This window comes from Frankia sp. CcI49, assembly GCF_001983215.1.
Lineage (GTDB): Bacteria > Actinomycetota > Actinomycetes > Frankiales > Frankiaceae > Parafrankia > Parafrankia irregularis.
The window spans coordinates 56316-113986 of record NZ_MOWP01000036.1; the positions used below are offsets into that span (position 1 = coordinate 56316).

Sequence of the window (57671 nt, forward strand, 5' to 3'; positions counted from 1 at the left end):
ACCGCTGAGGACCTGAGCGCGGTGGCGGCCCCCGACGAGCCTCGGGATTCCACTGCCGCCGCTGCTTCAGAGCAAGAACTGCGGATCTTGGCTGCTGCGGCAACCGCAATCCGCACTTCTTGCGGATTGCCAAGTGAGCCACTGCTCTTTTTGTCGCTATTGGTATGAATTGCGGGTGCTGCGCGGCGGTGTGGGATCCCGGCAGGTGGGCCGCACTGTGGATGCGCCGCACTGTGGATGCGCCGCACTGTGGGTGGGCGGGACCGTGGTGGGCGGGACTGCGGGTGGGCGGGACTACACGGCCGCCGTGCTCACCGGGTCTGGCAGGACCTTGCCCCGGTTGAGGATTCCGCGCGGGTCGAACACGGCGCGAAGGCGCCGCTGCAGGTCGACGGAGCCATCGCCGAGCTCGGCCGCCACCCAGCGGCGTTTGAGCAGGCCGACGCCGTGCTCGCCGGTGAGCGTGCCGCCCATCTCCAACGCGGTGGTGAACACCTCGTCGGCGGCGCGCCACACCGCCTCGGGCACCTGCGGCGCGCCCGGGTCCAGAACGGTGCCACCCAGCTCCGCTCCACCCTGGCCAGTGCCAGTGCCAGTGCCAGTGCCGGCCACGGCCTCGGCCGGGTCGACGACGAAGATCGGGTGGAGGTTGCCGTCGGCGGCGTGGGCGAGGGTGGCCACCACCACGTCGTGCCGCTCGCCGATGCGGGCGATCGCCTCGACCATGTCGGCGAGGCGTGAGCGGGGCACGGCGACGTCCTCGATCAGGGGCCGGCCGAGACGTTCGATCGCCGGCAGCGCCAGCCGGCGGGCGGCGAGCAGCTCGTCGGCGCTCGCCGGATCGGTGCTGATCTCCACGACGGTGGCGTGTTCGCGTATCGCGGCCGCGAGGCGGTCGGCGTCCGCCTCGGCGCCCGAGCCGTCGGTCTGCGCGAGCAGCAGGGCCTGCCCGCGTGCCCGCAGGTCCGTCCCGCGCCAGGCGTCGAGCGCGGCGAGGAAACGGGCGTCGAGCAGCTCCAGCAGCGCCGGGGTCACACCGGCGGCGAGGACGGCGCCGGCGGCGGCCGCGGCGGCGTGCGCGTCGCGGAAGTAGGCCGCGACGGTGGCCGGCTGCCCGGGCGGAATCGGCTGCAGCCGCAGCGCCGCCGCGACGACCACGCCGAGGGTTCCCTCCGAGCCGACGAGCAGCGCGGTGAGGTCGTAGCCGGTGACGCCCTTGACGGTGCGCCGGCCGGTGCGCAGCAGGTCCCCGCCCGGCAGCACCACGTCGAGCCCCAGCACGGCCTCGCGGGTGACGCCGTACTTCGCACAGCGCAGGCCACCGGCGTTGGTCGCGATGTTCCCGCCGAGGGTGGAGATGTCGTGGCTGGCCGGGTCGGGTGCGTAGCGCAGGCCGTGCGCGGCCGCGGCCTGGTCCAGCTCGGCGGCCCGGACGCCCGGCTCGACGACGGCGATCATGTCGGCGGGGGAGAGCTCGCGGATGCGGTTCATCCGCTCCAGGCTCAGGACCAGCTCGCCGGGGCCGGCGACCGCGCCGCCGGCGAGCCCTGTCCCGGCGCCGCGTGGCACGACCGGGACGCGGTACTCGTGCGCCAGGCGCAGCACCGCGCGCACGTCGTCGACGCCGGCGGCCCGGACGACGACCGCCGGCGGTGCCGGTGACGGCCATCCGGACCGGTCTGCCCGGGCCGCGGTCAGGTCTGCGGGGTCCTGGCTGACGCTGCCGGCGCTGGTGGCGGCCCGCAACGCGGGCAGAAAGCCTTCCGGCAGGCCGGCTCCGCCACCGCTGCCGCCACCGCCGCCACCGCTGGCGCCGGTGGCGGCAGCGGTGGCGGCGCTCGACGGCGTCAGGCTGACCTGCCCGCGGCGGCGCGCAGCTCCTCGACGCGGTTGGTGCGCTCCCAGGTGAAGTTCGGCTCGTCGCGGCCGAAGTGGCCGTAGGCGGCGGTGGGGCGGTAGATCGGCCGAAGCAGGTCGAGATCGCGGATGATCGCGGCCGGCCGCAGGTCGAAGACCTCGGTCACGGCGTGCTCGATCCGGGTGACCGGCACCGTCTCGGTGCCGAACGTCTCCACGAACAGCCCGACCGGCTCGGCCTTCCCGATCGCATACGCGACCTGCAGCTCCGCCCGGTGCGCCAGCCCCGCCGCGACCACGTTCTTGGCCGCCCACCGCAGGGCGTACGCGGCGGACCGGTCGACCTTGGACGGGTCCTTGCCCGAGAACGCGCCACCGCCGTGGCGTGCCGATCCGCCGTAGGTGTCGATGATGATCTTGCGGCCGGTCAGGCCGGCGTCACCCTGCGGCCCGCCGACCTCGAACCGGCCGGTCGGGTTGACCAGCAGCCGGTAGCCGTCGACCTCCAGGTTGAGGTTCTCCTCGGCGAGCCGCTTGAGCTCCGGCTCGACGACCTGGGCGCGGATGTCGGCGCTGAGCGTGAGGTCGAGGTCGACCCCGGGCGCGTGGTGCGCGGAGACCACGACGGTGTCGAGGCGGACCGGACCGTGCTCGTCGTACTCGATCGTGACCTGGGTCTTTCCGTCGGGGCGCAGGTAGTCCAGCACGCCGTCGTGACGTACCCGGGCGAGGCGGGCGGACAGCCGGTGCGCCAGGGTGATCGGCAACGGCAGCAGGGCCGGGGTCTCGTCGGTGGCGTAGCCGAACATGATGCCCTGGTCGCCGGCACCCTGCTGGGCCAGCGCGTCGTCGGCACCCTCGACCCGGGCCTCGTGGGCCCGGTCGACACCCTGGGCGATGTCGGGGGACTGCGACCCGATCGAGACCAGCACACCTACGGTGGCGCCGTCGAAGCCGGTCGCGGCGTCGTACCCGATCTCGGTCAGGGTGCGGCGGACGACGCTGGTGACGTCGACGTGGGCCGCGGTGGTGACCTCCCCGGCGACGTGCACATGCCCGGTGGTCAGCAAGGTCTCCACGGCCACCCGCGAGCGTGGGTCGCCGGCCAGGAAGGCGTCGAGCAGCGCGTCGCTGATCTGGTCGGCGAGCTTGTCGGGATGCCCTTCGGTGACTGATTCGGAGGTGAACAGGCGACGCGGCATTGGCATGACCTCGATGTCGTGACGGCGCTCCCGCGGCGACGGGTGCGCATACGGCGAAGACGGAGGAAACCGGGAGGAACGGTGCGGGGCAGGGAGGTGGGCCCTCAGCCGGGCTGCGCCCCGGTGGCGGCGGGCCGGGCGGGGTCGGCGGACCATTCGGACCAGGAACCCGGGTAGAGCACCGCCTCCACGCCGACCGTGGCCAGGGCGGCGGCGAGGAAGGACGCCGTGACACCGGAGCCGCAGTACACGCCGACGGCGGGCGCGTCCTCGCCCGGCCCGGGCTGCGTGACGCCTACTGCCGCCAGCGCGGCGTTCAGCTCCGCCGGCGGCAGGACGCGACCGGCGGCCCCGAGCAGCGAGGCCGCGGGCAGGCTGCGCGCACCTGGGATGTGGCCGGCGCGCGGGTCAATCGGTTCGGTCTCGCCACGGTAACGCTCGCCTGCCCGGGCGTCGAGCAGCACGCCGTCGCGCGCGAGCCGGGCGGCTTCGTCCGCATCGAGCGCCGGCAGCTGGCCCGGGGAGAGCACCACGTCACCCACGGGGGCGGTCACCTCACCGGTCTGCACCGGCAGACCGGCCTCGAGCCAGGCCGGGAGGCCGCCGTCGAGCAGCCGCACCTGCCGGTGGCCGGCCCAGCGCAGCAACCACCAGGCCCGGGCGGCGGCGAGACCGCCACTGTTGTCGTAGACGACGACCTCGTCGCCGGCACGCAGGCCCCACCGCCGGGCTGCGGCCTGCAGGCGTTCGGCCGCGGGCAGCGGATGGCGGCCGGTGCCCGGGCCGGGCTTGTCGGAAAGCTCGGTCTCGAGATCGACGAACACCGCGCCGGGGAGATGACCGGCCAGGTAGTGCTCGTGGCCGTGGTCGTCGCCGAGGGCCCAGCGCACGTCGAGCAGGACGATGCGTTCGCCTGCGTCCAGCCGGCTGGCGAGGTCGGTCGGGTCGACGACGCCGACCGCCGCCGGGTGGGCCTGGTCGCTGCCGGGGAGGCCGGGAGTCTTGGTGCCGCTCACAGGGCGACCTTCCGTCGGATGAATACGCGGATTCGCGGGGACAGGTGGATACTCGGGACAGCTGTGAAGTGCGCAGATGCCGGGGCGCGGCGGTGCGTGGGCCCGCAAGTCCGCGAGCCCGCAGGCTAACGGGGGATTGCGGGATCAGGCGGCCGGGCGGCTGCCGTTGAGCGGGGCGGTCGGTGGTGCCAGTGCCGTCAGGACCGCGCGCAGTACCCGCAGATGAGCGCTGAGCCAGCGCTCGCCGTGTGCTTCGACCTCGCCGAGGGCCGCCTCCACCAGGGTGAACGAGCGAACCGGCAGCGTCGCGCCCAGTTCGGCGAGGACCGCGCGCAGCGCGACGTCGGTCGTGACGCGGTGTTCGGGTGCGTTCGCCACGACCACCGGCACCACCAGCGTGCCGGCGAGCGCTCCCGGGGGGAGCAGATCCAGGAACGCCTTGAGCAGACCGGTGTACTGGCCCTTGTAGGCCGGTGTCGCCACGACGAGGACCTCGGCGTCACGCACCTCGGCCAGCCTGGCCCGGACCAGGCCGTGGGCGTCGGTGAACAGGTCGCCGGCGAGCCGGGCCAGCTCCACCGTGCCGCTGCCCGCACCGGTCGTTCCGGAAGCGCCGGACGGGTCGAGTCCTTCGGCCGCGGCGGTGCCCTCCGGGCCCAAGGCGGCCGGTGGGCGCGCGGGCAGCGACGTCGCCAGCCGGTGCGCCAGGAACCGCGCCACCGTCAGCGTGCGGGACGCCGGTTGCGGGCTTCCGTCCAGAACGACCAGTGAGGGTCGCGGCGCGAGAGTGCCGCGGGGGCCGGGCGGGGCGCTCATCGTTGGCTCGCTCTCTGGAGTCGCGGTCGGCCTGGTGACCATGGCCACGGCCACAGGACCGGACCGCCGGGACCCGCCGCGGGCTCGCCCCGCCGGTCAGGCGGGTGACAAGCCCGACCTGCGGTGGGGTGGCCGCGCCGGGCGCGCCAGTCCGCGCCTGCCCGCGGACGTCAGGCGACCGCGGTGACCAGGTGCCGACACGGCGCGGCGTAGCCTGCCGTGCACGGCCACGGTCGCGCTGCCGGCCCGGCGAGACGGGGCCGTCGTCCATCGCGATGCTGTCGTCCATCGCGATCACCAGGTGGCTCCACCTTCGCTGACCGACATTGTTCAGTCAAGTGATGAACAAGTGGCCCACGTCACGTCAGGACCGCAGGGTGTGCAGCAGTGCGAGTGCCTCGTCCGCGACGGAGATGCCAGCCGCGCCCGGCGCGGCCAAGGCGTCGGAAGCGCCCGCCAGGGCGCCGGGAGCGCCGGCGAGGGCCCGGCTGCGCGGCCCGCCGAACGTGCCGAGCCGCGGCGCCTGCAGATACAGCTGGATGGCGGTCACCCCGGGCTGGACGTACTCGGCGATCCGGCGGCGGCATTCCTCCGGCGTGCCGTGGACGAACAGGCCGTCGACGACCTCGTCGGGCAGCTCGCGCTCGGCGCCGGCCGCGTCCCCGGCCAGGTAGCGCTGGTAGCTGGCGGCGAGAAGATCACCGTTGCCGAGCCATTCGTGGAACGCGTGATAGGGCTCCTGGTTGAGGATCCAGGCGAGGAACGGTCGGGTCAGCCGCCGAGCCAGCACCGGATCCTCGACCGGGCAGACGAACACCTTGACCACCAGCTCCTTGCCGGCTGGCTGGGGCCCCACCGCCCCGAGCACAGTGGGGACGTCCCGGGCGAACAGCATGTTCGTCACCGCGCCATCCCCCTCGGCGAAGCCGAGGCGCAGCATCCGCGGGCGCAGTGCGCCAAGGATGACCTTAGGCCGGATCCTGGGCGCGTCGCGAAGCGCGAACCCCCGGACGGCGAACGTGTCGAACGTGCCGCTGACGACCCCGCCGTCGAACACCCGGGTCAGGAAACGCAGGACGTCCCTGGTCCGCTTGAACGGCTCGGTGAACTCGATGCCGTTGATGTCGGTGACATGCGCGGCCACCGAGGATCCGATGCCGAGCACCAGCCCTCCGGAGGTCAGGTCGGCGAGCGTCGCCGCGGTCTGGGCGATGACGGCCGGACCGCGGGTGTGAACCGGCACGATTGCGCTGGCCAGCCGCAGCTGCGGGGCCCACGCGGCGGTGACCGCCAGCGGGGTGAAGGCATCGAGGCCACCGCCCTCAGCGGTCCAGACGTCGGTGTAGCCGGCTGCGGCCAGTCCGGTCACGATCGGCTGGTGCTCACGTAGCGGCACCCCCGCCAACGGCAGCGTGATGCCCCAGCGCACCGGCACCGCCGGTGTGGACGGAGCCGCCGGCCCGACACCGACACCGACACCGGAACTGTGACGGTCGGGAACGGGAAGCGGATGCGAGGTGTCGTGGCTCATGGTTCCTCTCGCGGTGGGCTCCGGCGAAGGAATGCGCCGTCCTGAACTGGACGGGGCGCGTTGATCGACCAGGCGTGGGCGCGTGAAGGCGCTGAAACGAGTGCGGGTCCGACGTCGAGTCAGAGCCCGCACGTGTCAACGCGCCGCCCGACCAGCCGAAACAGCACAGAAGCCGCGGTGAAGCCGGACGAAGTCGAGCCACCGACGGCGCGTCAGCGCCGGCGCGGGCGGCGCCCCGGTCTGGCTTGCAGCGAACACAGACCCATGGTGGCACTCCTGTCACCCCGACGGGTAAAGTTTCGGAGGCCGTCCGTCCGATCGCGACAACCACCATTTCTCCTCAGCCTCGTCGGGCCGTCGAGATGCCGGATGCGTCATCGACATGGGAAACGACACCCGCGGCCCAGATGCACCGGTGGGTGCAGCCCGTCTCGGCTGGCATGCGCGGGACGGTCCGCTGGGGCAGCAGAAGATCCTTCTTCGTCACGTGCGACCGAGGATCGTGACATCGATCACGCAGCTGCGGTTGCCACAAGACCTGCCCGAGGGGGAACAGGCGAGCCTCCGGTATACCACTTTTCCGTCGCGCGGCGCCCGTCAATCGACTCCCATGATGTGCGAAAAAATCCGCAGTAAAGCCGTTGTGGGAGCGCGGGACACCGGTTAACCTCTGGGCAGGATTCGGTGAACGGGGGCGGATTGCCGGCGGACCACATCACTCAGGTCATCTTTCCGAACTTCGTCAACGGCATTATCTTGTCGCGTCCGATCGCGAGCCTTGGTAACTCCCTGAATGCCGCATCCCTGCGGATGGGATGGTATGCCAGGCCGGGGGACACCATCATCCTGCCGACGAAAATGCCTCAGGCGTTCTGGTGTTACGTCTCTTCGTTGATGGAAATCCGACCGGAATCGGTCGAGATAATCGAAGCACCCAGTGACGGGTTGACGGAACTTTCGCGTGCGGTGGACGACCACCGTCTCATGGGCAGGATACGGCAGGTTCTGCGGCGGTCATCGGATGTGAAACTGCTGCCGTACGCGCTGGATGAGTCCGCCTTGCAGTTCTCTGCGACGATCGGTGCCGGGATCTCTCCCTATCAAGGTCGAGTGCCTCCTGGAGCTCTGGATGTCGCGCGCGGGTTGAACGCGAAGAACGGCTATCGCGAAGTTGCGGATCGACTGCGTATTCCCATGGCAGACGGCGTCGTCTGTGAGTCATGGGAAGAACTTGAAGAAGCGGTGGTCGATGTTGTGGCACGGACCGGTGGTGCTGTGGTCAAGCCGACGCGCTCCTGTCTCGGCCATGGCCTCACCTTCGTCACGCGCCGCGATCTGCGGAGCAGGCCGAACCTCCTCGCCGAGTACCGAGACGGGTCGCATCATCCTGACGGCTGGGTTGTCGAAGAGAAAGTGGCCTTCACCGAGGTCGTGACAGCGGAGATGGTGGTCGAGGCGGATGGTCCCCGGGTTGCCCATCTTGGCGAGATGAGGACTCCGGGAGGCATCTTCAGCGGCCAGGTTACTCCGATGAGGCGTAGCTCCACCCATGCGCCCCAGCTGGAAGCCATTGCTCTGAGGCTGGGTGACTATCTCGCTGAGAGCGGGTACCGGGGACCGTTCGACATAGATGGAGGAATCTCGCCCGACGGCCATCTTCTGACGACGGAGTGCAACATCAGGCAGACCGGTACGACGTATGCCGATTTCATCATCCGCCACTTCTTCGGCCCCGAGGCCTCGGGTATGTCGTGGATCCTGGGTGYGGAAAAGGGGCTCGCTGTCGGTTTTGCCGCCGGACTGGACCGGCTGGTTGACGCGGGCATCGCCTGGCGACCAGGCGATGAAGAGGGTGTAATCCTGGTCAACGACACATTAGCGTACGACCGGACCTGGCGGTACCTCGTGGTCGCGCGCTCCGACCATCGTGCAGATGAAATCGAGTCCGCGGTCGCCCGCACTCTCAAATTCACCTCGGCGATTTCTCGAAAATAGAAGCTCCAGAGAAATAGCTGACGGCAAAAATTCCTGCGATGGAGGCTCCCTCCGCGTGGCCGAGCTGAAATTCGAGGAGACAATGCACGAACCTGCCCTCGGAGTCGACGCCCCCGAGCGGGCGAAGACGACGATCTGTCAGCCTTACGAGTATTCTCGGCGAGAATTGGTCGAACCGGACTGGCGACGCTTCCCCGGCTGGCGGAACGTCACCAGAGCAGAATGGCGTGACYCGATGTGGCAGCGCGCGCACAGCGTCAGGAATCTGCGTCAACTGCGAGAAGTGTGCGGTGATGGTCTCAGCGAGGAGTTCTTCGCCGATCTGGCGGCGGACCAGGAGCGGTATGCCACAATGCCGCTCCGGTTGACTCCTCAACTGATGAACACTATCAGTCCACGGGCGGAGCCCAGCACAGCCGGCTGGTACATGGATCCAGTGCGACGCTATATGCTTCCGGCGGCATCGGACCGGCAGTCGGAATGGCCGAGCCACCCGCTCGCCACCCGCGATTCGCTTGGCGAGCGTGCGATGTGGATGGTCGAAGGGCTGGTGCACCGCTACCCCACGAAGGTGCTGGCCGAATTAACATCGACCTGCCCCCAGTACTGCGGACATTGTACGCGGATGGATCTAGTCGGTACCTCGGTTCCCGGGTTCGCGAAGAATCGATTCAGTATGCATACCGCCGATCGGACTGACGCCATCGTGGAATACCTGAGGAGTAGGCCCGTGGTCCGAGACGTGGTGGTTTCCGGCGGCGATGTGGCGAACGTGCCGTGGTCGCGACTCCGAAGGTTTGTTGAGCAACTCCTGGAGATTGGTTCCGTTCGGGATGTCCGGCTGGCCACCAAGGGTTTGATCGGTCTGCCGCAACACTGGCTCGCGCACGAGGTCCGTAAGGGAATGGCCGAACTGGCGAACATGGCCTCGGCGCGCAATGTAAACTTTTCGGTGCACACGCACGTGAACGCGGTTCAACAACTGACTCCGCTGGTCGCCGAGGCCTCCCGGGGACTGTTGGAGGCCGGGGTTGGCGAGATACGCAACCAGAGTGTGCTACTGGAGGGGGTGAACGCGACGGTGAATGATATTCTCGATCTCTGTTTTGCGCTGCGCGATGAGGCAAGTATACTGCCGTATTATTTTTATCTCTGCGATATGGTGCCGGGGGTTGAGCACTGGCGGATTCCGCTCGGGCGAGCCCAGACTCTTCAGGATTCCATCATGGGATATCTGCCGGGATTTGCAACACCCCGGATCGTATGTGACGTCCCGTTCGTCGGAAAGCGCTGGGTCCATCAGGCGGTGGCATATGACCGAGAAAAAGGAATCTCCTCATGGCGTAAGAACCATAGGACTCCGCTCGACCGCGACGATTCGGAAAGCCTTACAGACCTGCATAGTTACTATGATCCGATAAACACCTTGCCGGAGGCCGGTCGGCAGTGGTGGAGGGAAATGGGCAGGTCTCCTGCGTGACCGGTATTCGTCCGAAGGTGTCGGCCCGGGTTGCTGGGCTGGGATGGCAGGTTGTCGCGGGATGCCGTGGAGGTGAAGCATGGGGAAGTGTGCCGGCTGGGAATCGGGCTGGGAGCGGCAGCGTACCGACGGTGCCGCGCTGACCCCGGCGGAGGCCAAGGAGATCCGCGACGCGATCCCCGTCCCGCCGAACGGGCTTCAGCCTGGGAGCGGCGCCGTCGCTCGGAGTGGGTCGAGCCCAGGATGGGAGCGCAGGCCCTGTTGCCCGTACAGCGCCAAGGTGACGTAGGCCGCGATGGCCGGGCTGTTCGCCCCGCCCCGGCGCCCGTGGAGACCCGGCCTCCCGCCGATCCGGAGCCGACCTCGGCATCTGCCACCACGAACCCGGTAGCGCCGCGACAGCTCGCGGTSTGATCGGCGGCATCGCGGAGCCGACGTCCGCGCTGACCGGCCGGTCACGTGCGGCCAGTTGCCACCGCCGCGGCTGCGGTCGGAGTCCGCCTCGTACGAAACGCACGGCGAGAGCGCTGGCGAACACGTGGATCCGACGCGGGTTCAGATCTCGCTCTCGACACAGGCTCCCACGTCCACCGCGAAGTCTGTATCGTACCGGATACCAAATATATTGGATGCCTTCCGAGGGGCTGGTGATGACGGCCGTGGCTACAGGTGCCCGGTTCTCCGGCTCAGACCGGCGGGCGTGGGTGTGGGGGTGTGACCGGATGTGGTCGCCACATGCCGAGTTTGGCGAGGTGGTTGATGAGGCGGTCGGCGCCGTCGGTGAAGTGGCGGACGGTGATGGCGCGGGCTTCTTCGGTGTTCTTGTTTTCGAGTGCGGTGAGCAGGGCGTCGTGGCGTTGCAGCATGTCCGCCCGCCAGGCTTCGTCCGTCGAGTAGAAGCGGCCCGGTGTGTAGCGGCTCGCGGTGTGGAGGAACCAGGAGAGCTTACGGGCGTGGGCGAGCCGGTTGATGACCCGGTGGAACTCGAACTCCAGCCTTTTCACCTGGTCGATGTCCTCGGCGTGTACGGCGTTGCGGAGCGCTTGTTGGATGTCGTGGAGCAGGGTGAGGTGTGGGCGGTCGATGGTGCTGGCCGCGCGGGCGGCGAGTTCGCCGGCGATGTGGCCCTGGAGGTCGAACAGGTCACGGACGTCCTGTTGGGACAGGGCGTTGACGACGTAGCCGCGGCGGGGTTCGAGTTCGACCATGTCCTCGCTGCGCAGGCGGACGAGGGCCTCGCGGACGGGGGTGACGCTGACGCCGAGCTCGCGGGCGACGTCGTCGAGGCGGATGTACTGGCCGGGCCAGATCTCGCCGGACATGATGAGGTCGCGCAGGTGCGCGGCGACCTCGTCGGCGAGCTGGGGCGCCCGGGTCAGCGGGGTACCACGGGCGCGTCGTGTTCCGGCTGGCCTGGTCATGTGCCGCCTTTCCGGGGTGTCTGCCGTGAGGTGCCCAAGCGGCCGGTCAGGCTGACCGTAGCTCTGGCGGGTGGTCATGGCCAAAGTCGCCTATCAAATATATGAAATGGATGGCGGTGGGCGTGGGATCTCGCGGATGCCCGGCCCGCACGGCGGTGGCGGGCGGCGCCCCAGGCGCGGCAGCCCGTGCAGTGAGGCCAGCCGGGCGGCGTAGGTGACGGGACGGATGGGAGGCGGGCGGCACGGACGCGCTGACCCGGGCCTGCGGGCCCGCAGGTTCGCAGGTTCTCGGGGGTGGCGTGAACCGGGACGGGACCAGTCGAAGGGAAGTCGCCGGATGACCACGGCGATCCGAAGGACGGCATGAGGTGGGCTGAATGTTTACCGACCGCGACAGGTGGAAGCGCCGGATTCTCGAGCTCGATCCGGTGGCCGACCATCACGAGATCTACGTGATCTCCTCTGGCCACGAGTTTCCGTGGGACTATCGCCGGGCGCTCGAGTTCGCTTTGTTCCGGACCTACTGCGTCCCCACGATCTCGGCCCTGCTCGAGGCGACGGGCGAGTTCCGGGACCGGCCGCAGAAGCGCTATGACGACACCGCCGTGTTGATGGGGGAGCTCACCGCCGTCGGCTACGACTCGCCGCGAGGCCGTGAGGCCCTGCGGGTGATCAACCGGATGCACGGTCGTTACGCGATCGACAACGACGACATGCGCTACGTGCTGACCACGTTCATCTACGAGCCGATCGACTGGATCAACGCGCACGGCTGGCGCCGGCTGACCGAGCACGAGACCCTCGCCGCTTTCCACTTCTACCGCGAGGTCGGGATCCGGATGGGAATTCGCGACATTCCTGCCGGCTTCGACGAGTTCCTGAGCTTCAAGCGGGCCTACGAGCGCGAGACCTTCCGCTTCGCCGAGAGCAACCGCAAGATCGGTACGTACACGACGGAGATGTTCGCCAACTGGTTCCCCGGGCCGCTGCGGCCGGCGGTCCGGCTAGGGGTGCGTGCGCTGCTCGACGAGACGATGCTGACGGCCTTCGGCTTCGATCCGGCACCGGCGTGGATGAGCCGGGCCGCGGCTGGCTTGCTGCGTGCCCGCTCGGCTGTGGTGCGTCAACTGCCGCCGCGGAAGAAGGTCAAGTTCGCCTGGAATCCCAGGGTCCGGACCTATCCCGGCTATCCCGAGGGCTACCAGCCGCGGGGCCTGGGCGCCCCGCCGCCGCCGGAGAACCTCGACGAGAGGTGGCGGAACCCCTCTGGCACGCGCGCGTAGCACGCCACAGCCTCCGGGCCGGTCAGGCCGGTCAGGCCGGTCAGGCCGGTCAGCTCGGACACGCCGGACGGGCCGGACGGGCCGGACGGGTCGGGGGGATCCGGTGGCCGGCCGCCGGCAGCACGAATATCAATGTGAATCGCCGCCACCGAGTTCCTGCTCCACATCGGTTTTCGCTCCTCCCGCTGACACGTCGACGAACATCAATAGCCCCTCGGAAGACCTTGCGTGCGGCCGGGAAAATGCATGCGAATACCTGCTTTGGCGCATTGGAATGGCTGGCGTATAGTCGTGTCTCGGCAACCTGGTGTCGCCCAGCGTGTGCGGGAGGTGTGGGTCGTGGGCTCGTCATCGGTTCTCAATGTCCATCCGGGCCCCGCGGAGGGCGTGGGTGATGGCCTGCGTGACCCATCGGGCACTCCGCGCATTCGGTTGGCTCCGGTGCGGGGTTCCGCGGTGTGGCGTTACTTCGGCGATGCGAGAAACTCGCTTATGGGTCCGCAGCTGCTCGTGCTCCAGGTGGCGCACCCGGTTGTCGGGGCGGGTGTTCTGGAGCATTCGAGCTTCCGGGAGGATCCCTGGGGCCGCCTGTTGCGTACCCTGCTCTCGTTGTCCACCGTGATCTACGGCGGCGAGCGCGGCGCCGCGCTGGAAGGCGAGCGTCTGTTCGAGCTTCACAAGGCCATCGGTGGGGTCGACGAAAAAGGGCGGCGTTATCACGCGCTGAACCCCGAGGCATATGCCTGGGTGCATGCCACCCTCGTCCAGGGCGCTCTCGACGGCCATCGTGTCTTCGGCCCGGGCCTGCCGGCCGCCGAGCTGGACGGCTACTACCAGGGGATGCGTGACGTCGGCCGGATGCTCGGAATACCCGAGCAGCACCTGCCCGTGGACTATCCGAGCTTTCGGACCTACTACGAGGAGAAGATCGCTGCCAGGCTCGAGGCCAACCAGGCGGTCTGGGATGTCCTCGAGAGCATGCGGGTGCCGAAGAAGCCGTTTCGGCTCATCCCCGGCCGGCTGTGGCGGCCCGCCGGAGCCGGCCTGGGCCGGCTCTTCTACCTCGTCACCGTGGGGACACTGCCCCCGGTGCTGCGTGAGCGGCTGGGCCTGACCTGGTCGAAACGCCAGCAGCGCTGGCTGGGGCGGTTCGCCCGGCTGGTGCGCGTGCTGATGATGTTCCTGATCCCGCCGCTGCGGATCGTCGGCGGTATCGTCGCCGCGACCTGGAACGTGCGGCAGCTGGAGGCCGCCCGCCCGGCGTCCGCCCGGCGAGACGGTGCCCGTTGAACGCTGCGGTACGGTAGAGGCCTCATGATCTTTGCTGGAGATCCCCGCCCTCAGACAGGGGGCCGCTCTCCCGGAGAAACACTGCCGGCCGAAGGCCCGCGGTCCAGCGGGGAACCATTGTTGGAACGCGCGCTCGGGGCCTCCCTCGCCGGTGCCGGCTCCGGTGACGAGATACGTGACCGTGTGCTCGACGCCGCGGCCGAGCTTTTCGGGCGGTCCGGAATCCGGCGCACGAGCATTGAGGACGTGGCGCGCCGTGCCGGCGTCTCCCGCATCACCGTGTATCGCCGGTTCCCGACGAAGAACGTGCTCGTCGAGGAGGTTCTGCTACGTGACCTGCGCGCCTTCCTCGTCAGCTTCCGGGCCGTCGTGGGCAGGGCCGAGTCCGCCGCTGAAAGGCTGGTCGAGGGATTCTGCCTGGCGCTGCGGACCGCTCGCGTGAACCCGCTCTTCGGCGGCCTCATCGAGGTCGAGCCCGAGGTCATCCTGCCCTTCCTCACGACGGATGGGGGTGCTTTCCTGCGGGCTGTGTCCGACTTCATCGCGATGCAGCTTCGCCGTGAGCAGGAGGCCGGGGAGATATCGGGGGAGGTCGATATGAACATCGTCGCCGAGGTGCTCGCCCGCATGACGCTGTCCTTCTGCCTGACTCCCGAAAGTCAGCTGGATCTCGACGACCCGGAGCAGGTCCGTACCTTCGCGCGCTGTTTTCTCGCACCCCTGGTCACCGGCGTGGGGCTCGCCGGTGACCGGTGAGCATTTTCCGTCTCGCGTTCGTCGAGCGCTGTAACCGCAGGCCGGAGCCGACGACGGAGAAGGCTCGGTGAGCCTCCGCCTCCGGACGGGAGATGTCAGGAGTAGAGGTCGTCGATCTCGGCGGCGTACTTCTCGTTGATGATCCGGCGGCGCAGCTTGAGCGTCGGGGTGAGCTCGCCGCTCTCCGGTGTCCAGCCGACGGGTAGCACCCGGAACTTCTTCACCTGCTCCGCCCGGGCGAGCTGGCTGTTCGCCGTGTCGACCGCGCTCTGCAGCTCCGCCAGGACAGCGGGGTGCGCGGCGAGCCGAGCCGAGGCGTCCGGGCCGGCCGCGTCGAGGCCGGCGGCCTTGGCCCAGGCCGGTGCGACCTCGTCGTCGAGCACGAGCAACGCCGTCACATACGGGCGCCGGTCGCCGATCGCGACGGCCTGACCGATCAGTGGATGCGCCCGCAGCAGGTTCTCGATCTGTGCCGGCGCGACGTTCTTGCCGGTCGAGGTGATGATGAGTTCCTTCTTGCGGTCGGTGATCGTGAGGTACCCGGCGTCGTCCAGGGTGCCGATGTCGCCGGTGGCGAGCCAGCCGTCGGCATCGGTGATCGTCTCGATCGTTCCGTCGGCCCGCAGATAGCCCAGGCACACCAGTGGCCCGCGGATGAGGATCTCCCCGTCGTCGGCCAGGCGCAGCCGCATGCCGAGGTGCGGTCGGCCCACCGTGCCGGTGCGGAAGACGTCCAGGGTGTTGATCGTCGCGGTGCCGGTGGTCTCGCTCAGGCCCCAGACCTCGCGAACCTCGATGCCCAGACCGGCCAGCGTGCGCAGCACCGCCACCGGGATCGGGGCGGCGCCGCTGCACGCCCAGATCATCCTGTCCAGCCCGAGCGTGCCGAGCAGCGGCCGCAGCACCGACAGCTGCGCGTCGTCGAAGTGCCGGGCAAGGTCCTCGGGAACCGGGGCACGGGCCTCCGTCAGGTTGTGCACCTCCAACGCGACGGCCTGCGCGGCGGCAAGGGCGCCGCGGCGTTCGTCGTCCGCCAGGGCGATCATGGTCTGCAGGCCGGCGGCGAGCTTCTCCCACACCCGCGGCACGCCGAAGAACGACAGGGGGTGGATCGCGGCGAGCGCGCTGACGACCGCGGCGGTGTCCGCGCAGATATGCACATGGCCGGCGCGGTAGATCGGCGCGTAGATGCCCAGGACCCGCTCGGCGATGTGGGCGAGCGGAAGGTAGGCGACCGTCACCGGATGCGCGGGAAGGTCGACCTGCGCCTCCAGCGCGACGGACTGGTACAGGACGTTGTGATGGCTGAGCACCACACCCTTGGGGGTGCCGGTGGTGCCGGAGGTGTAGAGGAGGGCGACGGGCTGGTGGGGATGCACCGCGCGCCACAGCCGGTCGACGACGCCCGGGTCCGCGATGTGCCGGGCGGCGCCGTCACGCTCGACCTCGGCGAGGGTGTGGAAGCGGGGGCGGAGGCGGGCCTCGTCGGCGGAGAGCGGGTCGGCTGGGAGCGCGTCGGCTGGGAGCGCGTCGGCGTCCACGAGGACGACCGAGTGGATGGACGTCTGCCCGGCGAGGACCGGTGCCCACCGTTCCAGTTGCTCGGCGCCCTCCAGGATCAGCACCTGTGCCTGGCTGTGCTCGGCCGCGTACTGCAGCTGTGGGGTGCTGAGCGTGGCGTAGACGGTGGAGGGGATCGCGCCGAGGTGCACGGCGCCGAGGTCGACCAGCCAGTGCTCAGGCCGGCTCGACATCGCGATCAGCATCCGTTCGCCTGGCCGCAGGCCCAGCTCGTACAGACCCCGGGCGAGGGCGAGGGAGCGCGTGCGTACCGATGCCCAGGTCAGTGGAGCTTCCTCGGAACCGATCACGCTGATGGCGGGAAGATCGCCGAACTCGAGCGCGTTGCGCTCCAGCAGCGCGGGCACCGTCAGGTCGGCGGCGCGGCGAGCGCACTCGGCCTCAAGCTCGGTGAGCGGATGGTCGGCCGCGACGGCGTCGGAGCTGTCGCCGGAGATGACTGTGGTGGCGGGGCCGGTCATGATGCGCGCCGATTCCCCTCAGGCCGCTGCGGGGACGCGGGAGCCGGCCTTCTGCTGGCTGGCACACCCGTCGCCGGCTAAGAGGGCTGCCTCCCGTCCCACACGACGGATCACGGCTGGCTCGTCGAACAGTCCCTCGCTCATGGCCGGAACTGTAGAACCATCGTTAACTTATGTGCAAGGGTCCCCTGGCTTGAATAGCCTTCCCTGCAACTCAAATCGGGTTAGTCGATGCGTTTGCGGCAGGCCCTGGTAACTGTGAATGTCCGTTAACTTGAGAGCGCGGCCGGCAGGGACGTCGGGCTGGTCGACCCGAGGGCCCGCGGGCGTCTCGGCCGCATGTTCCGTCCGGTGGCCTCAGTGTGTCGTGACCGGGGTCACATGGGAAGTCTCCGGCCCGGTCGTGCGGCCCGGTCGTGTGTGCAGGTGATGCCGGCCCCGGGGTGGGTCAGGGCACGAGCATGCGCAGGGCGAGGAACCGCACCAGCTGTTCCGACCCGTCGGACCGGTCGAAGCTGGTGGTCCGCCCCAGATCCATGACCAGGTTCAACGCGGCATGTGCCAGCAGCCGGGCCTCGCTCGCGGCGAGCTCCGGCCGGATCGTGACCAGCAGCCGGACCCACTCCTCGACATGCTCCCGCTGGAGGCGGCGCAGCTCGTGCCGGTCCGGGGTCGGCAGGTTGTTGTTCTCGGCCAGGTAGACCGAGACCAGATCGTTGTGTGCGAACGTCAGGTCCACATAGGCGTCGATCAGCCGCCGCAGCGCGTCCGCCGGGCTGCTCGCGGTGGCCAGCGCACTCGTCGTGCTCGCGCTCAGGCGCTCGGCGGCACGGTAGTACACCGCCGCGAGCAGATCGGCCTTGCCGGGAAAGTACCGGTAGACCCCGGAGGCGTTGATGCCCGCGGCCCGCCCGATGTCGTCGATGCTGACAGCGTGGTACCCGAGGCGGTCGAACAGCCGGACGGCCTCGGTCAGCAGCGCCTCCCGCCGGGAGCCAGGCCGCATCGACGCGGAACCACCGCCGGCGGGTTCGCTRCCACCGGCCGTCGCGTGCCGCACCGCCGTGGGCAGGTCCGTCGTCAGCAGAGTCCACGCGGCGGTGCGCAGGATCTGCTCGGCACGGCTGTCGGCGATCGCGGCGCGGTGCGTCGAGATGCTGCCGATCGCGCTGAGCGCCGCTCGGCCGAGCAGCTCGGCGGACGGCCGCGGCAGATCGGGGCGGAGCTCCAGGAGCAGGTCGGTGATCTGGTGCACCAGGGCTGTCAGCGCGGCCCGGACCTCGCCCTGGTGCGCCGGTTCCAGGTAGCGGGCCTGCCACTGGTAGAGCGCACCCACCCGGCGACGCTGGACGCTCACCCGCGCCGTCGCCGTGAGCAGGCGGGCCATCCGCTCGGCGGCTTCGGCGCGTTCGGCGGGCTCGTCCCGCTCGGCCAGTGCCTCGTCGGCCGCGGTGACCAGCGCGTCGATCAGCTCCCGGGAAGCGTGCAGGAGGATCGCGTACTTGTTCGGAAAGTGCCGGTAGACGGCCGGGCCGCTGATGCCGACCGCGGCGGCGATCTCGTCGATGCCGACCCCGTGGTAGCCGCGCTCGCAGAACAGCTCCGCCGCGGCGAGGGCGATCTGCGCCTTGCGGTTTCTCGGTCGCGGCCGCTGCGGCGTGGTCCGAGCTGTCGACGTCGCCTGCACCTATGTCCCCTCGCCGCCGCACGGCTCCGCTCGTCGCCGACCGGGTTGGCCGGCTCGCCCAACCCGTCCACCCTCATCGGCCGCGGGTCCGTCCCATGGTGACATCACCCGGACGGGCACCGGCGCGCTCCAGTCCTCCCCAGCCGAGGAACATCTCGCTTTCAGACCCGTTGCCGCAGGTAGATGACGATCATTGCGGTGAGTTCGTCGACGATTTCCGCCCGCGGGATGGGCGGCTGGTCGAGGACGTAGCGAATCGTGACGTGCTCGACCGTGCGCACCAGGATCCAGGCGACGGTTCCCACCGCGCGGGCACTCCCGGCCGCTCCGACATCTCTGTCTGTCTCGGACGTCCCGGCGGGCTCGGACGTCCCGGCGGGCTCGGGCGTCCCGGCTACCTCGGATGTCCAGGCTGTCCCGCGGGTGGGTTCCGGGGCGGCACCCTCGCCGGGCAGGCGCGGCAGCAGCGTCGCCAGCGTCGCCGTCACCAGCTCGTCGATGTGCCGCTCGAAGCCGGCCCGCTGGACGTCGACCGTCTCGGGCAGCTGGTACAGGACCCGGAGCAGCCCGGAGTCCTCCTCGAAGGCGTCGAGCAGTGCGACGATGTTCGCGCGGACCATCTCGGGCACCGAGGTGCCGAGGTTCGCGACGAAGGCGTGTGAAATGCGAGCACGCAGCTGCTCGGCGTAGACCTCGACGACCCGGTCGAGAATCGACTCCTTGTTCGGGAAGTACTGGTAGAGCGATCCGGGGCTGATGCCGGCGCGGGCGGCGATGCGGCTCGTGCTGGTGCGCTCGTAGCCGCGTTCCAGCAGGATCTCGCGCCCGGCGGTGACGATGCGCTCGACCATGGCGCGGGACCGGTCCTGGCGTGGTGCCCGGCGCATCGGCTCCTTGCGGGTGGGCACCCACGGCTTGCCGGTCACTGGGTGACGCCGGCCTGCGGGCCGGTCTGTGGCGGTGAGGGGGAGGGCACGGACGCGAATTGAACACGAATGGTTAGTCGTGTCAACATCCGTCCATGATCCTTCGCGTGACCGCGTGCAACACCGCCGTCCCGCCCGCGGCGCAGGCCACCGCACCGCAGGCTGTCGTCGTCGCGGCGCCGGCCACGACAGCGCGGACACCCATCCAGATCACGACCGCGACCGAGATGTCGCCATCGGGCAGCGTGCCGGGCGACTACCCGGCACGCTTCCGGTCCGCACCCGAGCGGTCGCACCGAATCGCGCGCCCGCTGCGGAGGGTGGCCCGGGTGAAGACGGACGACGAGGAGCTCCTGCACGAGATCGGCCGGCGCCTGCGCACCCGGGACGATCCCGAGCGGGTGACCTTCGCCCAGCTGCGCCAGGCGCTGCACCACGGGATCGGGGCCGTCGACGACCCGCCGCCCGCGCTGGCCCGCTTCTTCGCCGTGGTCGACGCGGTACCGGAGTGGGTCGACTTCGACCGGGTCGAGCGCGGTGCGCGGATCATGCGGGAGATGGGGCGCTCGGTCGACGACGTGATGCTGCAGCTCGCGCTGATCGGCGGCTACCGGTTCGGCGGGCCCCCCGACCTGTTGGTCGCCACCGGCGGACTGGTCGGCGCCACGGCCATGCGTCGGCTCGGGGAGACCCAGAAGTGGGCGCTGTCGGTGCTGGAGCCGAACGGGATGCGCCAGACGGGGGCGGGCTTCGTGGCCACCGTCCACGTACGGGTCATGCATGCGCTGGTGAACCACGAGTTCGAGACGAACGGCCGCTGGGACGCCGACCGCTGGGGCCTGCCCATCAACCAGACCGACGCGTCGGCGACTCTCGGGCTGTTCAACAGCACACTGCTGCTCGGAATCCGGGCGCTCGGCTGGATCGTGACCGCGGACCAGTCGCGTGCGGTCATGCACCTGTGGAAGTACGTGGGCTGGTTGATGGGCGTCGACGAGGACTGGCTGTTCCGACACCGAACAGGAGCAGAACCGGCACAACTATCACCTTGTGCTGGTGCAGGCCGAGCCCACCTCGGCAGGCCCGGCGCTGGCCCGTGCGCTCGTCGAAGGCCAGCTCACCCGCGACCGGGGCAGACTGACGGTGCTGCGCAACCGCTATGAGCGGGCCCGCCTGCTCAGCATGCTGCGGTATTTTCTCGGCGCGCAGGGGCTGCGTGATCTCGGCCTGCCCTCGGCCGTGCCCTGGGCAGTGCCGCCGATCGTCGCCGCGAACCTGGTGCGCTCCGGTCTGCTGGTGCGCACCGCCGCCGGGCGGCGGTACCTCGAACGGGCCAGTCGCCGATTCGCGCGCCGAAACCAGCGGGTGATGTTCGGCGCGGCCACGCCGGAGGTCGGCGCCCTGCCGTCATGAGTGAGTTTCTGGGCGACCGGAATGCGTGTTGGCCAGACGCCGTTCCCGCTGTCCGGCCAACACGCATGACGTCTTTTTTCTCAGGTCACGGCCATGGTCGGGAGCAGTGGTTTCCTGGATATGTGGGCGGATTATCTCAGAAGGGGCAGGTGGCCTGGTACTCCTCGACGTCCCCGAGGGCGCTCGCGGTCGGGCCGGGGCAGAGGAACTGGGTGTAGCGGGTGTCGTTGTCCACCCACCGCTTCGCCCAGGAAATCATCATCCTGGCGACCAGGCTGTTCGCCGCCTGCGGGAAGAAGTGACTCGCGTTGTTGAGTTCGAGCAGGCTCTTCTCGCCGCCGAGCGAGTTGTAGAAGGGTGTCGAATGGGTGCTCATCGGGGCGACGGTGTCGGCCTCGCCGCCGATGATGAGCGTCGGGACGCTGACCTCGTTCCAGGTCTTGTCCGTGTTCCAGGGGGCCAGCGGCAGCACGGCCTTCAGCGAAGGCCGGTCGGACGCCGCTTCCAGTGAACCGCCGCCGCCCATGGAATGGCCGCCGACGGCGAGCCGGTTCGGGTCGATCCGGCTGGCGGCCGGGCTGTCCTCCACCGCCCAGTCGAGCGCGGCGAGCAGCTGGTCACCCCGCGACGGTGGATAGTCGAGAACCGTGTTCGTCTCGATACCGATGACGACGAACCCCTGCGAGGCCAGCCGCGGGCCGAGCCAGGAGATGCTGGACCAGCTGGCGGTATAGCCGGGCGAGAGCGCGATCGCGCCGAAGGTGCCCTGGCTGGTGTCGGTCGGGTAGTAGAGGGTGCCTCCGCCGAAGCCGGCGACCAGGGACGAGATGTTGTAGGTCGTCACCGCGAACGGACCGGTGGTCGCGGTGACGCTCGCCTCTGTCGGGTTGGGCCCCTTCGCATAGGGGTTGACGTCGGCCTGCGCGGCCGGCGCCGCGGCCACGACGCCGGCGCATAACGCCGCCGCGACGGTGCTCGCAAGAGCGAGCCGTAGCTTTCTACGGGCTTTCCCCAGCATTTTCCCGGTGCGCATGAGAAATCCTCTCGTCGTGGGTTCTCCGAACCGCGACCGGACCTGGTCGCGGCCAGCACAAAGACGCCGATACGCGGGCAGTCGGTGATGACGCGACGTTTCGGCGGAAATCCGTGAACATGCTCAGGTGTGCGCGAACGCCGGTTGGGCGTCCTGGTGGACCTGCGGCTCCTGAAATTAGGAAGGGGCGCCGGGGTATTCGTGCGGCGCTGGACGTGCGTGCCCGAGAAGCCGGCGTGATGGTGGTGGCCGCCCTGGGGCAGGGGCGGCCGTCGCGCTGGTTGGCAAGCGCTTGCTTAGTTTGATCAGCATGACCGGAGGAGTGCGCCGCGTCAACCATTCACCGCGGGAATTACTGGAAATTCCGGTGGTAACGCCTGACAAGAGGTGGCCGGGATTTCAGCCCTCCGGTCGGAGCGTGGGGCGGTGCGCGGCCGGCATCCGGGGTGGCTGGATGTGCCGGCCGGACAGCCTCGCCGCCTCATCGTCCTGTCAGCCGCTGGCAGGCAGCAGCCCTCGGGGGCCGATGTGAAGGCGGGGGATACCTCACAGCTGCGCGGGAGACCCGTGAACGCCCAGGTAATGACGCATGAAGGATGTGGCGGGTCGGGATGCGCGGGAGGGGCGGCCGGGGTGAGCGTGCTCCTCGCCGGGTTCGTCGCCGGGCTTGTGCTGGCGACGCTCACCGCTCCGGTCGGTGTCTCGGGCGCGATGTTCCTCCTGCCGGTGCAGCTTGATCTGCTGTCCGTGCCGAACCCGTCCGTCACACCGACGAACCTGCTGTTCAACGTCATCGCGACGCCGGGATCGCTGCTCCGCTACCGGCAGCAGAAACAGCTCGCCGGCCCGCTGACCCGCCGGCTCGTCGTGGGCACCCTGCCCGGGGTGGTGCTCGGGGCTGTCGTGCGGGTCGTCTTCGCCCCGGGAGCGGGGGTGTTCCGCCTGCTGCTCGCCTGCCTGCTGCTGCCGCTCGGGACCTGGCTGTGCGTGCGCACCCTGCGCCCGCCCCGACCCCGCGGCGCGCACGCCGCCGCGCCGGGACTGCGCGCGGTCAGGCCACTCGCGACCGTCGTCGGTTTCGTCGGCGGCCTCTACGGCATCGGCGGCGGCTCCATCCTCGGCCCGATCCTCGTCGGGCGCGGCCTGCCGATCGCGCAGGTCGCGCCCGCCACGCTCGCCTCCACGCTCGTCACCTCGATCGCCGGCGCGGTGACGTACGCGCTGCTGGCCCTGGCCGCGCCCGGCAGCATCGCCCCGCACTGGGCGCTCGGGTTCGCCTGCGGCCTCGGCGGCCTGCTCGGCGGCTACCTCGGGGCCCGGCTGCAGCCGCGGCTTCCCAACGCCGCCCTGCGGCTGCTCCTCGGCGCCCTGGCGATCATGCTGGCGATCCTCTACTTCGCCCGGGCCACCTGACCGCAGCCGACCTGGTCCCCGCGCGGCGGCGTCACCGAGGCGCGCGGTGCGACGGGACGGGGAGATGCGGCAACGAGCCTGGCGGAGGTTCGGGCCGCGTCGACGCCCAGTAGGCGGTGAGCCCGTCGACGGCGCGGTTCACGATCTCGTCCACCGGGAGTGACGCGTCGACGGCCATGCCCGCCTCGCCGGGGCGCAGCGGTTCCAGCGCGGCGAACTGGGAGTCGACGAGGGACACCGGCATGAAGTGGTCCCGCCGGCCGGAGACGCGCTCGACGATCAGCTCGCGGGGCGCGTCCAGGTGCAGGAACCACGTGCCCGGGCCGCCCCGGCCGAGAACGTCGCGGTAGCGGGCCCGCAGCGCCGAGCAGGACGCGACGCCGCCGTCGCCGGCGGCCAGCCGGTCGGTGATCCACACGGCGATGGAGGCGAGCCAGGGCAGCCGGTCCTCGTCGTTCAGCGGCTGCCCCGAGCTCATCTTGGCGATGTTCTCCGCTGGATGGAACGCGTCCGCCTCCGCGTAGTCGACACCGAGCCGGTCCGCGAGCAGCTGGCCGACCGTGGTCTTGCCACTGCCACTCACCCCCATCACCACGACGATGGTCCTTCGCGCGCGTCCAGACAGGGTCACGTCTCTCCTCACCGGCGGAACTCGTTGCGCCAACGGGCCCGGTCCCGGTGGCCGGTGCGACAGTCTGCCGTCCGCACGGGTCGGCGAGGAGGGGCGAGTTCCGGATTCACCCCGCCTCGATCGCTCCTGATCATCCCGGGCGATGGTCGGATGCGCCCGCCGGGCCCCCGTCAGACACCGATCAGCGGGCGGGCCGCGTCGACGTCGGCGGGCCGGCGGGTCAGCTCGTCGCGCAGCCGCTCCAGCGTCTGGCGCATGGCGACGGGCGTGCTGACGTCCCGGCCGCTGAGCCGTTCGAAACGCAGCACCAGCGCGGAGGGCGACAGCTCGAAGGTCTGGGTGAGGTGGGTGCCGCCGTCATGCGCGCGGAGCTGGAAGCGCCAGAGCGTGCTGTCGGGCTTGCTCCTGGTCCGCCGGGTGCGGTAGGCGAACTCCCGCCCCGGTTCGGCGGTCACCACCTCGCATTCGCGTGACCAGCGCATCCCGCGTGAACGGTTCCAGCCGCGGAAGCGGGCGCCCACGGCGGGCCCGGACGCGCCGTCGAGCCAGACGCACCGGTAGCACTCGGGGCTGTGGTGGGCCATGCCCACGACGTCGGCCACCGCCGCGTACACCTGGTCGGCCGGCGCGGGCACGAAGATCTCGGCGGAGCCGCGCAGGAGCACCGGGCCCGGGTCGACCACGAGGTCTCCGTAGGCGGTGGCCAGGCGGCGCTGGTAGCCGGAACGGCTCGCGGCGAGCAGGAGCGGCAGGACGGGCCCGAGACCGGCGGCGACGTCCGCCGCGCGCTCGGGGTTCGCCGCGGCGAGCCACGGCAGCACGAACGACAGCCGCATCTTCGCGCCCCGGCTCATCCGCTTCTCGAGCTGGGTCAGTTCGTCGTCGGAGATCCGGTCCTCGATGGCCGGCACGACCAGTGCCTCCTCGGTGGTGAGGTGCTCGGCCATGAGGCTGTGCAGGCTGGCGGTTATCGCGGCGAGCGCCGCCACGCTCGAACCGTCGTTCCCGTCGTTCCGGTTGTTCCCGGTGAGGCCGGTGGGGCCGGCGGGTCGGTTGGGTCTGGCACGTCCGGAGCTCTCGGCCGGCCCGGCGAGGTCGGCCAGCGTCGTGCGCAGGCGCTGGATCAGCAGATCGAGCCGGTCGTGGTCGGCGCTGAGGGCGTCGAGGGTGTCGAGGTCGCCGGAGCCGAGGCCGCGCTGGCGCAGCAGGGGCCACAGATGGTCGTCCTCGGCGACGTGATGGTGGTGGAGGGCGTCGAGGGCCTCGCTCACGTGCACTCGCAGCGCGGTGAGCTGCGCCGGGCCGGCGACGCGGCGGCCGGCGGCGAGCGACGCAGCGAAGTCGGCGATGCGACGCAGCTCCAGGCGGATGCCGTCGTGCATCAGAAGATAGGCGTTCGGATTGGCCATGGGAACGTCCTCCCTGAGATCGTTGTAGGGTGACGGTATTGAACCCAGGTCGACTGGAGTGAAATTGGTCGTGAAGCCGACCCGCGCCTACCGCTCGCCGCACCGCGCCGCGCAGGCCCAGGCCACCCGCGCCGCGATCCTCGACGCCGCCGTCGAGCTCTTCTGCGCGGACGGCTATGCCCGCACGACGATGCAGGCGATCGCCACGAAGGCCGGGGTGGCCGTCGAGTCCGTCTACGGGCTGGCGCCCAAGGCCAGGCTGCTGGAGCTGGCGCTGGAGCGGACCGTCGTCGCGGGTGAGAACACCCCACTCGCCCAGGAGGAGTCCTTCCGCGCCGCGCTCGACGCCGAGGACCAGCGTGATCAGGTGCGACTGTTCGGCGTCATGGCCGGGCGCCGGGCGAGGAGCTACGCCGCCATCAGCCGCGCCTACGTCCAGGCCGCGGCCCAGGACGAGGCCATCGCGGCGGCCTGGCACGAGCAGGAGCGGCGCCGGCTGCAGGACATGCGCCTGTTCGTCGAGGCGGTGGCCGCGCGCGGTGATCTACGCCCCGGGCTCACGGTCGAGTGCGCGGCCACTCACCTGTGGGCCGCGTGCAACTGGTACACGGCCTGGCTGCTGTACGAGGCGGAACCCGACCGCGACGAGGCCTCGGTCGCCGCGTGGTTCGAGGGGACGGCCGCCGCGCTGCTGTTGCCGTGAGCCCAGGCCCACAGCACCCGATCGGCACCCGATCTGCACCTGATCGGCGGCGTGCCGCGGCTCCCCGGCAGGTCCCGGGTCAGGCCGCCTTCACCTGGTTACGCCCGCCGTTCTTCGCCCGGTACAGGGCGGCATCCGCGGCGTTGGTCAGGGTGGCCACGCCGTCGCCTGGTGTCTCGCCATCGTCGTCGGCGGGGGTTGCCGCGGTGACCCCGATGCTGACGGTGATGATCGACTCGGCCGTCAGCGGGTGTGGTTCGGCGAGGTCCTCCACCGCGCGGCAGAGGCGCCGGCCGAGACGGGCCGCGGTGACCAGGTCGGTGTCGGGCATCACGACGGTGAACTCCTCCCCGCCGTAGCGCGCGGTGAGCAGCGCGTCGCCGACGTTCCTCTCGATGCAGGCGGCGACGCGCTGCAGGCATCGGTCACCGGCGGCGTGCCCGAAGTGGTCGTTGTAGAGCTTGAAGTGGTCGATGTCGATCATCGCGAGCGCGATGGGTGTGCCGTGTTGCCGGGCGCGCTGCCATTCGGCCTTCAGGACCTCCCCGAGGCGCCGCCGGTTGGCGAGCCCGGTCAGCGGGTCGGTGACCGACAGCCGTTCCAGCTGGCGGTTCGCGGCGGCGAGCTGCCTGTTCGTCGCGGCCAGCTCCTTGGTCCGGTCGGCCACCTTGCGTTCCATCGACGCGTAGACCCGGGCGTTGTCGAGCGAGACCGCGAGCTGCCCGGCGATGAGCATGATGCCCTCGAGGCGCTCGGTGGAGAACGCACCACGGATCATCCGGTTCTCCAGCAGCAGCATCGCCCGCAGGGTGCGTCGGATGGTGATCGGAATGGTGAGCAGCGAGCAGTGCTCGAGGCCGGCGAAATAGGCGTCACGCGCAAAGCGGTCGTCCCGCGCGGCGTTGGCGACGACGACGGGCTCGTGGGTACGGGCCGCGTAGCGGACGACGGAGGACGGCAGCACGCGACGCCGGCCGGCCTCGCAGAGCGTGATGGTGTCGCCGGAGTCGGTCGGCACCAGCCATGTGTCCTGCTCCTGGTCGTACAGCAGCAGATGGACGCTGGTGGCTCCGGTCATCTCGGAGAGAATGCCCGCGACCTTCGTCTGGAGACCGGCGACGCTGGTCTCGGAGCTGAGAGCCTGCGAGGCGGCGACGACGGCGAGCAGGTCCACGGTGCCGATCGCCACCGCCGAGCGGCGGCCGGGCCGCTCCGCCGCCGAGGCGACGGTCGGCTCCTGGGTCGCGGGCGTGATCTCGGCCAGGGTGCTGCTCCGCAGCCCCGGGTAGGCCCAGTCGAGCTGGCTGACCTTCGCGGTCGCGCCCCACTCGAGGTACTGGCGCCGGGCGGTCGCCAGGAGCGCATGGCCGGCCTCCTCCATGGCATGTGCCAGGTAGAAGCGTGCGGCGCGCTCCAGGACGAGGGCCCGGTGCCACGGGCGGATCCGGACGGAGACCTCCCTGAGCGCCACGTCAAACGCGTACGCCGCCTCATGGAAGTTCCCGACGGCCCACGCCCGCTCCGCCTCCACCAGGCGCAGCAGAGGCAGGAAGTTGGATGGTGCGTCGGCCGCGCGCGCGGCCAGCCATTCGATCGACGTGTCGAGCTCGCGCAGGGGGGTGTCGTGCTGCTCCGCATCCTGCGCACCCGCATCCTGCGCATCCGCGGCCCGTACCTGGGCCGCCAGGGCGATCGCGAGCGTCAGCCGCGCCACCGCCGCGGAGTAGTTCGTCTCGATCGCGAACCTGCAGGGCACCACGGCCGCGGCGTGGCGTGCCGCGTCGGCCGGGCGGTCCAGAATCGTGGCCAGGAGTGCCCGGGCCGCATGCAGGTTGGCCACGGAGAACGGGTCGCCGGCCAACAGGCTCAGCTCGGCCGCCTCGTCACCGGCCGATTCGGTGGCCTCGCCGCGCAGCGCCTGTATCAGCCGCAGGTATTCCCGGAACGCTCCCTCGGCGTGTCTGTTGCCGGTGCGCGCGGCGAACGCCAGCGCCTCGTCGACCGCCGCGGCGACGACATCCAGTGATGGCGCGCTGTCCAACAGCGCACCGAGCAGGGCCTGGTGGACCCAGCAGGCGTTCTGCAGGTCGCCGCCCCGCACGAGGCCCTCCAGCGCCTGACGGCCCTGGGGCGGAATGTCCTCCAGCGGCGCGAACCAGTGGCTGCTGGTGATCACATAGATGAACTGTGCCTGCCAGATCTCGGGCTTGTAGCCCAGGGTTTTCCCGACAGCAAGTATCCGTTGCAGGATGCGGTGCCCGGTGCGGTAGTCACCCCTGCGGACAATGGACACGATGGAGAGGTGGCTGACCGGGCCGATCAGGGTGCGATCCGGGCCGCGCTGCGCCCAGATCTCGAGCATCTTGATGCTCAGCCAGGCCATCAGCGTCTGGTCGCAGAAGAACGTCGCGACCATGAGCCGGTTGACGAGCCGGATGACAGCGAGCTCGTTCTGGTCGGTGACACCGGGCTTGCGAAGGTCATCTGCCTCGCTGGTCGTGTCGAGCCACCGCGGAAGCTCGTCAAGGCCACGGTCGGTCTCGGCGCTGACCGCGTCCTCGCCCGGGACGGAGACGCCGAGGCGCCGCAGCTGGCCGAGGCCGAGCCGCGTCGCCTCGATGGCGCGTCCCCGGTTGGTGAGACTGATGACCTGCACCACCGTGGCGGAGGTGAGCTGCGTCGGCCGGGTGCACAGCCGACAGATGGTCCGGTAGGTGTCGTCTGCGTCCTCCAGCCGGCCGAGGCTGTACAGCGCGGCCTGCCGCTCGGTGAGGACCGCGATCAGGTGGTCGGTGTCGGCGGGGTCGACGAGTTCGACCGCCGCCGCCAGGAACCGCTCCACCAGCGGGTAGTTGCTCAGCAGCTTCGCCTGCTCCGCGGCGCGGAGAAAGAGCGCGCCCACCGCCCGTCGTTCCTCGGTTCCCTGTACGGCGTCGACCACCGGCAGGTACTGCTCGGCTGCCGCGGCGAAGAGCTCCGGCCGGGCCGCCAGCCGACGCGCCAGGCGCAGCCGCCGGGTGGCCTGTTCCCTCGCGGGACGGCCGCCCAGCACGGACTCCCGCGTCCGGTCGTGGTGGAAACGGACGCTCGGATGGCCGTCGGACTCCCGCACCAGCAGACCGTCGGCCAGCGCGGGCGTGAGCAGCCGCTCGACCTCCTCCGCCGGCAGCCCCGTCGCGGCTGCCAGGACATCCAGTTCCACCTGGCCCCCGAGGCACGCCATCGCCGCCAGGAGCTCGGCGGTGTCCGGTGGCAGCGTCGCCACCCGGGCGGCCAGCAGCGCGGTCACCTCCACCCGGTCGAGCCGGCGGCGCAGTACCGCCGCATCCCATCGCCATCCGCCCGGACCCGGAGCCACGATGCCGTCGCGCCGCAACGAGTTGAGCAGCTCCACGACGTCGTACGGATTGCCGCCGGTCGACGGCGCGACCGCCCGGGCAAGCCGCGCGGCGGGTTCCGGAGCCAGGTGCAGCATGTCGGCGACCATGGACGTCTGGTCCGCGGGCGACAGGGCGCGCAGCCGCAGGCGCTGCGGGCCGGTCCGCTGGCCGCACCAGCGGGCGAGCATCGGCGCCAGGGGATGAGCGGCGTCGATGTCACTCTCCCGGTACGCGGCGACCAGCAACAGCCCGGCGATCCGCTCCTCACCGCTGAACACCAGGTCGATGAAGCTCAGCGGCGTACGCTCGGCCCACTGCAGGTCGTCGATGAAGAACACCACCGGCCGCGTGGCTGAGACGACGGCGCGCAGCACCTCGACCGGCGTACGGGACAGCCGCACCTGYGCCGTCATCGGGTCTCCGGGCTCGGGGGGAACCCTCAGCAGCGCTGCCAGCTCCGGCACGGTGGCCGTGACCAGGCCGGCGTTGGAACCCAACCTCCGCAGCATCCGCTCCCGCACCTGCGCCAGGTAGTCCTCGGGCTCGGCCAGCAACAGCCGGCCCAGTGCGCGCAGCCCCTGTCGGACCCCGTCATAGTCCTGGCCACGGCGGTACTGGTCGAACTTGCCCGCCACGAACCAGCCGTTGTCGCCGGCCACGATCGGTCGCAGCGCATTGACCAGGGACGTCTTGCCGACGCCCGGCGCACCCGTGACGAGGACCCCGTGCGAGCCCCCGGTGATGGCTTTGGCGAATGCCGCGTCCAGCTCGTCGACCTCCCGGTCGCGGCCGACCAGCCGGGAGGGCGCCAGCGGGCGCATCGGGAGATCGTGCTCGCCGGGGCGCACCGCCATCGCGCCGCGACGCACCAGCGCGAGATCGTGCGCCAGCCCGTCGGCCGACTGGTAGCGGTCGTCGGGTTCCTTCTCCAGCAGGTGCATGATGATGACGGAAAGGCCGGCGGGCACGGACGGATTGACTGTTCCCGGCCGCGTCGGGACCCGAGTGAGATGATCATGAATGATCCGGAACGGGTTCCCGGTGCCGAACGGCGGCGCCCCGGTGGCCAGCTCGTACAGGGTGGCCCCGAGCGCGTACAGGTCGGCTCGCTGGTCGACCGGGCGGCCGGTCCGCCCGATCAGCTCCGGTGCCAGGTAGGGCAGGGTCCCGACGGTCGCGCCGTGGTATCCGGGCTCCGGGCGGACCACCGGGCACGTCGTGGCGAGCGCGAAGTCGATCAGGTAGGGCGCCCCGCTTTCCGCGGCCACCACGATGTTCGCCGGGCAGATATCCCGATGGATCACACCCCGGTGGTGCATCCCCGCGACCGCGTGGGCCAGCGATTCGGCGAGAGCGATCAGCGGGTCCGGCTCCAGCGGGGTGTCCTGTGGGCACAGCGCGGTGCCGTCGACATCGGCCAGCAGGATCGATCCCGTGCACCCCGCCGGCCCGGAGGCGAGCTGAACGACACCCTCGACTCCCGCCAGCCGTTCGAGGATCTCTGTTTCGTGACGCAACCGCTGCTGTGCATCCGGGCCCAGCGGCTCCTTCTGGATCACTGGTCCCTTCGGCAGCACGACCCGGCTGACCCGGGTCCGGTCCGAGGCGTGCAACAGCACTGATCGCGCCGTCACCGTCGGCGGATCCCGGCCCGGGGTCATCCGCCTGGCAGCCATGTGTTCGCCCTTACGCCGCACCACGACCAGCTCACCTGTCTAATCTGCCCGCAAACACAACGGAACCAACGGGCGCGGTCGCCGGCGAGCGCCGGGGGGTGTGGCTCGGGGCGTGTGTCGCTTCGAGCGCAGGTGATGCGGGCCTGGTGGGGATCTCCCGCCGGATCCTCGCCCAGGCGGCGCGCTGGGCTCAGCTCATGCCGAGGTGGCCCGGGTCGAGGCCGGTGATGTCCCGCGCTCGGGGAGCCCGAGCGACCGCTCCCAGATCTTGTTGATCGTGTCGAGCAGGATCTCCCGGTCGTAGTCGGCGCCCTCGTAGGTCCAGGCCATGACCATCCGCTCGACCATGAGGGTCAGCGCGTGCGCGGTGTGCCGCGGATCCAGGTCGGGATAGGCCAGCCCGGCCGCCTGCCATCTGCTGATCGCCCTGGTCACCCTGCCCTGGAAGTGCTCGGCGACCTCGTGCCACTGGGCCTTGAGGCGATCGTCGTCGTCACGGGCCTGGTACACGGCGCGGAGCACGTGGACGTTGCGCTGGAAGRCGTCGATGTAGGCCCGGTTGACCTCCTCGACGCTGCCGGCCGGGTCGAGCTGGGTGCTGACGTGATCGGGCGCCAGGGTGGTCAGCTCGGCGGAGACGTCCTTCATGACCTCGTGCAGCAGGTCGTGCTTGGACCGGTAGTAGTTGTACAGCGTTCCGGAGGCCACCTTCGCCTCGGCGCTGATGTCGGAGAGCCGGGCGTTGTAGAACCCGTCCCGCTCGAAGACGACCCGGGCCGCCTCGGCGAGCCGCCGAGGCGTGGTCTCGCGCCGAGGGTCGTTGCGGGTTCGCCGGGGGCTCTCCGGAGTGTTCCCGCGTTTCCGGCCAGCGGTAGGCGTCGGCACAACCACTCCTCGTTCGTCGTCGTTTGATCTGGCGCGGGCGGGTCTGGACGCCTCCGCAAGCTGCAGCGATGGTACGAGCCCGGATGTCGCGGCGGGGCAGCCCGCCCAGTCAAGCGTGTTCGGCCGCTTCCAATCAAGAGGTTGACGTCATCCTCAGTTTTGGTCTAACTTCCTGGCCGGTGACGCGCTTCACACCGAGGGGCCGAGGGTGGGGCCGGGTGCGGGGGCGCCGCGTCACACGAGCTGGCATCGAGAAGCGGGGCACTTCATGCGATTAATCGCGCGGAAGCGATCAAGGGTTGCCGTCGGTCTGGCACTGGGCCTCGTGCTCACGGTGACAGCGGCCTGCGGCGGCGATTCGAAGGATTCGGACGACGCGTCGACGGGCCAGAACACCGCGACCGGCACACCGATCAAGGTGGGCTTCTTCAGCCCCGAAGGCGGGGTTAACACACTCCCCGGCGCCGTCGCCGGCATGAAGGCCGGTGTCTCGTACGTCAACACCGAGCTCGGCGGGGTCGACGGTCACCCGCTCGAGGTCGTCAGCTGCCCGATCGACGGCACGCCCGAGAAGACGATCTCGTGTGCCAACAAGTTCGTGCAGGACAAGGTCGTCGCGGCGTTCGACGGCTTCAACTACAGCTCGAGCGCAGGTGTCGACATTCTCGTCGACGCGAAGATTCCGCTGGTCGGCCAGATCGCGTTCGACCAGATCACGGGCAGCAAGGCCGACGGCCGGGTCTTCTTCGGCGCGCCGCAGGCCTCGTTCCTCGTGGGCGCGCTGCAGGGCTTCAAGGCCCAGGGCATGACCGCGGTGACCATGACCCTGGTGGACACGCCGTCCGGTCACAACACCGTGGACAACCAGCTCAAGCCGCTCGCGACCGCCCTGGGGCTGAAGGCGGAGGGGGTCTACTTCTCGGCCACCAACCCGAACTTCAGCGCGCTGGCCTCGACGATCGTCTCCACCAAGCCTGACGTCGCCGGGCTCGTCGCCTCGCCCAACGAGTCGGTCTGCACCCAGCTGGTCAGGAACCTGCGGTCGCTCGGGTACAAGGGCGGCGTCTTCCTCGCGGCCTGCACCGGCTTCATCGACGCGGCACCCAAGGACGCCCCGGGCGCGATGATGTACGCCCCCGGCTGGCTGCCGGGCTCGGAGAAGTACGCCCCGGCGGAGGCCGGCAAGCAGCTCGAGACGGCGGCGAAGGAAATCAAGGCGGCCGGTGGGTCGAAGGACTTCTTCGCCTACGGCCAGTTCGCCACCGTGGTGGACTTCGCCACCGGCCTCGCGACCGCGCCGTCAGCTGACGGGCTCACCGGTGAGACCGTGCTGACCACGCTCAAGGGCCTGAAGGACTTCCCGACCTTCCTCGGTTCGCCGGCCACCTGCGGCAAGCCGACCAGCCCGAACTGCACCACCCAGATGCTGCTGTTCAGCGTTCAGGACGACCTGACGCTGAAGCCGGTGGGCGACACCTGGATCGTTCCGTCCCCGCAGATCCTCTCCGCGATTCCGGGCGCGAGCTGAAGCTGAACGGAAGGAGCAAGACGTCCGCACCGCACCGGAAAGCGCGGTGCGGACGTCGGTTCGGCCGATGACCATTGTGACGCCGCATTCATGAGCGACATCCTGCAGTTCGCCGTTCTCGGGTTCTCGACCGGCGCCGTCTACGCGGTGCTCGGGTCCTCGCTGGTCAGCATCTACGTCGCGACCGGCATCATCAACTTCGCGCAGGGCTCGCTCGCGCTGTGGGGCGTCTGGCAGACCGCGGCCCTGCAGGCCAACGGGACGCTGGTCCTGCCCGTCGGGAGCTTCAAGCTCACCGACGGCCCGACGGACACGGTGCCCGCCCTCCTGATCGGCGCAGCCAGCTGCCTGGTCTGGGCGGTTCTCGCGCACTTCCTGGTGTTCCGCCCGCTGCGCCGGGCGCCTGTCCTCGGGCAGGTGGTCGCGTCGGTGGGCATGATGCTGCTCCTGCAGGCACTGGTGACCCTGCGGTTCGACGCCGACACCCTGGGGCTCGACCCGACCGTCCTGATCCCGATGCCGATCCTGCCGTCCGACACCTTCACCCTCGCCGGTGCCACCATCGCGGTGAGCAACCTGATTCTCGCCGGCATCGCCATCGCGATCGCCGCGGGCATGTGGGCCTACCTGCGGTTCACGAGGATGGGGACGGCCACCCGGGCCGGTGCCGAGGACGAGCGCGCGCTGCGCCTGCTGGGCTACTCACCGGACCGCCTCGCGGCGCTGGTGTGGGGCGCGACGGGGTTCGTCTCCGGGCTGATCGTGGTGCTCGCGGCGCCGGCCATCGGCGGCCTGGACCCGACGAGCTACATGTTCTACGTCGTCCCGGCGCTGTCCGTCGCCCTCGTGGGCCGCCTCACCTCCATCGGCACCGTCTGCGCGGCGGGCCTGGGCCTCGGCGCGCTCCAGCAGATCCTGCTGTTCCTCACCACCAAGGACTGGTGGCCGTCCTGGGCGCAGGCCGGGGTCGGCGACGCCATTCCGTTCGTCATCGTCGTCATCGCCCTCTTCGCGCTCGGCCGCAGCATTCCCGAGCGCGGCAGCGCCGGGGTGGGGCGCCTGCCTCGGGTCTCGGTGCCGCGGCTGCGGCCACTGCCGGTGACCGGGGCCGTCGTGGCCGCGGGGCTGGTCATCGCGCTGACGTCCGGCACGTGGCGGTTCAGCCTGGTGATGTCGGCGATCTTCGCCCTGATCGCGGTCTCCGTGGTGCTGCTGACCGGCTACCTCGGCCAGATCTCCCTGGCCACGATGGCCTTCGCCGGTGCCGCCGGGTTCGCGCTGTCGAAGCTGACGACGAACGCGGGCGTGCCGTTCCCGTTCTCGCTGTTCCTCGCGGCGGTCGTGTCGACCCTGTTGGGGGTCGTCGTCGGTGTTCCCGCGCTGCGGATCCGCGGCGCGCAGCTCGCCGTCGCCACCGTCGCGGCGGCACTCGCCATCGAGGCCTTCGTCTTCAACAACCCGTCGCTGACCCCGTACTCGGGTGCGCTGATCAAGGATCCGTCCCTGTTCGGCTACTCGCTGGCGGTTCGCGAGGGGACGAACATCATCACGCTGCGCTTCTCCTTCCTGGTGCTGGCGGTCGTGGTGCTGCTGCTGATCGCGGTGGCACGGCTGTTCGGCGGAGCCACCGGGCGGGCATTCCTGGCGGTGCGCTCCAACGAGCGGGCGGCTTCGAGCGCCGGGGTCGACGTGGCCGCGACGAAGCTGCTCGGGTTCGCGATCGCGTCGTTCCTCGCCGGCATCGGCGGCGGGCTGATCGGCTACAGCAGCGGGCAGCTCTCCGCGGCGTCGTTCACCGTGCTGGTCGGGCTCACCGTGCTGGCGATGACGTACGTCGGCGGGATCACCACCATCACCGGCGCCGTCATCGCGGGGCTCGCCGGGCCGCTCGGCGTCCTCTATCTCTTCCTGAACCAGAGTCTCGACCTCAGCAAGTACTACACACTCATCGCCGCGCTCGGCATGCTGCTGCGCGCGGTGGTGTTCCCGCCGGACGGCGGTCCCCTCCAGGAATGGCTCGGCGCCAGGCTCCCACGCCGAACGCCCGCCCTGGCCACCGGCGCCGGCCCCATCACCGCCGGCCCCATCACCGCCGGCTCCGTCACCGCCGGCTCCGTTTCAGCGGGCTCTGTTTCGGCTGCCCCCGCCGCCTCCTCGGCCGAAACCGCCGCGACCAGCGCCGCGACCGTCACCGGCTCCACCGGCTCCACCGACTCCACCAGCTCCACCTCCGACACCGTGACGGCGGGCGACGCGGCGCCGTCCATAGCAGCGAGGTCCGCCGATGCCCGCTGAACCCGAATCGAAGCAGCGCCTGCTCACCGCCACCGGCGTCTCGGTCCACTACGGCGGCGTGCGGGCCAACGACGAGATCACGCTCGCCGTGGACGGTGGGGAGATCGTCGGCCTCATCGGTCCGAACGGCGCAGGCAAGACGACCTTCGTCGACGCCATCACCGGGTTCACCCGGTACACGGGCACCGTCGAGCTGGGCGGCACCGGCCTGGATGACGCCGGCCCGCACCGGCGCCGCCGCGCCGGCCTGGCCCGTACCTGGCAGGCCGGCGAGCTCTTCGGTGATCTCACCGTCGCCGAGAACCTGATCGTCGCGGTCGAGGGCGGCGGTGTCCGCGGCGCGCTCACCGACGTGTTCGGCCGCCGCCGGCGCACCGACCAGGCGGTGTGGAACGCGCTGGAGCTGGTCGGGCTCTCGGAGCTGGCGGAGCACCGGCCCGACCAGCTCACGCTGGGCCAGCAGAAGCTGGTCGGGGTGGCCCGCGCGATCGTCGGCACCACCCAGGTGCTGCTGCTGGACGAACCGGCGGCGGGCCTGGACACCGAGGAGAGCGTGGCGTTCGGCGGCGAGCTGCGCCGGCTGTCCGCGAGCGGCCTCGGCGTGCTGCTCATCGACCACGACATGACCCTCGTCCTGGACGTCTGCGACCGCGTCTACGTCATGGACTTCGGCCGGATCATCGCGACGGGGACCCCCGCCGAGGTCAGTGCCGACGAGCGTGTCGTGGCCGCCTACCTCGGGAGCGCGGTGGCATGACCACACCTACCCCGGCCGACACCGAGACCTCGGTGGAGACCGCGACCGCCAGCACGACCGCGACCGCCGCCGCCACGGCCACGGACCCGGCGGTCGAGCCGGCACTGGTGATCGAGAACCTCAGCGCCGGCTACCGCGGCGTGCCCGCCATCCGCGGGGTGAACCTGCGGGTCGACCCGGGCGACATCCTGGCGCTGCTCGGCCCGAACGGTGCCGGCAAGACGACCACCCTGCTCGCCGCCGCCGGCCTGCTGACCCCGCTGAGCGGCACCGTCACCGCGCTCGGGGCCCCCGTCAGCGGCCGGGTCGAACGGACCGCGCGGGCCGGCGTCAGCCTGATCCCCGACGACCGGGGCCTGTTCCACCGCCTGACCGTGACCGAGAACCTCCGTCTCGCCGGCGGCCGCGACGAGCTGGACCAGGCGCTCGAGCGGTTCCCGCAGCTGCGGCCGCTGCTCAGGCGCCGGTGCGGCCTGCTGTCGGGCGGTGAGCAGCAGAGCCTCGCGATCGCGCGCACGCTCATGCGCAAGCCCCGGGTGCTGCTCATCGACGAGCTGAGCATGGGGCTCTCCCCGATCGCGATCCAGGCGATCCTGCCCACGCTGCGCCAGCTCGCCGACGAGACGAACCTGGCGATCGTGCTGGTCGAGCAGCACATCGACCAGGCGCTGTCGATCGCGGACAGCGCGGTGGTCCTCCACCACGGCTCGGTCGCCCTGAGCGGCCCGGCGGCGGCGCTGCGCGAGGACCGTCAACAGATCCAGCGCGCCTACTTCGGCCGCTGATGCCGCCGGCCGACGACACCCACCACACCTCCGGGACCGGGGCATGACACTCAGACCCAGACAGCGCGCAGCGCTCGCCGCCATCTGCGACACGTTCGCGCCCGGCGACGGCGCGGGCCTCCCGCCGGCCAGCGCCCTCGGTGCGGTCGACATCGCCGAGGCGGTGGCGGCAGGCCTGCCCCGGGCCGCGGACCGTCGGCAGCTCGCGACGCTGCTGTCGGTGTGGGACACCCGCCTCGGTGGCCTCCTGCTCGGCGCGGGGCCGAGGCGGTTCTCCACCCTCGACCCCGCCGCCCGGCAGGACATCCTGCTGCGGCTGGGGGAGTCGCCGGCGGAGCGGAAGCGGGTGCTGTTCCAGGCCCTGCGGATGCTCGCCACCTCGTCGTACTACTTCGCCCCGGGTCCGACCGGTTCGTCGCCGGCGTGGGAGGCGATCGGCTACCCCGGCCCGCTGGGCCCGCGCGACGGTGCCCCGCGCCCCCCGCTCGCGCCGCTGACGCCCACCGCGGACACCACCCTCGACTGTGACGTGGTGGTCGTCGGGTCGGGTGCGGGCGGCGGCACCGCGGCCGGGGTGCTCGCCGGTGCCGGCCTCGACGTCGTCGTCCTCGAACGCGGCGGGTACTACGACGACGCGGACTTCGACGGCGGTGAGCTGTCGGGCCTGAGCCGGATGTACGCGGCGGGGCCGGCGACGACGGCGGAGGGCCAGGTCGCCCTGGTCGCGGGTTCCTGCCTGGGCGGGGGGACGGTCGTCAACTGGTCCACGTCGCTGCCGACCCCGCCGCGGATCCGGGCCGAGTGGGCGGGGCTGGGCGCCAAGCAGTTCGACGACGACGAGTTCACGCAGGCGCTGGACGCGGTGAACCAGCGGCTGTCGGTCAACACCGACCACAGCCTCCCCTCGGCGCGGGACGCGGTGCTCGAACGCGGGCTCACCGCGCTCGGCTGGCACGTCGACGCGCTGCCGCGCAACGTCACCGGCTGTGACATGGCCGTTGAATGCGGGCGGTGTGGTCTCGGCTGTCGCCTCGGTGCCAAGCAGTCGGTCACGAAGACCTGGCTCGCGGACGCGCAGGCGCACGGTGCCCGGCTGGTCGTCAACGTCGACGTCCGCCGCATCGACGTGCAGGGCGGCCGCGCCGTCGGCGTGGAGGGTGTCACCCCGGACGGCCACGCGGTGAAGGTGCGTGCCCGGGCGGTCGTCGCCGCCGCCGGCGCCATCCAGACACCGGCGCTGCTGCGCCGGTCGGGCCTGTCCAACCCGAACATCGGCCGGTACCTGCGGCTGCACCCGGCGACCGCCGTCTGGGGCGTGTTCGACGAGCCGATCCGCCCCTGGGAGGGCGGTATGCAGACGCGCTACTCCCTGGAGCACGGCGACCTCGACGGCGACGGGTACGGCGTGATCTACGAGACGGGCCCGGGCAACCCGGGCGCCCTGCAGGGCTTCATGAACTGGCGGGGCGGCGGGGCACACCTCGCCGCGATGAAGGATCTCGCGCACACCGCGGGAGTCGGCATCATCACCCGTGACCGCGATCCCGGTGAGGTCCGGGTCGGGCGGGACGGTGAACCCGTGCCGCACTATCGGCTTTCGGCCCACGACACCGCGCACGTGAAGACGGGAATCGAGGGCGCCGCCCGCATTCTGGAGGCCGCGGGAGCACACCGGATATACTCGGCTCATCAGGCCGGCCCATCCTATGAACCGGGCCGGCGCGGGTCACACGGTGAATTCGTTGCCGCCTGCCACAATGCGGGTTATGGTCCGGGTGAATGCTCGATCGCGGCGTTGCACATCATGGGTACGGCGCGAATGGGTGACGCCCCGGACATGAGCGCGACCAACCCGGATGGCGGCATCTGGGAGCTGCCGAATGTCGTGGTGGCGGATGCGTCCTGTTTTCCCACCTCGCCTGGAGTTAATCCCATGGTCTCCATCGAGGCGATCGCCTACATGAATGCCCGACGACTGGCCGCCAGGCTTGCGTGACGGGCGGCACTGCCTGACGGACCCCCGTCTTCATCTCAGATCATCGGTGCTGGGTAAGGGCAAGGGGCCGGAACGAGTCCGTGATTGGTGGCCTTACCGGCGGCCGATGGATCCCAGGAGGAGCGAAGAGATGACCGACATCGCGTTACAGCGCGCAGCGATCGACGCCGAGATCGAAGGCCTGACCCTCGTCGGGGTCCTCGAACGCACGGTGCGCGAGCGCGGCACCGAGCCCGCCTACTCCGACCGGCGCCTCGCCGACGGGGCGGATGACGGCCGCGGCTGGCGGACCGTCACCTGGGCCGAGCTGGTCGACCGTGCCCGTGAGCTGGCCGCCGGCTTCCTGGACGCGGGCCTCGCACCCGGCGAGGCGGTGGCCATCATGGCCTCCAACCGGATCGAGCACGTCGTGGCGGACATCGCCACCGTGCTCGCCGGCGGCATCCCCGTGTCGGTCTACAACACGCTCTCGCCCGAACAGGTCGGCTACGTCGCCGGGCATGTCGAGCCGCGGATCGTCGTGCTCGAGACCGCCGACCACGCCGCTCGCTGGTCCGCGGTGCTCGCGGAGAAGTCCACGGTGAGCCAGGTCATCGCGTTCGGCACCGCCTTCGACGCGCTGACCGCGAGCGCCGACGCCGACGCCGACGCCGCTGCCGCTGCCGCTGCCGCCGGGTCCGTGGCGGTGGCGGTGGCCGCCGACGTGCGGGTCGTCACCTGGGACCAGGCGGCGGCCGACGGCGCGAGGGCGCTGGCACACCGCGACGCGGAGCTGGCGATCCGAGGCGAGGCCATCAAGCCGGACGACCCGATCACGATCCTCTACACGTCGGGTACGACGGGCCGGCCCAAGGGCGTCGTCCTCACCCATCGCAACATCTGGTTCGAGGCGGCCGTCTCGGCCCGCAAGGCGCACCTGGACGGGCCGGGCATCTCGGTGTCCTACCTGCCTTTCGCACACATCGCCGAGCGGATCCTCGGCCTGTACATCCCGCAGCTACAGGGCGGCCACGTCCACCTCATCGACGATCCGGCGGCGCTCGCCCCCGCGCTCGCCGAGATCCGTCCCACCCGTTTCTTCGGGGTTCCGCGGGTCTGGGAGAAGATCCGCGCGGGGATCGGGGCGAAGCTCGCGGCCGAGCCGAACGCGGCGAAGCGCGAGGCCGTCGCGCAGGCCCTCGCCATCGGGCAGGCCTATGTCGAGTCCACGCAGACGGGCCGGACGACGCCGCCGGAGCTGCGGGCGCGGTTCGAGGCGGTCGACGGGCCGATCCTGCGGCCGCTGCGTGCCGCCCTCGGCCTCGACCGGATCGAGTGGGCGTCCAGCGCCGCCGCGCCGATGCCGGTGGAGATCGCCCGGTTCCTGGCCGGCCTGGGCCTGAGCGTCTACGACGTGTACGGCATGACCGAGACGACCGCCTCGGCGACGGCCGGCGGCCCGGACGCGTTCCGGCTCGGCACTGTCGGCACCGCCCAGGACGGCATCGAGGTACGCATCGCCGACGACGGCGAGATCCTGGTACGCGGGCCGATCACGACACCCGGCTACCACCGGGAGCCCACGGCGACCGCCGAGCTGATCGACCCCGACGGCTGGGTGCACACCGGGGACGTGGGCGAGCTCGACGAGGACGGCTTCCTGCGGGTGGTCGACCGCAAGAAGGACATCATCATCACCTCGTCGGGCAAGAACATCGCCCCGTCGAACATCGAGAACGCGCTCAAGGAGAGCCCGCTGATCGGGCAGGCGCTGGTGATCGGTGAAGGCCGCCCGTACCTCGTGGCGATCCTGACCCTCGACGGCGAGACGGCGCCGATCATCGCGCGGCGGCTCGGCGTCGAGGGCACGACGGTGGCCGAGCTCGCGGTCGACCCGGCGATCCTGGACGCGGTCGCCGCGGTCGTCGCGGCGACGAACGCGCGGCTGTCACGGCCCGAGCAGATCAAGGCCTACGAGCTGCTCACCGAGGAGTGGACCATCGGCGGCGAGCAGCTCACACCCACGCTGAAGCTGAAGCGCAAGGTCGTGATCAGCCGATACGAGGACGTCATCGCCGACCTCTACCAGAGAGGGCGCATGGCATGACCGATCCTTCCCAGACCGACCCGGCGGAGCAGACCGACCAGCCGGAGCAGACCGACCTCGCTGCGCAGACCGACCTTGCCGCGCAGACTGATCTGGTCCGGCGCTGGACGGCGCTGCGGGAGTCCGCCGGGCCGATCGAGCCCACCGAGCTGGACGACCTGTGGGCCGCGCTCGCCCCTGTCGACGCGGGCGACATCCTGGGCCAGTGGCGCGGCTTCGCCTTCCCCACCGGGCATCGGATGGGCCGGCTGCTGGTCCGCAGCCGCTGGTACGGCAAGCGGTTCGTCGCCCTGGACGACGCGGTGCCGCTGCTGTGCGTCGGCCCGGACGGCGAGCTGTTCTCCGACGTCGAGTCCGGCAAGGGCCTGGCAAGCCTGTGGAACGTGGAGTTCCGCGGCGAGGTGACAGCGACGATGGTCTACGACGGAATGGCCGTTCTCGACCATTTCAAGAAGGTCGACGACCGTACCCTGATGGGCATCATGAACGGCAGGCCAGGCCTGGTGCTGGACAACGGCCGGCATTTCTATTTCGGGTTGGAACGGGACTGAGTCGTCCGCGGCCCGGACCACGAGACGACATCGCTGAACGGAGAATTCGATGAGTGGCGTCTACGCGACCCGTCGCCCCCTGTACGAGGACGAGCACGAGGAGTTCCGCTCCACTGTCCGTGCTTTTGTCGACAAGTACGCCAGGCCGAACGCCGAGCGCTGGCAGGCGGAGGGCAAGGTCGACCGCTGGCTGTTCCAGGAGGCCGGGAACGCGGGCGTCCTCGGGTTCAACATCCCGGAGGAGTACGGCGGCGGCGGGACAAAGGACTTCCGCTTCAACGCGATCGTCGCCGAGGAGCTCGGCCGCAACCCGGTCTCCGACGGCATGGCCGGTGTCGGCCTGTCCAACGACATCGTCATCCCGTACTTCATCGACCTGACCAACGACGAGCAGAAGGCCCGCTGGCTGCCCGGCATCGCGAAGGGCGACCTGATCGTCGCCGTCGCCATGACCGAGCCGGGCACCGGCAGCGACCTCGCCGGCATCCGCACCAGCGCGGTGCGCGACGGCGACCACTACATCGTCAACGGCAGCAAGACGTTCATCTCGAACGGGCAGAACGCGGACCTGGTCGTCACGGCGGTGCGTACCAGCGAGGACCCGCACAAGGGCCTGAGCCTGATGGTCATCGAGGCGGACAGCCCCGGCTTCGGGCGGGGCCGCAACCTGGAGAAGATCGGCCTGCACGCGCAGGACACCAGCGAGCTGTTCTTCAGCGACGTGCGGGTGCCGGTGGAGAACCTGCTCGGCGCCCAGGGCAGCGGTTTCCTCGGGCTGATGAGGAACCTGCCGCAGGAACGCCTCTCGATCGCGGCCGGCGCCATCGCGGCGACCGAGGGCGTGCTCGAGCGCACGCTGTCCTACGTCACCGACCGCAAGGCGTTCGGCCAGCCCATCGGCACCTTCCAGAACACCCGGTTCCAGCTCGCGGAGATGGTGACCGCGGCCCGGGTCAGCCRCATCTACATCGACGACATGATCACCCGGCACACGGCCGGCGAGGTGACCGCGGTGGAGGCCGCCGCCGCGAAGTTCTGGACCACCGAGCAGCTCGTCGACATCGTCGGGCGCTGCCTGCAGCTGCACGGCGGCTACGGCTACATGCTCGAGTACCGCATCGCGCAGGACTACCTCGACTCGCGCATCACCACCATCTACGGCGGCACGACGGAGATCATGAAGGAGATCGTCGGCCGCGACCTCGGTCTGTGACGCGAAAAGACCTGCTGAGAAAGGAAACCTCGTGTCCGAGGCGTTCATCTACGATGCCGTGCGCACCCCCCGCGGAAAGAACCGCGGCGGGGCGCTGCACGGCACCAAGCCGGTCGACCTCGTGGTGGGCCTGATCCAGGCGCTGCTTGAGCGCAACCCCGGCCTGGACCCCACCCAGATCGACGACATCGTCCTCGGCGTCGTCTCCCCGGTCGGCGAGCAGGGCGGCGACATCGCCCGCACCGCGGCGCTCGTCGCGGGGCTGCCCGACGTCGTCGCCGGTGTGCAGGTCAACCGCTTCTGCGCGTCCGGCCTGGAGGCGGTCAACCTGGCGGCGCAGAAGGTCGGCTCCGGCTTCGAGAGCCTGGTGCTCGCCGGCGGCGTCGAGTCGATGTCGCGGGTGCCGCTGGGCTCCGACGGCGGTGCCTACGTGCAGGACCCCACCACGGCGTACGACTCGTACTTCGTCCCGCAGGGTGTCAGCGCCGACCTGATCGCGACCCTGGAGGGCTTCACCCGCGAGGACGTCGACGCGTTCGCCGTCCGCTCCCAGGAACGCGCCGACACCGCCTGGCGTGAGGGGCGTTTCGCCCGGTCGATCGTCCCCGTCACCGACCTCAACGGCGTGCTCCTGCTCGACACCGACGAGCACCGCCGGGCCGGCACGACGGTCGAGAGCCTCGGGAAGCTCAAGCCGTCCTTCGCCGTCCTCGGCGACCAGGCCGGTTTCGACGCGGTCGCGCTGCAGAAGTACCACCAGCTCGAGCGGATCGAGCATGTGCACCACGCGGGCAACAGCTCCGGCATCGTCGACGGCGCGTCGCTGGTCGTCATCGGCGACGCGGCGGTCGGTGAGCGCCTGGGCCTGACCCCGCGCGCCCGCATCGTCGCGACGGCCGTCGTCGGCTCCGAGCCGACGATCATGCTCACCGGGCCGACCCCGGCGACCGAGAAGGTGCTCGCGAAGGCCGGCCTCACCGTCGACGACATCGACCTGTTCGAGCTCAACGAGGCGTTCGCCGCCGTCGTCCTGAAGTGGCAGCGGGACCTCAAGATCCCGGCCGAGAAGGTCAACGTCAACGGCGGCGCCATCGCGCTCGGCCATCCCCTCGGCGCGACCGGCGCCATGATCCTCGGCACCGTGCTCGACGAGCTCGAACGCACCGGCGGTCGCCGGGGCCTGGCGACGCTGTGCGTCGGCGCGGGCATGGGCATCGCCACCGTCATCGAGCGCGTCCCAGCGCGTCCCAGCACGGATCAGCGGGTCTAGGAGAGACACAGATGGTCAGCTCAGGCATCAGGTACAGCCATGGCGCGGACGGCATCGTGACCCTGACGATGGACGATCCCGACGCGCCGGTGAACACCATGAACGACAACTTCATGCTCGGGCTGCGTGAGGCGGTCGACCGCCTCGAGTCCACCCGCGAGGACGTCGTCGGCGTGCTCCTCACCTCGGCGAAGAAGAGCTTCTTCGCGGGCGGTGACCTCAACCGGCTGCGCGCGGGCTCCGCCGAGCAGGCCGCCGAGGAGACCGACTACATCAACAGCATGAAGGCCGACATGCGCCGGCTGGAGAAGCTCGGCAGGCCGGTCGTCGCGCTCATCGGCGGCGCCGCGCTCGGCGGCGGGCTCGAGGTCGCGCTCTGCGCCCACCACCGGATCGCCGCGGACGTCCCCGCCACCCTGATCGGCCTGCCCGAGGTCTCCCTCGGGCTGCTCCCCGGCGGCGGCGGGATCTCCCGCACCGTGCGGATGATGGGCCTGCTCAAGGCGCTGCAGAACGTGATCCTGCCGGCCACGAAGTTCGGCCCGATCGCGGCCGCCGAGGTCGGGCTCGTCGACGAGGTCGTCGCCGACCCGTCGGAGCTGGAGCCCCGCGCCCGTGCCTGGATCGCGGCGAACCCGGCGCCGGTCAAGCCGTGGGACGTCAAGGGCTTCACCCTGCCCGGCGGCGACGTCCGCAGCCCGCAGGTCGCGACGACGCTGCAGACGCTGGCCTCCCTGCTGCGCAAGCAGTCGCGGGGAGCGCCGGCCCCGGCGCCGCGGGCGGCGCTGGCGGCGGCGGTCGAGGGCGCCTACGTCGACTTCGACACCTCCTCCCTCATCGAGACGCGCTACCTGGTCCACCTCACCACCGGTCAGATCGCCAAGAACATGATCAAGGCGTTCTTCTTCGACCTGCAGCACATCAACTCCGGGGGCAGCCGGCCCGCGGGTCACCCGAAGTACACGACCCGCAAGGTCGGCGTCGTCGGCGCCGGCATGATGGGCGCCGGCATCGCGTACGTGAGCGCCAAGGCCGGCATCGAGGTCGTCCTCAAGGACGTCACCGTGGACGCGGCCGAGAAGGGCAAGGACTACGCCCGCGGCCTGGAGGCCAAGGCACTCGCCCGCGGGCGGACCAGCCAGGAGAAGTCGGACGCGCTGCTGGCAAGGATCACGACCACCGACAGCCCGGCCGACTTCGCCGGCGTCGACCTCGTCATCGAGGCGGTCTTCGAGTCGATGCCGCTCAAGCAGGAGGTGTTCCGCGAGATCCAGGAGATCGTGGAGCCCGACGCGGTCCTCGGCTCGAACACCTCCACCCTGCCGATCACCCTCATCGCCGGCGGGGTCAAGCGCGAGAACGCGTTCATCGGCATCCACTTCTTCAGCCCCGTCGACAAGATGCCGCTCGTCGAGATCGTCCGCGGTGAGCAGACCAGCGACGAGACGCTCGCCCGGGTCTTCGACTACGTGCGGCAGATCCGCAAGACGCCCATCGTCGTCAACGACTCCCGCGGCTTCTTCACCTCCCGGGTGATCGGGAAGTTCATCGCCGAGGCCATCGCCGCCGTCGGCGAGGGCGTCGACCCGGCGAGCGTCGAGCAGGCGGCCACCCAGGCCGGCTACCCGGTCGGCGCGCTGCAGCTGCAGGACGAGCTGACCCTCACCCTCACCCAGAAGATCCGCATCGAGACCCGCGAGGCCCAGGAGGCCGCGGGCCGCGCCTGGGACCTGCACCCCTCCGAGCCGGTCATCGACTGGATGGTCGAGCAGGGGCGGGCCGGGCGCCGCCAGGGCTCCGGCTGGTACGACTACGACGACTCCGGCCGGCGCCTGGGCATCTGGGCCGGCGTGCGCCAGCAGTTCGGCTCCGGCCGGACCGTCCTGCCGTTGAAGGACCTGCAGGAGCGGATGCTGTTCGCCGAGGCGCTCGACACGATCGACTGCCTCGACAACGGCGTGCTCACCAGCGTCCCCGACGCCAACATCGGCTCCCTCTACGGCATCGGGTTCCCCGCCTGGACCGGCGGAGTGCTGCAGTACGTCAACCAGTACGACGGCGGGCTCGCCGGCTTCGTCGCCCGGGCCCGTGAGCTCGCCGCCGCCTACGGCGACCGTTTCCTGCCGCCGGCGTCGCTGGTCGAGCGGGCCGAGCGCGGGGACGAGTACCGGTGACCGCGGTGCCCGCACCGGTGAAGGCGATGCCGCTGCCGGTGCCCGGAACGCCGGAGTCGGTGGCCCCGACGCCCCGGCTGCGCACCCGCATCACGGAGATGCTCTGCATCGAGCATCCCGTGGTGCAGGGCGGGATGATGTGGGTCGGCCGGGCCGAGCTCGCCGCGGCGGTCTCCGAGGCCGGTGGCCTCGGCATCGTCACCGCGCTCACCCAGCCGACGCCGGCCGATCTCGCCGCCGAGATCGCGCGGACCCGCAGGCTCACCGACAAGCCGTTCGGCGTCAACCTGACGATCCTGCCGTCGATCAACCCGCCGCCCTACGACGAGTACCGGCGCGCGATCGTCGACTCCGGCGTCACGATCGTCGAGACGGCGGGGTCCAGCCCCGAGCCGCACATGGACTTCTTCCACGAGCACGGCGTCCGGGTGATCCACAAGTGCACCAGCGTGCGGCACGCGGTGAAGGCCGAGCGGGTCGGTGTCGCCGCGGTGTCGATCGACGGCTTCGAATGCGCCGGTCACCCGGGCGAGGACGACATCCCCGGCCTCATCCTGGTGCCGGCCGCCGCCGACGCGCTGACCATCCCGTTCCTCGCCTCCGGCGGATTCGCCGACGGGCGGGGGCTCGCCGCCGCGCTGGCCCTCGGCGCCGACGGCATCAACATGGGCACCAGGTTCATGTGCAGCGAGGAGTCGCCGATCGCCGAGGCGGTCAAGCGCCGCATCGTCGAGGCGACCGAGCTCGACACCGAGCTGATCTTCCGCTCGCTGCGCAACACCGCGCGGGTCGCCCGCAACTCGGTCAGCGTCGAGGTCGTGCGGATCCTCGCCGACGGCGGGACGTTCCCGGATGTCCAGGGGCTCGTCGCGGGCTCCCGTGGCCGCCGGGTGTTCGACGACGGGGACCTGGAGGCCGGCATCTGGACCGCCGGCCTCGTCCAGGGCCTCATCCACGACGTGCCGCCGGCGGGGGAGATCGTCACCCGCATCGTCCGTGAGGCGTATGAGGCCCTCCACGCGAACCTGGCGAAGTTCCGCGCCTGACCGGCCCGTCACCGGCTGCCCGCGAACCGCGGGGCTCCGCGGGGATCCGCCACCCGCGGAGCCCCGCACCCTCGGGACTCCGCCATCCGCGCGGCACCGTGGAGCGCAGCCGGGACGGACGGATCGGCGGGCGCCCATCCAGCGCGGACGGGCGCTCATCCAGCACAGAGACGGGCGCTCACCCAGCGCAGAAGGGAACCTGCCGATGCGAGCGGCGGTGCTTCGCGAAGCGGGCCGGCTGGCGATCGAGGATCTCGACGTCCCCGAGCCCGGGCCGGGCGAGGTCCGGGTCCAGGTCCGGGCCACCGGGGTCTGCCACACCGACCTCACGGTCGTCGAGGGGAAGATGCCCGTCCCGCGGCCGGTCGTGCTCGGCCACGAGGGCGCCGGGGTGGTCGACGCCGTCGGCGCGGGCGTCGCCGACCTCAGCGTCGGTGACCACGTCGTCCTGACGATCACGCCCGGGTGCGGGGTGTGCCGGCAGTGCCAGCTCGGCGCGCTCGGCCTGTGCGAGGTCGCCGCCCCGCACATGATCGACGGTCGGCTGTCGTACGGCCAGCAACGGCTCACCAAGGGTGCCGAGCGGATCAACCACTTCGCGCTGCAGTCGTCGTTCGCCGAGTACGCGGTCGTCGACCGGCGGGCCGCGGTGAAGGTTCCCGACGACGTGCCGTTCGACATCGCCTGCCTCACCGCCTGCGGCGTCTCCACCGGCTTCGGCGCGGCGGTGGTCCGGGCCGGCGTCGAGGCCGGCGAGACGGTGCTGGTCATCGGCGCCGGCGGCGTCGGCCTGGCCACCGTGCTCGGCGCGGTCACCGCCGGCGCCGGCCGGGTGATCGTGGCCGACCGCAGCGCGGCGGCCTGCCAGCTCGCCGAGGCCCTCGGCGCCACGGACAGCATCGTGGTGGACGAGGACACCAACCTGGTCTCCCGGGTCCGCGCGCTGACCCGCGCCGGCGGTGGCGTCGGCAGTGGTGGCGTCGACGTCGCGATCGACGCCGTGGGCACCGGGGGCACCGCCGCGACCGCGTTCAACGCGCTTCGCCGGGGCGGGCGGGCGGTGGTCGTCGGCGTCGCGGACCCCCGGGCGACGGTGTCCGTCCCGCTGTATCACCTGATCGACCAGCGGGTGCTCACCGGAAGCACGAACGGAAGCATCCGCCCGCAGGTCGACATCCCGCGGATCCTCGACCTCTACCGAGCTGGCCGGCTACCCCTCGACCGCCTCGTCACCCGCCGCTACCCGCTGGAGGACATCGGCCAGGCGATGGCCGAGCTCGGCGTCAAACCTGGCCGAGCTGTGATCACCTTCTGAACGGCGCCCTGAAAAGTGGAAGGCCGGCCCTGCACGGATGCGCCATCTTGGGCCAGGCGTGAAGCCCTCGAATAGCCGGGACCACCGGCCTTCCACCCCGCCGACCAGGAGAACACCGTTCCGGACGTGGACCGGATGCCCACCCGTGCGACATCGGGGCGCCCAGCCACGGTCGCACCCAGACCGATCAACAAAACTCCGCATCGACAAGGGCTGGAGTTTAACCCGCGATCATACTCGGCCGGAACACGAAAGATCTGGGCTGGCCTCCGCGTATATCACCCCCAGGTGGTGAAAAGGTGGACGATGAACCAGGCAAAGAACCCAGCCAGCGCCAGCCGGCGGACCTGCCAACCCTTCGGCTTCCCCCGCAGGGCGAACCATGCACGGATATGTTCGGACAGGGTGTCGCCGTCAGTCTTGTTGAACACGGCCGGCAGCTCGATCGCGAGGAACATGACACCCCAGAGCAGCCAGGCCGTAGTCCAGCCGTCCATCGACCCTCCAAGGTAACAGAGTGAGCCAGAACTAGCACATTCCGGGTGCGGAAAACCATCCTAGTCGACCAGGTCGAGCTGACTGATGAGATTCCATCTCGTGGCTGCTCAAGTTCGTCGTGCGACACAGCTGCTGCGTCTTTCATCATCTATCGGCTCGCGCTCGGCTCCGTGCTGCTCTTCCTGCTCGCCACCGGTCTGATCTCGCCGACCTGATCCCGAGCGGGGTTTCGACGGCGGGATCCCGTCGGCGGGGCCGACCGGCGGGGGCGCGGAACTCGGCGGCGGGCTCCGGGCTCAGTGAAGGGGCTCAGAGCTCAGTGACGGGGCTCAGCCGGCGGCGGCCGCGGACTGCTGTGCTCGCACCGCGGCACGCAGAGCCGGAACGGCCGGGCCCGCGACCATCTCCACAGCGGCCAGGCGGTGCCGCAGCTCGCGGCGTACCCGCCGGCCGCGCAGCGCGCCGATCTGGCCGGCGGCGAGCAGTGCGGCCAGGCTCGCCGGGGCCGGATCGGCAGTGTGACCGGCACCGGCACCGGCGGCGCGGCCGGGGCTGCGGCTACGGCTACGGCCCGGGGTGCCGCGGAGGGCTTCGTCTACCGCCTGTTGGAGGCGGAGCACCATCACCCGGTCGCGCACCGTCACACCCGTCGTCGGAATGATTCCAAGGATTCGGCGGTGCTCCAGCCTGATCCAGCCGCCGTCCGAGAGGTGCTGCCGCACGATCCGGTCGGTGCCGCGAGGCCGCCGACCCACCCAGTATCGCCAGGACCGTTCGCGGCCGGACGCCGCGATCTCCGTGATCAGCCTCGCCCGCAGCGGGTCGGTGAACGAGGCGCCCACGCTGCTCGGTGGCCTTCCTGGGCGGGCCGAGGCAGGCCGCGGGCTCCGTCCGCGCAGGCCCCGTCCGCGTCGGGCTGCGCTGCGCCGAGCCGGGCTGTGCCGGGCTGTGTCGTGTGCGGCGGAGGTGCCGCCGGAGGGGGTGACGAGCAGGACCCGGCCGTTGTCGTCGGCGATCACCCCTTGGTGCAGCAGGTCGGTGAGGGCGGCCGCACGCAGGGAGAGGCCCAGGTAGGGCGACCTGTGCATACGGTCGTGCTCCAGGTCGTAGGCGAGTAGGAACAGCTGGGCAGGCAGGGACGACGGCGGTTCCACGGATCTCTTCCTCCTTAGTCGTGTCCGGCGGGGGGCTCGCGGTCGGTGATTTGGCACCTTTCGCTGGATATTCCGGCGTCGCCGAGTGTCGCGTTCGCAGCACTGGAGGGCCCTGTACCGTCTCCAGGCGATGTGGAAGTTTCGCAGACCCTTGTTGTCAAGAGGTCACAGGGACGCATTTGGTCGCCGATGCGGATAGGCACGGTGCGTGGCAAAGAAAGCCACCGTTGTCGCCGAAGCGGCTGTCGACGTGCTGAAATGCCTGGTGAGGGGAGGGAAGCCCGAATGGTGAGCCGGCCGGTGCCCCGTCTCACACCGTCGATGTCCGCCGGGTGGGATCCGGGTGGGATGTGGAACTGGTGGCGATCGGAGGTGAGCGGGTCGGTGGAGTCTGGGTAGGTGGTCTGGCCCGGCGGTCGCCGTGTCGGCTGATCCGCCCGGCAGTGGTGAGGCCCTGCTTTCAGACATCACCGTCATCGTTCTCAGCCGGACGGGCGCCCGCAGGTGTGCAGCGGAGGAGTGTGAAAGCGGACGGGCTCGTGTGGACGGGCGTGCGCCGGCTAGGTGTGATCCGGCGGTTCCTGCTCCGCCGCTCGGTCGTGCTCCGCATCCTGGTTGCTTTCTGCCGCCCGGTCGCCGGCTTCGGGATGGGTGGCGGGCGCGCGTGGAGGGCGACCGCGGCGGGGGAGGGCGCTGACGTCCCGCGGTAGCCGGCCTCGGTCGGCGAGCGCCGTGCGGAGCAGGTGTTCGATCTGGGCGTTGGTGCTGCGCAGCTCGTCCGACGCCCAGCGTGCCAGCGCGTCATRCACGGCGGGGTCGAGCCGCAGCAGGATCTTCTTTCGTTCAGCCACGGGCTCTCACTGGCTTTCGTCGCTCAGGTGTACAGCGATCCGGCGTTGATGACCGGCTGGGTCGACTGTTCGCTGCACAGCACGACGAGCAGGTTGCTGACCATGGTCGCCTTGCGTTCGTCATCCAGGTCGATGATGTTCTCCTGGTCGAGGCGGGTCAGCGCGGCCTCGACCATGCCCACCGCGCCCTCGACGATGCGTGACCGGGCCGCCACGACCGCGCCGGCCTGCTGGCGGCGCAGCATCGCCTGGGCGATCTCCGGTGCGTAGGCCAGGCGGGTGATGCGTGACTCGATGACCTGGACTCCGGCGGAGGCGACGCGGGCCGCGATCTCGTCCGAGAGTTTCGCGGTGATCTCCTCGGCGTTGTCGCGTAGCGACATGATCTCGGGTGCGGCGTCGTAGGGGTAGCTGGTCGCGATGTGCCGGACGGCGGTCTCGGACTGGATGGCGACGAACTCGACGAAGTCGTCCACCTCGAAGACGGCCTGAGCGGTGTCCTCCACCTGCCAGACGACCACGGCGGAGATCTCGATCGGGTTGCCGTCGGCGTCGTTGACCTTCGCGACACCGCTCTCGTGGTTGCGGATCCGGGTGGAGACCTTGTGCCGGGTGGTGAACGGGTTCACCCAGCGCAGGCCGGTGGTGCGGATCGTTCCGGTGTACCGCCCGAACAGTGCGACGACACGCGCCTCACCCGGTGCCACTGCGGTGAGGCCGCACAGGGCGACGATCGAGGCGATGAGGCCCAGCAGGCCGACGACGATGAGCACCACCGCCGGTGCGGGGTGTCCACTGGCGGCGACAACGATGCCGACAACGGCGGCTCCTAGGCAGATCAGCGATCCCGCCAGGCTCAGTAGCAGGGCAAACAGCCCGGAGACGTCGTGAGCGGGATGTTCACGGACGTTCGGTTCGGGCATGTCGACAACGTGATCGGTCCCGCTTGGTGGTGTCTCGGTGGTCATCTTCGCCTCCAGGCGTGGCTGGTCGAACGTTGTGGGGACGCGCCCGTAGCGCGCCGGCCCTACCGGACGCGCTTTCTCGTCTGTCCGGGTGGCCGCGGGCCGGGGCGTGGTCCTGTGATTCGCCCTGTGATCTGCCTTGTGGCCCGTCTCATGAACCACACTGATATCAAAGTGATATCACTTTAACTCGCTGCATTGGACGTCGTCCACCAGGCGGAGGGTGGACGGAGGTGACGGATGGCGGACAGGCGGCTGAAGATCGACCGGGTACGCAAGCGCTACGGGGAAGTCGCCGCCCGCGCGGCCTCGGTCAGCTGGCGCTGTCGGACGCTGGGAAGATGAGCCGTGTCCTGGCGTTGGTCCCCCCGCGTGGCGGCTTGCATCGGCCTGATCGCCTCCGTGTTCACCGTGGCCGGCTGCGCGCTGGGCGGTGCCTCACCGGCCCACCGGACCGCGGGCCCGTCTTCTGGCACCACCCCCAGCACCACTCCCGGAGCCACCGCCACGCCGGCCGGTTTCGATGTCCGGGCGGAGAACAGCCGACCCGGCGCCGACTGCGGGCTGATCCAGCTGGGCCCGCAGCACGCCGTAGAAGGCTGGACCGACCGCGTCAGCATCACGCCGGGTGAACCGGTGCGGCTGTTCGCCTCGACGACGGCGCCCTCGCTGACGATCTCGGTGTTCCGCATCGGCTGGTACGGCGGCCGAACGTGTCGGCTGATCACGACGACCGACCCGATCCCCGGCGTCCGGCAGGCCGATCCGACCCATGCCGCCGGGGTGAACACGATCTCCGCGGCGGCGTGGCAGCCCACCGCGACCTTCAGCACCGGTTCCTGGCCGCCCGGGAACTACCTGTTCCGCCTGGACGCCGCGGACGGCAACCACCGATACGTGCCGCTGACCGTGCGCGGGCCGGGCGCGGCCGGTCGGGTCGTCATCCTCAACGCGGTCACCACCTGGCAGGCGTACAACGCCTGGGGTGGCTACAGCCTGTACCACGGTCCGCGCGGCTTCGCCGACCGGGCTCGGGTGGTGTCGTTCGACCGGCCCTATGACTACGGCGACGGCGCGGCCGACTTCACCGGCAACGAGATGCCGCTGGTCGCCCTCGCCGAACGGCTGAACCTGCCGGTGGACTATGCAACCGACGTCGACCTGCACAACGATCCACACCTGCTCGACGGCGCCCGCGCGGTGATCTCCCTGGGCCACGACGAGTACTACTCGCCGGCCATGCGTGCCGCGCTGACCACGGCCCGCGACCGCGGTACGAACCTGGCCTTCCTGGGTGCGAACGCCGTGTACCGGCGGATCCGGCTCGACCCGTCGCCGGTCGGCCCCGACCGGCTGGAGACCGCGTACAAGGTGGCCCAGGAGGATCCCGTCTACGGTCGCGACGACGCGCAGATCACCGCCAACTGGCCGTCACCGCCGCGCGCCGATCCGGAGAGCTCGCTGACCGGCGGGATGTACCAGTGCAACCCCGTCCACGGCGACATGGTCATCGTCCGGCCGCAGTCGTGGCTGCTGGCCGGGACGGGCCTGACGGCCGGGGCCCGGCTGCCCGGTCTGATCGGCTCCGAATACGACCGCGTCAACCTCGCCTATCCCACCCCGCGGCCGATCGAGGTGATCGCCCACTCTCCGATCACCTGCCGCGGCGCGCAGGACTACTCCGACGTCTCGTACTACTCCGCGGCGTCCGGGGCGGCTGTGTTCGACAGCGGAACCAGCGCCTGGGTGTGCGCCCTGGCCGACGTCTGCGGGCCGGGCGCACACGGGCCGGCCATCCAGGTCCCGATCACCCAGATCACCACGAACCTGCTGACCGCCTTCGCCGCCGGTCCGGCCGGCCGCACCCACCCGGCCACGGATTCGATACCCGCCGACGACCGTGCGGCCACCGCCCCGGGCGAGACGAACTGAGCGCGGTGAGCGGACCTCGGCGGAACGGGTAGCGGGGGCCGTCGTGTACGTGGCAGGCCGGCCACCGCTACCCGGCGGCGAGGGCGACCGGCGCACGCCATCTGGACGGCGTCGGCTCACGCCACCTGGGCGGCGTCGGCGCACCGCCGGGAACACCCCGTCCACACGGTCGGCCACCGCCCTGCTGATCGCCGCGCCCAACGTGCTCTTCCTCGGCCTGACCAGCCTGACCACGGATATCGCGAGCGAGATGGTCGCGTCCGTGCTGCCGCTGTACCTGACCATGCGGCTCGGATTCAGCGCCCTGCGGTTCGGCGCCACCGACGGGCTGCTGCAGATCGTCGCCGCGGCCACCGCGCTGGTCGGGGCGCTGTTCGCCGACCGGTGGCGGCGCTACCGGGAGACCGCCGGTGGCGGATACGCGCTGTCGGCCGCGTCCCGACTCGGGCTGCTGGCCGCACCCGGCTGGCTACCGGTACTGACCTTGCTGGGCGCCGACCGGGTCGGCAAGGGCATCCGGACCGGGCCCCGGGACGCGATCATCTCCCTGTCCGCGCCGCCAGGGCGGCTCGCCGAGGCGTTCGGTCTGCACCGGGCCATGGACACCGGGGGCGCGCTGGCCGGCCCACTGCTGGCCCTGGTGCTGCTGCAGGCCGCACCCGGCTCTTATCCGACGGTGTTCGCGGCGGGTTTCCTGATCGCCATCATCGGGTTGGCCGTGCTCGCCCTCTTCGTCGAAAACCCCCCGCCCCCGCCGCCGGTTCCGATCCTGTTCCCGCCTCCGGGGTCGATCCCGGAGGCGGGGCTCGTCCCGGCCCAGGACGGGCGCGCAGCCGCCTCGGTCCCGGCACCCGCGTCGCCGCCGCGCCGATGGTGGACTCCGGTGACGGTGCTGTGGGCGCAACGACCGCTGCGCCGGTTGCTGGCGGCGACCCTGCTGCTGAGCCTGCCCGCCGTCGGCGACTCGATGCTGTTCCTGACCCTGCGGCACGAGGCGGGCCTGTCGTCGGGGTTGTTCCCCTCCCTGTTCGTCGTCGAGTCGGTGTGCTTTCTCGGGTTCGCCGTGCCGTTCGGGCGGCTCGCCGACCGGGTCGGCGCCGGCCGGGTTCTGCTCGGCGGTCAGGCGGTGCTCGCCGGCTGCTTCGCCGTGCTGGCTGGCCAGCACGGCGGCCCGCTGCCGGTGCTCGCCCTGCCTGTGCTTCTCGGGTTGTACTTCGCCGCCACCGACGGGGTGCTGGCCTCGCTGGCCAGCCGGCTCGTCCCCGGCCCGGCCCGTACCACCGGGCTCGCCCTGGTCGGCCTGGTGCTGGCCGTCGGGCGCGCGGTCGCCACGATCGGTTTCGGCGCGGTCTGGACCCGATCCGGGCCGGCCGGCGCCGTCACCGCCGGGCTGCTGGCGACGCTGGTGAGCGCGCTGTTCGCGGCGATGCTGCTGCGCCCGTTCCTTTCCGGTAGCGCGCTCCTCGACGCCGGCCCGGCCACCCCCGTCGTCGGCCCGGCCGCCCCCGTCGTCCGTGAGATCACTGCGGCCCCCGCTGTCACTGTTGTCACCGCGGGCCTTGCCGTCACCGCGGGCACCGCCGTCACCGCTGCCATATCGACCGGATCTGCCACGTCGACCGGATCGCGACGCCGACCTGTCCGTGGCCGGATTGTGATCTTCTCCGTCGTCGTGCTGGTCTGCCTGACCGCTGCGGTGGGCGTGACGGTGCGGGCAGCCCGGCTGGAGGGCGCCGCGGCACGGACGGCGGTGAGCCGATCCGCGCGGGCCGGCGGGCATCGCGACACCCCGACCGTTCCGCTGACGGCGGCGTTGCTGTCCGGGCGGCACCTGCTCGTCCTCGACGCGGCCGAAGGGCCGGACTTCGGCCGGCTCGAAGCGGTCGACCCGAGCCGGCCCGCCGGTCCGCGGGCACCGGCCGCACTGGTCTGCGACCGGGTGGACGAACGGGCGGGCCGCGGCATCTGCCTGACCTACGACCGCGTGCACACACAGGGCGGCATCACGGTCTTCGACGAGAACCTGGCCGCGCTGTCCCGGCTGCCCGCCGAGGGGCTGCCCAGCCGGGCCCGGGTCGCCCCGGACGGACGGCTTGGCGCGGCCACCACCTTCGTGGCCGGCGACGCCTACAACACCGACAGCTACTCCACCAGGACCGTGCTCGTCGACCTGAGCCGCGGCCGCGTCGTCGCCGACCTGGAGCAGTTCGCCGTGTACCGGGACGGGCACCGGTTCCACGCCGCCGACGGGAACTTCTGGGGCGTCACCTTCGCCGCCGATTCGGACACGTTCTACGCGACGATGGGCACCGCAGACCACTACTACCTGATTCGCGGCCATGTCCGCGGCCGGCGGGCGGAGATCCTGCGGGACGGGGTGGAATGTCCGTCGCTGTCCCCGGACGGCACCCGCGTCGCCTACAAGTCCCGGAACCGCCACGGGTTCGACCCGGCGACGTGGCGCCTGCACGTTCTCGATCTCTCGACCGGGGCGGACCACCCGCTCGCCGAGACCCGCGACGTCGACGACCAGGTGGCCTGGCTCGACGGCGACCATGTGAGCTACGCGGTGGCGGCGGGCGGCACGGGTCCGGCGCTGGCCGACACCTGGACCGTCCCGGCGGACGGCACCGGCACACCCCGCCTACTGGTCCCGGCTGCCCAGTCGGTCGTCATGGTCGCCGCGACCACGACCATCCCCACCGGCTCTGTTCCCCCCTCGGCCGGCGGCCGGCCCTGACCGCTGGTCAGGCTTGTCGCGCCACTCACCAGCGGCGTCGCGCGCCCCAGCGGCGTCGCTCGCCGCCTGATCGGTGAGCTCCCGAGGGGTACGCGCGCCGGGGTCCGCCTCGTCGGGCGAGGAACACGCCTCGCCCGACAGGAGCCGGTTGACCTGGCCCGCCAACCGCCGTGCGCGTTGCTCGCCCGCACGGCGGTCGCCCTTGTCAGCTTTCGCTTCGTCGTCCGTTGCCATTTCTTCCCTGCTCGTTACCGCTCCATCAGCTTCCGGCTGATGTACTCGTCGAGGAACTTCGCGCGCTTCGCCGAGATCTGGTCGCTGGACTGTTTGGTCGTGACCGCTTCCTGCAGCCTCGGTGTGCCGGCATCGAGATTCGACTGGCGCTGGATCTCGGCGTACTCGCGGCGGGTGTTGGCGTCGATCGCCTCGCGGATGCTCCGGCCGTCCCGGGTGAACTTCCCGAGATCTCGGAGCTCCAGCTTCGGGCCGAAGAACGTGTGCTGGTACCAGTGGTCGTCCTCGGGGTTGTGCCAGCTCAGATAGCCGCCCTCGCGTACCTGGCGCGGCTCGGTGATCGCGCCGGTGAAGCTGTACTGGACGCCGCTGGCCGCGACCGGGTCGAAGTATCTCGGCGTGTAGAAGTCCGACACCACGATGTCGTTCACGGTGT

At 70.8% G+C, this 57671-nt stretch carries 42 protein-coding genes (1 of these 42 only partly in view); 23 read left to right on the top strand and 19 right to left on the bottom strand.

What is annotated here, in order from left to right; genetic code table 11:
• Positions 1-294 precede the first annotated feature (294 nt).
• The 5 genes from CcI49_RS31575 to CcI49_RS31595 all read right to left on the bottom strand — a co-directional run bounded on the left by CcI49_RS31575 (position 295) and on the right by CcI49_RS31595 (position 6422).
• Entirely contained in the window at positions 295-1746 is a 1452-nt protein-coding gene (locus tag CcI49_RS31575) for an FAD-linked oxidase C-terminal domain-containing protein (RefSeq protein WP_076832747.1), read from the bottom strand.
• A 101-nt stretch (positions 1747-1847) separates the two neighbouring features.
• The gene (metK, locus tag CcI49_RS31580) at positions 1848-3059 is read right to left on the bottom strand and encodes a methionine adenosyltransferase (RefSeq protein WP_006541346.1); all 1212 of its coding nucleotides are present in this window, start codon (positions 3057-3059) and stop codon (positions 1848-1850) included.
• A 104-nt stretch (positions 3060-3163) separates the two neighbouring features.
• Positions 3164-4075, bottom strand: coding sequence for a sulfurtransferase (locus CcI49_RS31585; protein ID WP_054571189.1), 912 nt, complete (start codon positions 4073-4075; stop codon positions 3164-3166).
• Between the two features lie 144 nt (positions 4076-4219).
• A complete protein-coding gene (locus CcI49_RS31590) occupies positions 4220-4891 on the bottom strand; it encodes an NAD(P)H-dependent oxidoreductase (protein WP_063793351.1) in 672 nt (223 codons plus the stop codon).
• 364 nt (positions 4892-5255) lie between these two features.
• A complete protein-coding gene (locus tag CcI49_RS31595; RefSeq protein ID WP_076832750.1) occupies positions 5256-6422 on the bottom strand; it encodes an LLM class F420-dependent oxidoreductase in 1167 nt (388 codons plus the stop codon).
• A 684-nt stretch (positions 6423-7106) separates the two neighbouring features.
• Here CcI49_RS31595 and CcI49_RS41770 point away from each other — a divergent pair.
• Positions 7107-8417 (top strand): peptide ligase PGM1-related protein, encoded by a 1311-nt coding sequence (locus tag CcI49_RS41770; protein ID WP_131831259.1) that lies wholly within the window; start codon positions 7107-7109, stop codon positions 8415-8417.
• Between the two features lie 82 nt (positions 8418-8499).
• On the top strand, positions 8500-9897 hold the full coding sequence (locus CcI49_RS31610; protein WP_076832884.1) for a lysine 2,3-aminomutase: 1398 nt from the start codon (positions 8500-8502) through the stop codon (positions 9895-9897).
• Positions 9898-10583: 686 nt separating this feature from the next.
• Here CcI49_RS31610 and CcI49_RS31615 read toward each other — a convergent pair.
• Positions 10584-11318: a GntR family transcriptional regulator gene (locus tag CcI49_RS31615; RefSeq protein WP_076832887.1), complete on the bottom strand. Its 735-nt coding sequence runs from the start codon at positions 11316-11318 to the stop codon at positions 10584-10586.
• 377 nt (positions 11319-11695) lie between these two features.
• Between CcI49_RS31615 and CcI49_RS31620 the strand changes: the two genes are divergently transcribed.
• The 3 genes from CcI49_RS31620 (at position 11696) to CcI49_RS31630 (ending at position 14647) form a co-directional block, all read left to right on the top strand.
• Complete coding sequence (locus CcI49_RS31620) at positions 11696-12601, top strand: oxygenase MpaB family protein (RefSeq protein WP_076832760.1); 906 nt, start codon at positions 11696-11698, stop codon at positions 12599-12601.
• Positions 12602-13057: 456 nt separating this feature from the next.
• Complete coding sequence (locus CcI49_RS31625) at positions 13058-13891, top strand: oxygenase MpaB family protein (RefSeq protein WP_347280157.1); 834 nt, start codon at positions 13058-13060, stop codon at positions 13889-13891.
• A 120-nt stretch (positions 13892-14011) separates the two neighbouring features.
• Positions 14012-14647, top strand: coding sequence for a TetR/AcrR family transcriptional regulator (locus CcI49_RS31630; protein ID WP_241840354.1), 636 nt, complete (start codon positions 14012-14014; stop codon positions 14645-14647).
• Positions 14648-14742: 95 nt separating this feature from the next.
• On the opposite strand, the gene CcI49_RS31635 is transcribed toward CcI49_RS31630, so the two are convergent.
• The 3 genes from CcI49_RS31635 to CcI49_RS31645 all read right to left on the bottom strand — a co-directional run bounded on the left by CcI49_RS31635 (position 14743) and on the right by CcI49_RS31645 (position 19302).
• On the bottom strand, positions 14743-16689 hold the full coding sequence (locus CcI49_RS31635; RefSeq protein ID WP_116437555.1) for an AMP-dependent synthetase/ligase: 1947 nt from the start codon (positions 16687-16689) through the stop codon (positions 14743-14745).
• A gap of 448 nt (positions 16690-17137) precedes the next feature.
• Entirely contained in the window at positions 17138-18376 is a 1239-nt protein-coding gene (locus tag CcI49_RS31640) for a TetR/AcrR family transcriptional regulator (protein WP_054571198.1), read from the bottom strand.
• A gap of 161 nt (positions 18377-18537) precedes the next feature.
• On the bottom strand, positions 18538-19302 hold the full coding sequence (locus tag CcI49_RS31645) for a TetR family transcriptional regulator (protein ID WP_241840355.1): 765 nt from the start codon (positions 19300-19302) through the stop codon (positions 18538-18540).
• 107 nt (positions 19303-19409) lie between these two features.
• Between CcI49_RS31645 and CcI49_RS31650 the strand changes: the two genes are divergently transcribed.
• Positions 19410-20465, top strand: coding sequence for an oxygenase MpaB family protein (locus CcI49_RS31650; RefSeq protein WP_198955696.1), 1056 nt, complete (start codon positions 19410-19412; stop codon positions 20463-20465).
• Positions 20446-20715 carry a hypothetical protein gene (locus CcI49_RS42805; protein WP_198955697.1) on the top strand — a complete coding sequence of 90 codons (270 nt, stop codon included), beginning with the start codon at positions 20446-20448 and terminating at the stop codon, positions 20713-20715. Before CcI49_RS31650 ends, CcI49_RS42805 begins: the two co-directional genes overlap by 20 nt.
• A 136-nt stretch (positions 20716-20851) precedes the next feature.
• On the opposite strand, the gene CcI49_RS31655 is transcribed toward CcI49_RS42805, so the two are convergent.
• Complete coding sequence (locus CcI49_RS31655; RefSeq protein ID WP_116437556.1) at positions 20852-21748, bottom strand: alpha/beta hydrolase; 897 nt, start codon at positions 21746-21748, stop codon at positions 20852-20854.
• A gap of 633 nt (positions 21749-22381) precedes the next feature.
• Here CcI49_RS31655 and CcI49_RS31660 point away from each other — a divergent pair.
• Positions 22382-23161, top strand: a complete 780-nt coding sequence (locus tag CcI49_RS31660; protein WP_054571201.1) for a TSUP family transporter — start codon at positions 22382-22384, stop codon at positions 23159-23161.
• 31 nt (positions 23162-23192) lie between these two features.
• Here CcI49_RS31660 and CcI49_RS31665 read toward each other — a convergent pair whose 3' ends face one another.
• Both CcI49_RS31665 and CcI49_RS31670 read right to left on the bottom strand, forming a co-directional pair.
• On the bottom strand, positions 23193-23750 hold the full coding sequence (locus CcI49_RS31665) for a gluconokinase (protein WP_076832769.1): 558 nt from the start codon (positions 23748-23750) through the stop codon (positions 23193-23195).
• 212 nt (positions 23751-23962) lie between these two features.
• Positions 23963-25201 (bottom strand): hemerythrin domain-containing protein, encoded by a 1239-nt coding sequence (locus tag CcI49_RS31670; RefSeq protein WP_076832773.1) that lies wholly within the window; start codon positions 25199-25201, stop codon positions 23963-23965.
• Positions 25202-25259: 58 nt separating this feature from the next.
• On the opposite strand from CcI49_RS31670, the gene CcI49_RS31675 reads away from it, so the two are divergent.
• The gene (locus CcI49_RS31675) at positions 25260-25904 is read left to right on the top strand and encodes a TetR/AcrR family transcriptional regulator (RefSeq protein WP_235498460.1); all 645 of its coding nucleotides are present in this window, start codon (positions 25260-25262) and stop codon (positions 25902-25904) included.
• Positions 25905-25983: 79 nt separating this feature from the next.
• On the opposite strand, the gene CcI49_RS31680 is transcribed toward CcI49_RS31675, so the two are convergent.
• Positions 25984-30960, bottom strand: a complete 4977-nt coding sequence (locus CcI49_RS31680; RefSeq protein WP_076832776.1) for a diguanylate cyclase — start codon at positions 30958-30960, stop codon at positions 25984-25986.
• Positions 30961-31155: 195 nt separating this feature from the next.
• The gene (locus CcI49_RS31685) at positions 31156-31845 is read right to left on the bottom strand and encodes a TetR/AcrR family transcriptional regulator (RefSeq protein WP_076832779.1); all 690 of its coding nucleotides are present in this window, start codon (positions 31843-31845) and stop codon (positions 31156-31158) included.
• Between the two features lie 268 nt (positions 31846-32113).
• Here CcI49_RS31685 and CcI49_RS31690 point away from each other — a divergent pair, with 268 nt between their 5' ends.
• From CcI49_RS31690 to CcI49_RS44275, 12 genes are all read left to right on the top strand, one after another.
• The gene (locus tag CcI49_RS31690) at positions 32114-33373 is read left to right on the top strand and encodes an ABC transporter substrate-binding protein (RefSeq protein ID WP_054571206.1); all 1260 of its coding nucleotides are present in this window, start codon (positions 32114-32116) and stop codon (positions 33371-33373) included.
• A 90-nt stretch (positions 33374-33463) separates the two neighbouring features.
• A complete protein-coding gene (locus CcI49_RS31695) occupies positions 33464-35668 on the top strand; it encodes an ABC transporter permease (RefSeq protein WP_076832782.1) in 2205 nt (734 codons plus the stop codon).
• Entirely contained in the window at positions 35658-36425 is a 768-nt protein-coding gene (locus tag CcI49_RS31700; protein WP_076832786.1) for an ABC transporter ATP-binding protein, read from the top strand. The genes CcI49_RS31695 and CcI49_RS31700 overlap by 11 nt, the downstream gene beginning before the upstream one ends.
• Positions 36422-37210 carry an ABC transporter ATP-binding protein gene (locus CcI49_RS31705; protein ID WP_241840357.1) on the top strand — a complete coding sequence of 263 codons (789 nt, stop codon included), beginning with the start codon at positions 36422-36424 and terminating at the stop codon, positions 37208-37210. Before CcI49_RS31700 ends, CcI49_RS31705 begins: the two co-directional genes overlap by 4 nt.
• Before the next feature lie 43 nt (positions 37211-37253).
• Complete coding sequence (locus CcI49_RS31710) at positions 37254-39206, top strand: GMC family oxidoreductase N-terminal domain-containing protein (protein ID WP_076832789.1); 1953 nt, start codon at positions 37254-37256, stop codon at positions 39204-39206.
• Positions 39207-39336: 130 nt separating this feature from the next.
• Complete coding sequence (locus CcI49_RS31715) at positions 39337-41292, top strand: AMP-binding protein (protein WP_054571210.1); 1956 nt, start codon at positions 39337-39339, stop codon at positions 41290-41292.
• Entirely contained in the window at positions 41289-41843 is a 555-nt protein-coding gene (locus tag CcI49_RS31720) for a DUF4334 domain-containing protein (RefSeq protein WP_198955698.1), read from the top strand. The genes CcI49_RS31715 and CcI49_RS31720 overlap by 4 nt, the downstream gene beginning before the upstream one ends.
• Before the next feature lie 49 nt (positions 41844-41892).
• Complete coding sequence (locus tag CcI49_RS31725; protein ID WP_076832792.1) at positions 41893-43056, top strand: acyl-CoA dehydrogenase family protein; 1164 nt, start codon at positions 41893-41895, stop codon at positions 43054-43056.
• A 31-nt stretch (positions 43057-43087) separates the two neighbouring features.
• Positions 43088-44326, top strand: a complete 1239-nt coding sequence (locus CcI49_RS31730; RefSeq protein ID WP_076832795.1) for an acetyl-CoA C-acetyltransferase — start codon at positions 43088-43090, stop codon at positions 44324-44326.
• An 11-nt stretch (positions 44327-44337) separates the two neighbouring features.
• Positions 44338-46500, top strand: a complete 2163-nt coding sequence (locus CcI49_RS31735) for a 3-hydroxyacyl-CoA dehydrogenase NAD-binding domain-containing protein (protein WP_076832799.1) — start codon at positions 44338-44340, stop codon at positions 46498-46500.
• A 26-nt stretch (positions 46501-46526) separates the two neighbouring features.
• Positions 46527-47546, top strand: coding sequence for a nitronate monooxygenase (locus CcI49_RS31740; RefSeq protein WP_054571251.1), 1020 nt, complete (start codon positions 46527-46529; stop codon positions 47544-47546).
• 205 nt (positions 47547-47751) lie between these two features.
• Positions 47752-48861 (top strand): alcohol dehydrogenase catalytic domain-containing protein, encoded by a 1110-nt coding sequence (locus tag CcI49_RS44275; protein ID WP_076832802.1) that lies wholly within the window; start codon positions 47752-47754, stop codon positions 48859-48861.
• A 278-nt stretch (positions 48862-49139) separates the two neighbouring features.
• Here the strand turns inward: CcI49_RS44275 and CcI49_RS31750 are convergent, their stop codons facing one another.
• The 4 genes from CcI49_RS31750 to CcI49_RS31765 form a co-directional block, all read right to left on the bottom strand.
• Positions 49140-49358, bottom strand: a complete 219-nt coding sequence (locus tag CcI49_RS31750) for a hypothetical protein (RefSeq protein WP_076832805.1) — start codon at positions 49356-49358, stop codon at positions 49140-49142.
• Positions 49359-49688: 330 nt separating this feature from the next.
• Positions 49689-50513, bottom strand: a complete 825-nt coding sequence (locus tag CcI49_RS31755; protein ID WP_076832808.1) for a GPP34 family phosphoprotein — start codon at positions 50511-50513, stop codon at positions 49689-49691.
• A gap of 560 nt (positions 50514-51073) precedes the next feature.
• The gene (locus tag CcI49_RS31760; protein ID WP_076832811.1) at positions 51074-51364 is read right to left on the bottom strand and encodes a hypothetical protein; all 291 of its coding nucleotides are present in this window, start codon (positions 51362-51364) and stop codon (positions 51074-51076) included.
• A 23-nt stretch (positions 51365-51387) separates the two neighbouring features.
• Complete coding sequence (locus CcI49_RS31765; RefSeq protein WP_076832816.1) at positions 51388-52332, bottom strand: SPFH domain-containing protein; 945 nt, start codon at positions 52330-52332, stop codon at positions 51388-51390.
• Positions 52333-52701: 369 nt separating this feature from the next.
• Between CcI49_RS31765 and CcI49_RS31770 the strand changes: the two genes are divergently transcribed.
• Together CcI49_RS31770 and CcI49_RS31775 are read left to right on the top strand one after the other, a co-directional pair.
• Positions 52702-54261 carry a N,N-dimethylformamidase beta subunit family domain-containing protein gene (locus tag CcI49_RS31770; RefSeq protein ID WP_083749842.1) on the top strand — a complete coding sequence of 520 codons (1560 nt, stop codon included), beginning with the start codon at positions 52702-52704 and terminating at the stop codon, positions 54259-54261.
• A 43-nt stretch (positions 54262-54304) separates the two neighbouring features.
• Entirely contained in the window at positions 54305-57001 is a 2697-nt protein-coding gene (locus CcI49_RS31775) for an MFS transporter (protein WP_131831260.1), read from the top strand.
• Positions 57002-57249: 248 nt separating this feature from the next.
• Here the strand turns inward: CcI49_RS31775 and CcI49_RS31780 are convergent, their stop codons facing one another.
• On the bottom strand, positions 57250-57671 hold the end of the coding sequence (locus CcI49_RS31780; protein WP_054571218.1) for a hypothetical protein. The gene runs 454 nt beyond the window's last position; 422 of the gene's 876 nt are visible here — the last part of the coding sequence; its start codon lies beyond the right edge, outside the window; its stop codon occupies positions 57250-57252.

Bases quoted from the DNA above. Each gene is read 5' to 3' on its own strand.
- metK (WP_006541346.1), bottom strand. From the start codon at position 3,059: ATGCCGCGTCGCCTGTTCACCTCCGAATCAGTCACCGAAGGGCATCCC.
- CcI49_RS31655 (WP_116437556.1), bottom strand. From the start codon at position 21,748: ATGCGCACCGGGAAAATGCTGGGGAAAGCCCGTAGAAAGCTACGGCTC.
- CcI49_RS31750 (WP_076832805.1), bottom strand. From the start codon at position 49,358: ATGGACGGCTGGACTACGGCCTGGCTGCTCTGGGGTGTCATGTTCCTC.
- CcI49_RS31635 (WP_116437555.1), bottom strand. From the start codon at position 16,689: ATGACCGGCCCCGCCACCACAGTCATCTCCGGCGACAGCTCCGACGCC.
- CcI49_RS31700 (WP_076832786.1), top strand. From the start codon at position 35,658: ATGCCCGCTGAACCCGAATCGAAGCAGCGCCTGCTCACCGCCACCGGC.
- CcI49_RS31690 (WP_054571206.1), top strand. From the start codon at position 32,114: ATGCGATTAATCGCGCGGAAGCGATCAAGGGTTGCCGTCGGTCTGGCA.
- CcI49_RS31615 (WP_076832887.1), bottom strand. From the start codon at position 11,318: ATGACCAGGCCAGCCGGAACACGACGCGCCCGTGGTACCCCGCTGACC.
- CcI49_RS31670 (WP_076832773.1), bottom strand. From the start codon at position 25,201: ATGGCCAATCCGAACGCCTATCTTCTGATGCACGACGGCATCCGCCTG.
- CcI49_RS31705 (WP_241840357.1), top strand. From the start codon at position 36,422: ATGACCACACCTACCCCGGCCGACACCGAGACCTCGGTGGAGACCGCG.
- CcI49_RS31590 (WP_063793351.1), bottom strand. From the start codon at position 4,891: ATGAGCGCCCCGCCCGGCCCCCGCGGCACTCTCGCGCCGCGACCCTCA.
- CcI49_RS31735 (WP_076832799.1), top strand. From the start codon at position 44,338: ATGGTCAGCTCAGGCATCAGGTACAGCCATGGCGCGGACGGCATCGTG.
- CcI49_RS31710 (WP_076832789.1), top strand. From the start codon at position 37,254: ATGACACTCAGACCCAGACAGCGCGCAGCGCTCGCCGCCATCTGCGAC.
- CcI49_RS31740 (WP_054571251.1), top strand. From the start codon at position 46,527: ATGCCGCTGCCGGTGCCCGGAACGCCGGAGTCGGTGGCCCCGACGCCC.
- CcI49_RS44275 (WP_076832802.1), top strand. From the start codon at position 47,752: ATGCGAGCGGCGGTGCTTCGCGAAGCGGGCCGGCTGGCGATCGAGGAT.
- CcI49_RS31695 (WP_076832782.1), top strand. From the start codon at position 33,464: ATGAGCGACATCCTGCAGTTCGCCGTTCTCGGGTTCTCGACCGGCGCC.
- CcI49_RS31595 (WP_076832750.1), bottom strand. From the start codon at position 6,422: ATGAGCCACGACACCTCGCATCCGCTTCCCGTTCCCGACCGTCACAGT.
- CcI49_RS31715 (WP_054571210.1), top strand. From the start codon at position 39,337: ATGACCGACATCGCGTTACAGCGCGCAGCGATCGACGCCGAGATCGAA.
- CcI49_RS31665 (WP_076832769.1), bottom strand. From the start codon at position 23,750: ATGGGGGTGAGTGGCAGTGGCAAGACCACGGTCGGCCAGCTGCTCGCG.
- CcI49_RS31620 (WP_076832760.1), top strand. From the start codon at position 11,696: ATGTTTACCGACCGCGACAGGTGGAAGCGCCGGATTCTCGAGCTCGAT.
- CcI49_RS31765 (WP_076832816.1), bottom strand. From the start codon at position 52,332: ATGACCACCGAGACACCACCAAGCGGGACCGATCACGTTGTCGACATG.
- CcI49_RS31720 (WP_198955698.1), top strand. From the start codon at position 41,289: ATGACCGATCCTTCCCAGACCGACCCGGCGGAGCAGACCGACCAGCCG.